The sequence below is a fragment of the Pseudoxanthomonas sp. genome (assembly GCF_051953815.1).
Classification (GTDB): domain Bacteria; phylum Pseudomonadota; class Gammaproteobacteria; order Xanthomonadales; family Xanthomonadaceae; genus Pseudoxanthomonas_A.
This window is the reverse complement of record NZ_JBQCIJ010000056.1, coordinates 1-42,489: the sequence shown is the minus strand read 5'-3', so window position 1 is coordinate 42,489 and position 42,489 is coordinate 1. Positions and strand designations below refer to the sequence as shown.

35 protein-coding genes, 1 tRNA gene, 1 pseudogene and 1 riboswitch are annotated in these 42,489 nt (G+C 68.7%); of the genes and pseudogenes, 22 read left to right on the top strand and 15 right to left on the bottom strand.

What is annotated here, in order from left to right; translation table 11 throughout:
- From ACTHN1_RS17720 to ACTHN1_RS17710, 3 genes are all read left to right on the top strand, one after another.
- Positions 1-374: TMEM165/GDT1 family protein (locus ACTHN1_RS17720; protein ID WP_440472234.1), on the top strand; the 374-nt coding region annotated here is incomplete at its 5' end.
- A gap of 69 nt (positions 375-443) precedes the next feature.
- Entirely contained in the window at positions 444-1,742 is a 1,299-nt protein-coding gene (locus ACTHN1_RS17715) for a NupC/NupG family nucleoside CNT transporter (protein ID WP_440472233.1), read from the top strand.
- 76 nt (positions 1,743-1,818) lie between these two features.
- On the top strand, positions 1,819-2,784 hold the full coding sequence (locus ACTHN1_RS17710) for a ribokinase (RefSeq protein WP_440472232.1): 966 nt from the start codon (positions 1,819-1,821) through the stop codon (positions 2,782-2,784).
- A gap of 115 nt (positions 2,785-2,899) precedes the next feature.
- Here the strand turns inward: ACTHN1_RS17710 and ACTHN1_RS17705 are convergent, their stop codons facing one another.
- Positions 2,900-3,322 (bottom strand): hypothetical protein, encoded by a 423-nt coding sequence (locus ACTHN1_RS17705; RefSeq protein ID WP_440472231.1) that lies wholly within the window; start codon positions 3,320-3,322, stop codon positions 2,900-2,902.
- 239 nt (positions 3,323-3,561) lie between these two features.
- A complete protein-coding gene (locus ACTHN1_RS17700; protein WP_440472230.1) occupies positions 3,562-4,293 on the bottom strand; it encodes a hypothetical protein in 732 nt (243 codons plus the stop codon).
- Positions 4,294-4,571: 278 nt separating this feature from the next.
- Between ACTHN1_RS17700 and ACTHN1_RS17695 the strand changes: the two genes are divergently transcribed.
- The 6 genes from ACTHN1_RS17695 to ACTHN1_RS17670 all read left to right on the top strand — a co-directional run bounded on the left by ACTHN1_RS17695 (position 4,572) and on the right by ACTHN1_RS17670 (position 10,810).
- Entirely contained in the window at positions 4,572-6,734 is a 2,163-nt protein-coding gene (locus ACTHN1_RS17695; protein WP_440472229.1) for a TonB-dependent receptor, read from the top strand.
- 27 nt (positions 6,735-6,761) lie between these two features.
- Complete coding sequence (locus ACTHN1_RS17690) at positions 6,762-7,877, top strand: PepSY-associated TM helix domain-containing protein (RefSeq protein ID WP_440472228.1); 1,116 nt, start codon at positions 6,762-6,764, stop codon at positions 7,875-7,877.
- 47 nt (positions 7,878-7,924) lie between these two features.
- Positions 7,925-8,260 carry a YegP family protein gene (locus ACTHN1_RS17685; protein ID WP_440472227.1) on the top strand — a complete coding sequence of 112 codons (336 nt, stop codon included), beginning with the start codon at positions 7,925-7,927 and terminating at the stop codon, positions 8,258-8,260.
- Positions 8,261-8,505: 245 nt separating this feature from the next.
- Positions 8,506-8,934, top strand: coding sequence for a hypothetical protein (locus ACTHN1_RS17680; RefSeq protein ID WP_440472226.1), 429 nt, complete (start codon positions 8,506-8,508; stop codon positions 8,932-8,934).
- Positions 8,935-8,973: 39 nt separating this feature from the next.
- Entirely contained in the window at positions 8,974-9,972 is a 999-nt protein-coding gene (dusB, locus tag ACTHN1_RS17675; RefSeq protein ID WP_440472225.1) for a tRNA dihydrouridine synthase DusB, read from the top strand.
- Positions 9,973-9,985: 13 nt separating this feature from the next.
- Positions 9,986-10,810, top strand: coding sequence for a class I SAM-dependent methyltransferase (locus tag ACTHN1_RS17670; RefSeq protein ID WP_440472224.1), 825 nt, complete (start codon positions 9,986-9,988; stop codon positions 10,808-10,810).
- 28 nt (positions 10,811-10,838) lie between these two features.
- Here ACTHN1_RS17670 and ACTHN1_RS17665 read toward each other — a convergent pair whose 3' ends face one another.
- The 3 genes from ACTHN1_RS17665 to ACTHN1_RS17655 form a co-directional block, all read right to left on the bottom strand.
- Complete coding sequence (locus tag ACTHN1_RS17665; protein ID WP_440472223.1) at positions 10,839-11,936, bottom strand: metal-dependent hydrolase; 1,098 nt, start codon at positions 11,934-11,936, stop codon at positions 10,839-10,841.
- Positions 11,937-12,302: 366 nt separating this feature from the next.
- Positions 12,303-13,127 carry a UDP-2,3-diacylglucosamine diphosphatase gene (locus ACTHN1_RS17660; protein ID WP_440472222.1) on the bottom strand — a complete coding sequence of 275 codons (825 nt, stop codon included), beginning with the start codon at positions 13,125-13,127 and terminating at the stop codon, positions 12,303-12,305.
- Positions 13,124-14,839: a GNAT family N-acyltransferase gene (locus ACTHN1_RS17655; protein ID WP_440472221.1), complete on the bottom strand. Its 1,716-nt coding sequence runs from the start codon at positions 14,837-14,839 to the stop codon at positions 13,124-13,126. The genes ACTHN1_RS17660 and ACTHN1_RS17655 overlap by 4 nt, the downstream gene beginning before the upstream one ends.
- 215 nt (positions 14,840-15,054) lie before the next feature.
- Here ACTHN1_RS17655 and metK point away from each other — a divergent pair, with 215 nt between their 5' ends.
- The 6 genes from metK (at position 15,055) to ACTHN1_RS17625 (ending at position 21,499) form a co-directional block, all read left to right on the top strand.
- Entirely contained in the window at positions 15,055-16,266 is a 1,212-nt protein-coding gene (gene metK, locus ACTHN1_RS17650) for a methionine adenosyltransferase (protein WP_440472220.1), read from the top strand.
- Positions 16,267-16,421: 155 nt separating this feature from the next.
- Positions 16,422-17,048, top strand: coding sequence for a CDP-alcohol phosphatidyltransferase family protein (locus ACTHN1_RS17645; protein WP_440472219.1), 627 nt, complete (start codon positions 16,422-16,424; stop codon positions 17,046-17,048).
- Position 17,049: 1 nt separating this feature from the next.
- A complete protein-coding gene (locus ACTHN1_RS17640) occupies positions 17,050-17,643 on the top strand; it encodes a lysophospholipid acyltransferase family protein (protein WP_440472218.1) in 594 nt (197 codons plus the stop codon).
- Between the two features lie 23 nt (positions 17,644-17,666).
- Positions 17,667-18,623 (top strand): phosphatidate cytidylyltransferase, encoded by a 957-nt coding sequence (locus ACTHN1_RS17635; RefSeq protein ID WP_440472237.1) that lies wholly within the window; start codon positions 17,667-17,669, stop codon positions 18,621-18,623.
- Positions 18,624-18,692: 69 nt separating this feature from the next.
- The gene (locus ACTHN1_RS17630; protein ID WP_440472217.1) at positions 18,693-20,567 is read left to right on the top strand and encodes an ATP-binding cassette domain-containing protein; all 1,875 of its coding nucleotides are present in this window, start codon (positions 18,693-18,695) and stop codon (positions 20,565-20,567) included.
- Between the two features lie 71 nt (positions 20,568-20,638).
- On the top strand, positions 20,639-21,499 hold the full coding sequence (locus ACTHN1_RS17625) for a lysophospholipase (RefSeq protein ID WP_440472216.1): 861 nt from the start codon (positions 20,639-20,641) through the stop codon (positions 21,497-21,499).
- Between the two features lie 34 nt (positions 21,500-21,533).
- On the opposite strand, the gene ppc is transcribed toward ACTHN1_RS17625, so the two are convergent.
- Both ppc and ACTHN1_RS17615 read right to left on the bottom strand, forming a co-directional pair.
- A complete protein-coding gene (ppc, locus tag ACTHN1_RS17620; RefSeq protein ID WP_440472215.1) occupies positions 21,534-24,257 on the bottom strand; it encodes a phosphoenolpyruvate carboxylase in 2,724 nt (907 codons plus the stop codon).
- Between the two features lie 147 nt (positions 24,258-24,404).
- The gene (locus tag ACTHN1_RS17615; protein ID WP_440472214.1) at positions 24,405-26,897 is read right to left on the bottom strand and encodes a prolyl oligopeptidase family serine peptidase; all 2,493 of its coding nucleotides are present in this window, start codon (positions 26,895-26,897) and stop codon (positions 24,405-24,407) included.
- Positions 26,898-27,022: 125 nt separating this feature from the next.
- A riboswitch (S-adenosyl-L-homocysteine riboswitch) is annotated at positions 27,023-27,113 on the top strand.
- A gap of 37 nt (positions 27,114-27,150) precedes the next feature.
- Here ACTHN1_RS17615 and ahcY point away from each other — a divergent pair.
- Together ahcY and ybaK are read left to right on the top strand one after the other, a co-directional pair.
- Complete coding sequence (ahcY, locus tag ACTHN1_RS17610) at positions 27,151-28,584, top strand: adenosylhomocysteinase (RefSeq protein ID WP_440472213.1); 1,434 nt, start codon at positions 27,151-27,153, stop codon at positions 28,582-28,584.
- Between the two features lie 155 nt (positions 28,585-28,739).
- Positions 28,740-29,213: a Cys-tRNA(Pro) deacylase gene (gene ybaK / locus ACTHN1_RS17605; protein WP_440472212.1), complete on the top strand. Its 474-nt coding sequence runs from the start codon at positions 28,740-28,742 to the stop codon at positions 29,211-29,213.
- Positions 29,214-29,247: 34 nt separating this feature from the next.
- Here ybaK and ACTHN1_RS17600 read toward each other — a convergent pair whose 3' ends face one another.
- Positions 29,248-29,805, bottom strand: a complete 558-nt coding sequence (locus ACTHN1_RS17600; protein ID WP_440472211.1) for a DUF3228 family protein — start codon at positions 29,803-29,805, stop codon at positions 29,248-29,250.
- Between the two features lie 123 nt (positions 29,806-29,928).
- On the opposite strand from ACTHN1_RS17600, the gene metF reads away from it, so the two are divergent.
- Both metF and ACTHN1_RS17590 read left to right on the top strand, forming a co-directional pair.
- Positions 29,929-30,756: a methylenetetrahydrofolate reductase [NAD(P)H] gene (gene metF, locus ACTHN1_RS17595; RefSeq protein WP_440472236.1), complete on the top strand. Its 828-nt coding sequence runs from the start codon at positions 29,929-29,931 to the stop codon at positions 30,754-30,756.
- 91 nt (positions 30,757-30,847) lie between these two features.
- Positions 30,848-31,432 carry a hypothetical protein gene (locus ACTHN1_RS17590; RefSeq protein ID WP_440472210.1) on the top strand — a complete coding sequence of 195 codons (585 nt, stop codon included), beginning with the start codon at positions 30,848-30,850 and terminating at the stop codon, positions 31,430-31,432.
- Positions 31,433-31,474: 42 nt separating this feature from the next.
- On the opposite strand, the gene ACTHN1_RS17585 is transcribed toward ACTHN1_RS17590, so the two are convergent.
- The 5 genes from ACTHN1_RS17585 to ACTHN1_RS17565 form a co-directional block, all read right to left on the bottom strand.
- Entirely contained in the window at positions 31,475-32,812 is a 1,338-nt protein-coding gene (locus tag ACTHN1_RS17585; protein ID WP_440472209.1) for a sensor histidine kinase, read from the bottom strand.
- A complete protein-coding gene (locus tag ACTHN1_RS17580; RefSeq protein WP_440472208.1) occupies positions 32,799-33,482 on the bottom strand; it encodes a response regulator transcription factor in 684 nt (227 codons plus the stop codon). The genes ACTHN1_RS17585 and ACTHN1_RS17580 overlap by 14 nt, the downstream gene beginning before the upstream one ends.
- Before the next feature lie 329 nt (positions 33,483-33,811).
- Complete coding sequence (gene rimK, locus ACTHN1_RS17575) at positions 33,812-34,696, bottom strand: 30S ribosomal protein S6--L-glutamate ligase (RefSeq protein ID WP_440472207.1); 885 nt, start codon at positions 34,694-34,696, stop codon at positions 33,812-33,814.
- A gap of 92 nt (positions 34,697-34,788) precedes the next feature.
- Positions 34,789-34,862, bottom strand: a tRNA-Gly gene (locus tag ACTHN1_RS17570).
- 91 nt (positions 34,863-34,953) lie between these two features.
- On the bottom strand, positions 34,954-36,771 hold the full coding sequence (locus ACTHN1_RS17565; protein ID WP_440472206.1) for an autotransporter domain-containing protein: 1,818 nt from the start codon (positions 36,769-36,771) through the stop codon (positions 34,954-34,956).
- A 175-nt stretch (positions 36,772-36,946) separates the two neighbouring features.
- Here ACTHN1_RS17565 and thiS point away from each other — a divergent pair, with 175 nt between their 5' ends.
- Positions 36,947-37,147, top strand: a complete 201-nt coding sequence (gene thiS, locus ACTHN1_RS17560) for a sulfur carrier protein ThiS (RefSeq protein ID WP_440472205.1) — start codon at positions 36,947-36,949, stop codon at positions 37,145-37,147.
- Between the two features lie 21 nt (positions 37,148-37,168).
- On the opposite strand, the gene ACTHN1_RS17555 is transcribed toward thiS, so the two are convergent.
- Complete coding sequence (locus tag ACTHN1_RS17555) at positions 37,169-38,656, bottom strand: CehA/McbA family metallohydrolase (RefSeq protein ID WP_440472204.1); 1,488 nt, start codon at positions 38,654-38,656, stop codon at positions 37,169-37,171.
- Positions 38,657-38,762: 106 nt separating this feature from the next.
- Positions 38,763-41,279 carry a TonB-dependent receptor gene (locus ACTHN1_RS17550; protein ID WP_440472203.1) on the bottom strand — a complete coding sequence of 839 codons (2,517 nt, stop codon included), beginning with the start codon at positions 41,277-41,279 and terminating at the stop codon, positions 38,763-38,765.
- Positions 41,280-41,479: 200 nt separating this feature from the next.
- Here ACTHN1_RS17550 and ACTHN1_RS17545 point away from each other — a divergent pair, with 200 nt between their 5' ends.
- Positions 41,480-42,277 carry a thiazole synthase gene (locus ACTHN1_RS17545; RefSeq protein WP_440472235.1) on the top strand — a complete coding sequence of 266 codons (798 nt, stop codon included), beginning with the start codon at positions 41,480-41,482 and terminating at the stop codon, positions 42,275-42,277.
- A pseudogene (locus ACTHN1_RS17540) lies at positions 42,274-42,489 on the top strand (hypothetical protein); the annotation flags it as partial. The gene ACTHN1_RS17545 and the pseudogene ACTHN1_RS17540, both read left to right, overlap by 4 nt.

Sequence of the window (42,489 nt, the reverse complement as noted above, 5' to 3'; positions counted from 1 at the left end):
TGTCGCCCGAGGTGCTGCGCTGGGTCGTGGCGGCCAGTTTCCTGGCGGTGGCGCTTTGGACGCTGAAGCCGGACACGCTGGACGAGAACGAGAAGCTGCCGGCCCATGGCGCCTTCCTGGCGACCACGGTGGCGTTCTTCCTGGCCGAGATCGGCGACAAGACCCAGGTGGCGACCGTGCTGCTGGCGACCCGGTACGAGCCGCTGTGGCAGGTGATCGCGGGCACCACGATCGGCATGCTGCTGGCCAACCTGCCGGTGGTCTGGCTGGGCCACCGTTTCGCCGACAGACTGCCGTTGAAGCTGGCCCGCAGCCTAGCCGCGCTGGTGTTCTTCGCCCTGGCCCTCTGGGTTGCCTGGCGCGGGGTTGGCTGAACGGACTGATGGAGCCGGTGCGCTGCTAGACTGCCGGGTCAGAACAACACGCAAGGTCTGGGGGAATACATGCTGGAAGTCTTGGGGCGGATCGGCTTCGGCCTGTTCGGTCTGGCGGTGCTGATCGGCATCGTCTGGCTGTTTTCCAACAACCGACGGGCCATCGACTGGAAGCTGGTCGCCACGGGCATCACGCTGCAGATCGCCTTCGCCGCCCTGGTGCTGCTGGTACCGGGCGGGCGCGAGGTGTTCGACTGGCTGGGCCACGGCTTCGTGAAGATCCTGGAGTTCGTGAAGGCGGGCTCCGGCTTCATTTTCGGCAGCCTGATGGACACCGAGAAGTTCGGCTTCATCTTCGCCTTCCAGGTGCTGCCCACCATCATCTTCTTCGCCGCACTGATGGGCGTGATGTACCACCTGGGCGTGATGCAGTTCATCGTGCGGATGATGGCGCTGGCCATCACCAAGGTGATGCGCGTGTCCGGCGCCGAGACCACCAGCGTCTGCGCCAGCGTATTCATCGGCCAGACCGAAGCGCCGCTGACGGTGCGCCCGTACATTCCGAAGATGACCGAGTCCGAGCTGATCACCATGATGATCGGCGGCATGGCCCATATCGCCGGCGGCGTGCTGGCGGCCTACGTGGGCATGCTCGGCGGCAGCGATCCGGTGCAGCAGGCGTTCTACGCCAAGCACCTGCTGGCCGCGTCGATCATGGCCGCGCCCGCCACCCTGGTGGTCGCCAAGCTGCTGATTCCGGAAACCGGCACGCCGCTGACCCGCGGCACGGTGAAGATGGAAGTGGAAAAGACCACCAGCAATGTCATCGACGCGGCGGCGGCCGGCGCCGGCGACGGCCTGCGCCTGGCGCTGAACATCGGCGCGATGCTGCTGGCCTTCATCGCCCTGATCGCGCTGCTCAACGCCCCGCTGACCTGGCTGGGCGAAGTCAGCGGCCTGCAGGCGATGCTGGGCAAGCCGACCAACCTGTCCACCCTGCTCGGCTACCTGCTGGCGCCGATCGCCTGGGTGATCGGCACGCCGTGGGCCGACGCCACCACCGTGGGTTCGCTGATCGGACAGAAGGTCGTGATCAACGAGTTCGTCGCCTACACCGAACTGGCCAAGGTCGTGAACGGCCAGGTGCCGGGCATGATGCTGAGCGACGAGGGCCGCCTGATCGCGACCTACGCGCTGTGCGGCTTCGCCAACTTCAGCTCGATCGCGATCCAGATCGGCGGCATCGGCGGCCTGGCGCCGGAACGTCGCGCCGACCTGGCCCGGTTCGGCCTGCGCGCCGTGCTGGGTGGCTCCATCGCCACCTTCATGACCGCCACCATCGCCGGTGTGCTGACCCACTTCGGCTGATCCGCTCCGCTGTTCCCTCGCCGCCGGCGCGTCCGCGCCCGCGGCCCCGTCGTCCCCACTGCTGTCGATGACCTCCATGCCCACCGTCACCCTCGTCGGTTCCTTCAATGTCGATCACGTCTGGCGCTGCGATCACCTGCCCGCGCCGGGCGCCACCATTGCCGGGCGCTACGACACCGGTCCGGGCGGCAAGGGCTTCAACCAGGCCATCGCCTCGGCGCGCGCCGGCGCGGTTACGCGTTTCGTCTGCGCGCTGGGCAACGACGCCGGCGGGCAGCTGGCGCGCGGGCTGGCCGCCGACAACGGCGTGACCCTGCTCGCGCAGGCATCCACCGAACCCACCGGCACCGCCGGCATCTACGTGGATGCACTGGGACGCAACACCATCGTGATCGGCGCGGGCGCCAATGCCGAGCTGTCGGTCGATTTCGTGGAAGCCCAACACGACGCCGTCGCCGGCGCGCGGGCGCTGCTGGTGCAACTGGAATCGCCGCTGGACAGCGTGCTGACCGCTCTGCGCACGGCCCGCGAACACGGCGTGCCCACGCTGCTCAATCCGGCGCCCGCCAATGCCGCGACCACCGCCGAGCTGCTGTCGCTGGCCGACGTGCTGACCCCCAATGAAACCGAATTCGCCGCCCTGCTCGCCCGCCACGTCGGTGAGCGCGTGGCGCCGGAGGATGTCGCCGCGCTCGATGGCCAGCGCCTGCATGCGCTGTGCCGCGAAGTGCTGCCGCGCGGCACCGTGGTGATCACCCTGGGCGCCACCGGCGTGTTCGTGTCGCACGCGGAGGAACATCTGCATGGCGACGCCAAGCCGTTCTACCGGCATCCGGCCGAATCGGTGACCGCGATCGACACCACCGGCGCGGGCGACGCATTCAATGGCGCGCTGGCCGCGTCGCTGGCACGCGCACCGGAAGCGGCGTTCGCCGAGCATGTGCGCTTCGCCAACCGCTACGCGGCGCTGTCCACCGAACGCGCCGGCGCGGCGCTGGCGATGCCGATGTTGGCCGAGGTGACGGAGCGTTTCGGGAGCTGAGCCGTCACCGACGCCCGGCGGAAAGAAGGGTGCCTTGGGTCCGATACGGTTCGGATGGAACTTGGAGAAGGGAACGCTCTCGGGAAGTCGGCGCGGGACGCGCCGCCCCACACGATCACGCGGCTCCGGATCTCACCGTTGCCAGCCAACGCCAGAACCGATCCTCCGACTGGCTGTCGTGGATGCTGGCGGTGCGGCGGATGATGACCGAGGCCGTGCTGGGCACGTCCAGATCCAGATCGCGTTCGACGTGGGCGCGGAAACGCGCCGGCGGCAGGTACGTCCCGGCCGGGCCATATCCCATCGCGTAGGCATCGGCGGCGGCCATGCCGAAGTAGTCCGGCGCGGACAGCTCCGGATAACCCAGCGCCAGCAGGCGCAGCAGATGCACCGGATCGTCGGCCAACTCGCACAGCAGACCCGGACCTTCGGGCGAGCCGACGTGCACCAGTCGCTGGAAACCCGAGTCGTCCAGCCACAGGCCTGCCTGCGAACCGTCCATGCCGGTATCGACGAACAGGACCAGGCGATCCGTCACCGAGGTTTGATCCGTACGCGTCCACGCCCGGGTTTCCTCGACCCGTGGGATCCTCAACGCCACCCGCGACGACCCCGGCTCCGTCCCCGGGTACAGGCGGGCCGCAGCCCCGTTTCCTCCCGGGTGCACAAAACCGCCGGCCTCCAGCCATTCCAGGGTCCGCCACAGCAGGGGCGGCATGGGATTGACCACCGGGAAGGCCGCCGCGAAGGACGCCGCAAAACCGGAAACGGCGCGGTTCATGCGTGGCTCCCGTCAGGCTGCGATGGATCGTTGACGTGTCCGTCCGCGACGTTGCCCAGGCGGTCGGCCAGCCGACGCACCTGTCCGGCGAAGCCACCTTCTTCCGCCTCCATGGCCTGCCTGCGCGACGCAGGCACCAGGGTCAGCGCCACCGCCCTCACCGCGCCCAGCGGCGTCGGGAACTGCGCCGGCACGCTGGCCGCCGGCACGCCGACCAGTACCGTCGCCAGTCCGCCCTTGGAAAGCCATCCTTCCGGAAGTCCGGTCATCGCCATCTGCAGGCTGGCCGCGCCATGTTCCCGCAGCAGCGCCAGGAAACGGCCATGGACCACCGCGTTCTGGCTGACCTGGTGCACGAGGTCGAACAGCCACGATGCACCGACGTCGCCGAACCGGCCGCGCGCCTCGGCATAGATTTCCAGGCCCAGGCCCGGCGTCGCGCTCCCGGTGTCCCCGAACGGGTTGTCCGGGTCGAAGGGATCGAACGGATCCGACAGCCCCTCGCTGAACACCAGGGTCGTATCCGGACGGTGGATCACCCGCCACGCCTGACGCAGCGCGGGCCAGACCGGGCCGCCGGTGAAAACGGGATGCCGGGGCGGTGGCAAGGGATGCGCTTCCAGCCGACCCAGGCTGGCGAAGAACGCCTGCCGCGCCCGCGCCATCGCGCCGAGCGCGGCTTCGTTGAGCCGGGGCTCCTGCGGGGTCGCGAAAGGCGACGCGGACACCTGCCGGGGTGCCGCGGCGGTGGAAGCGGACGCTCCGGTTCCGGCCCGGACGGCGCCGTTTTCAAGGTTCCAACTGTTCATGTGATGCGAGCTCCGAACGCGTGCCGGGGATTTCCCCGCCCCGGCGCCCCCTCGCAAAAAACCATCTCGGCCCCGCAGGGACCATCGGAAACCTCCGAAAGGCCTCGCCGTGCCCCATCTCACGCGCGTTCCCGGTATCGGCTCGAATTGATAACGACTCTCATTTACAATGAGATGTTCCCCACCACCTCACCCCCATGCACGCCCTCCGTCCCCACCTGCTCTCCGTGGCCCTGCTGGCCGCCCTTCCTTCCCTCGCCCATGCCGGGGCCGGCGCGGATGCGCCGGTCGAACTGGACCGCGTCAGCGTTTCGGCCAGCACCAGCCGCATCCCCGACTCCGCCGCCGCGCTGCCCAACACGATCACGGTGATCGACAAGGTCCAGCTGGATCGGCAACTGGCGCTGACCCAGGACCTGTCGCAGGTGCTGGCCAACCTGATTCCCTCGTTCACCCCTTCGCGCCAGAAGCTGACCAACGCCGGCGAGAACCTGCGCGGGCGCAAGCCGCTGTACCTGGTGGACGGCGTGCCGCAGTCCACGCCACTGCGCGAAGGCGGTCGTGACGGCCACACGATTGATCCGGCGATGATCGAACGCATCGAGGTGATCCACGGCGCCAATGCGCTGCAGGGCCTGGGCGCCTCCGGCGGGATCATCAACATCATCACCAAGCGCGCCCCGCGCAAGGATGGGGATCGTTTCCACGATGTCTCGGTCGGTGCCAGCACCGCGCTGCCGCACGAGAGCGACAGCATCGGATACCGCGCGTCCTATGTGTTCGGCATGCGCGAAGGCGCGTTGGATTTCGTCGGCGGCGCCTCCTATGCCAGCGAAGGGCTGTACCACGACGGCGATGGCCGCGCGATCGCGGTCAACGACGTGCAGGGCGATCTGATGGACGCGCGCAGCCACAACCTGTTCGCCAAGGCCGGCTGGAACATCGACGGGAACCGCCGCCTGCAACTGAGCGCCAATCGTTACGAACTGCTCGGCAACAACGACTACGTGACGGTGAACGGCAATCCGGCCACCGGCAAGCTGGCGACCTCGGTGCGCGGCAGCAAGCCCGGCGAGGGAACCCGCAACCTGTCCACCTCGCTGAGCGTGGACTACACCGACAAGGATCTGGCCGGCGGCTACCTGCAGGCGCAGCTGTACTGGGTCGACTTCAAGGGTCGCTACGGCAGCACCGACTGGGAAGACTTCTGGGGCGACGGCCGCGACCCGCACTGGTTCGACCAGTCGCAGAACCTGTCCGAGAAGCTGGGCGGCAAGTTCAGCTGGTCGCGCGGCAACCTGTTCGATCAGAACCTGCGCCTCACCGTGGGCCTGGACATCGCCCGCGACAAGACCCGGCAGGAACTGGTGCGCGCGCGCATGGCCTGGGTGCCGGAAACCATCTACGAATCCTGGTCGCCGTTCGTGCAGGCCGAGTGGTGGATGACCGAATCGCTGATGTTCACCGCCGGCCTGCGCCACGAGCGCGGCAAGCTGAAGGTGGACGACTACCTGACGGTTCCGGATCAACGGACCAACCCGCCGGGCGTCCGCGGCACCCGCTACTTCGTCGAGGGCGGCGAGCCGGAAACCCGCGAGACCATGCCCAACGCCGGCATAGTCTGGGAAGCCACCGACGCGCTGAAGCTCTACGCCTCCTACTCCGAGGGCTACACCGTCGCCGACATCGGCCGCGTCCTGCGCGGCATCAACGCGCCCAACCAGCGGGTCGACAGCCTGGTCGATCTGCAACCGGTGATCGCCGACAACCAGGAAATCGGCCTGGACTACGACGATGGCCGCTGGCTGGTGCACCTGGCCGCGTACCGGTCGGATTCCGACTTTGGCGCGCGCCTGAACTACGACACCGCCACCCGCACCTACAAGGTCGTGCGCGAGCGCACCGAGATCAAGGGCATCGACGGCAGCGTCGCCTACCAGGCCGGGAACGGCATGCGCGCCGGCGTGGCGTATGCACGCAGCGAAGGGCGCTACGACAGCAATCGCGACAACCGGGTGGACAGCGATCTTCCGGGCGTCAACGTCAGTCCCGACCGCTGGACCGCGTTCTGGGAAATTCCGATGACGCCTTCGGCCGACCTGCGCCTGCAGGCCAGCCGCGCCGAGGACCGCAGCTTCAAGTTCCGCGGCGTCACCAATCCGGGCACCCGCTTCGACGGTTACACCACCGTGGATCTGCTGGGCCGCTTCCGCCTGCCGGTCGGCACGCTCAGCGTCGGCATCGAGAACCTGTTCAACGAGCAGTACGTGACCTACTACTCGCAGAGCACGCCGCGCGAGGACACCTACGTCGCCGGTCGCGGACGGGTGCTTTCGCTGAGCTGGGCGCACCGGTTCTAATCGGCGCTCCCGTCGGCAACGCCCCGCATGCCACACCGCCAGGCCACCGCTCCTTCCGCCCCGCCACGCCATCGCGTGCGCGGGGTGTTGAAATGGCTGCACCTGTGGCTGGGGCTGGCGGTGGGCACGGTGTTCGCGCTGGTTGCGCTCAGCGGCACCGTGCTGGCTTTCCAGCGCGAAATCCTGCTCTCCCAGCATCCGGAATGGACCGCGCGCCCGCTGCCGGACGCGGATGCGCAGGCCAAGGCGTTCGCGCGCCTGCTGGCCGAGTGGCAACCCCGTGGCCTGCGCTCGGCGGACATTCCCAGCGCGCGCCTGCCGGTCTGGCAGGCGTATTTCCCGCAAGGCGAACGCCGCTATTTCGATCCCGCCAGCGGCGAACTGCTGCTGATCCGCAATGCCGACAACGATCCCGTGCTGTGGCTGCGCGAACTGCACACCCACCTGCTGTACGGGGAAACCGGCGAGGACCTGCTCGGCGTGTGCGGATTGATCGCCGTGTTCCTGCTGTTGTCCGGCCTGTACCTGTGGTGGCCGCGCAAGGGCGCGCTGGCCGCCAGCCTGCGCTGGCACGCCGGCCCGCCCACCCGGCGCTGGCTGAGCTGGCATCGCAGCACCGGCGCGCTGCTGCTGCCCTTGCTGCTGCTGGCGACGGTGACCGGCGTGGCCATCGTCTACCACGACGCGGTGCGTCCGGCGCTGCGCTGGAGTTTCGACGACGGGCCGGAAGTGGTGCCGCCGCCGCCGATGGCGCCGCGCGATGCGGAGGTGGACTGGGCGGCGATCCTGCGCGCCGCGCAGGCGGCCGTGCAGGGCGGCGAACTGCGGCGCATCTCGCCCCCGGACAACAAGGACGCACTGGTCGCGATCCGCTATCGGGCGGTCGGCGAATGGCATCCTAACGGCCGCAGCCAGGTCTGGCTGGATCCCCATGCCGCCCGCGTGGTCCAGATCCACACCGCCGCCCGCCAGGGCGTGGGCGCGCGCATCGACGAGGCCATGTATCCGCTGCACGGTGGTTTCATCGGCGGTCGGCCCTGGCAATGGGCGGTGGCCGCATCCGGCCTGTTGCCGCTGTTCTTCCTGGTCACCGGCTTCCTGTTCTGGCGCGCGCGCCGCCGCCGCACCGTCACGGATCCTTAAGACGCCACGGCTAAGCTCGCCAGGCCACCCATTCCAAGGAGGACTTCATGGCAGGCAAGTTCGTGATCGGCGAGCGCGGCAACGGTGACTTCCAGTTCAACCTGAAGGCCGGCAACGGCCAGGTCATCCTCACCAGCCAGGGCTATGCCGACAAGTCCGGATGCAGGAACGGCATCGACTCGGTCAAGAAAAACAGCACCGACGATGCCCGCTACGAACGCAAGGTCTCCAGCAACCAGAAGTTCTTCTTCAACCTGCTGGCCGGCAACGGGCAGGTCATCGGCACCAGCGAGATGTACGAATCCGAAGCCAGCCGCGACAGCGGCATCGCTTCGGTGAAGAGCAACGCCCCGGATGCCCAGGTGGTCGACGAGACCGCCTGATGTCCTTCCGCGCGGTCCGGCCCTGCGCCGGCCGCGCCCGCCGGGCCCGGCGTCCCCGTCGACGGCGGACGCCAGCCCTTCCCGGAGCCGCGTCCGGGCGCGCCATCATCTTCAGAACCGCGGTCGGGCGCCTCCCCGCCGGATCTGCGCCGGCATGGAACGCGCTTTTCCCGCTGCGACCTTCCGTCGCATTGAACCCCTGTTCGCGCGCCGCCAACATCGGGCTTCATTTCAGGAGATTCCGCATGGAAGGCGACACCGCCTTGTTGTTGGCCGCGGCGGGCACGGCGCTCGCCGCCGCGCTGCATGTCGGGTGCATCGTGTTCGGTCCCGCCTGGTATGCCGCTTTCGGCGCGGGCGAACGGATGGTCCGCTGGTCGCGCGAGCGCCGATGGCAGCCGACGCTCATCACCGCGGCGATCACGCTCGTGCTCGTAATCTGGACCCTGTACGCGCTGGCCGGCGCGGGAACGCTCCCCGCCCTGCCGGCCACCCGCTTCGTCCTGTCGGCGATCACTGCCGTGCTGCTGGGGCGCGGCATCGCGGGGCTGGTCCTCGCGGTGCGCCGGCCCGGCTACAACGGGGTCCGCTTCTGGATCGTCAGTTCGGTGGCCTGCCTGGCGCTCGGCGGGCTGTACCTGGCCGGGACCCTGCAGGCCTGGCCCCGGCTGTAGGGACAGGTTCCCGCGCAGCCGCCGCACTACAATGGGCGCATGCGCATCGGCCCCCACCGCATCGACACCCCGGTGATCCTGGCCCCCATGGCGGGGGTCACCGACAAGCCGTTCCGGCAGCTGTGCAAGCGGCTGGGCGCGGGTCTGGCGGTGTCCGAAATGACCATCAGCGACTCGCGTTTCTGGAAGACCGACAAGTCGCGCCGGCGCATGGACCATGACGGCGAACCCGCTCCGATCAGCGTCCAGATCGCCGGCACCGAGCCGCGCCAGCTGGCCGAGGCCGCGCGCTACAACGTCGATCACGGCGCCCAGATCATCGACATCAACATGGGTTGCCCGGCCAAGAAGGTCTGCAACGCCTGGGCCGGCTCGGCGCTGATGCGCGACGAGGCGCTGGTGGTGCGGATCCTGGAAGCGGTGGTCGGCGCGGTCGACGTGCCGGTCACCCTGAAGATCCGCACCGGCTGGGATTGCGATCACCGCAACGGGCCGGTCATCGCGCGCATCGCCGAGGCCAGCGGCATCGCCGCGCTGGCCGTGCATGGCCGCACCCGCGACCAGCACTACACCGGCCAGGCCGAATACGACACCATCGCGGCGATCAAGGCCGAGCTGGACATCCCGGTGTTCGCCAACGGCGACGTCGATTCGCCGCGCAAGGCCGCGGCGGTGCTGAAGGCCACCGGCGCCGACGCGGTGATGATCGGTCGTGCGGCCCAGGGCCGTCCGTGGATTTTCCGCGAGGTGGCGCATTTCCTGGCCACCGGCGATACCCTGCCCGCGCCCGCGCTGGCGGAAGTCCGCGATGTCCTTATGGGCCATCTGCATGCATTGCACGACTTCTATGGCGAGGCGCAGGGTGTGCGCATCGCCCGCAAGCACCTGGGCTGGTATGCGAAGGACCGTCCCGAGAACGCCGCCTTCCGCGCGGTGGTCAACCGTGCCGAAACCGCCGACGCGCAGCTGTCGCTGACCCGCGACTATTTCGATGCCCTGATCGCGGGCGTCACCCCGGAGCTGCCCGCCGCCGCCTGACCGGAGCCGTGCCATGAGCGAATCCCCCTCCCCCGCCTATCTGCATGGTTTTTCGCCGGTGGAACAGGCGCGCCTGATGAAGCAGGCGCGGCTGGCCGAATCCAACATTTTCAGCCGCATCGACTACACCGGCGCGCGCCGGGTGCTGGAAGTCGGCAGCGGAGTCGGCGCGCAGACCGAGATCCTGTTGCGACGCTTCCCCGACATCCACGTCACCTGCGTGGATCTGAACGCGCTGCAGTTGGAGGCGGCGCGCCGCAATCTGGCCCGGATGCCCTGGTGCCGGGACCGCTACGAGCTGCACGAGGCCGACGCGACCAACCTGCCGTTCGAGCCACGCACCTTCGATGCCGCCTTCCTGTGCTGGGTCCTGGAGCACGTGCCGTCGCCGCAGCGCGTGCTCAACGAGGTGCGCCGCGTGCTGGCGCCGGGATCGCCGGTCTACGTGACCGAGGTGATGAACTCCTCGTTCCTGCTGCATCCCTATTCGCCCAACGTCTGGCGCTACTGGATGGCCTTCAACGATTTCCAGTACGACAACGGCGGCGATCCCTTCGTCGGCGCCAAGCTCGGCAACCTGCTGCTGGCCGGTGGCTATCGCGACGTGCGCACCGAGATCAAGACCTTCCACTTCGACAATCGCGAACCGGCGCGACGCAAGACCATGATCGCGTTCTGGGAGGAACTTCTGCTGTCGGCGTCGGATCAGCTGCTGGAAGCCGGCCGGGTCACCCCGGACGTGGTCGAGGGCATGCGCCGCGAAATGAACGACGTGCAGAACGATCCCAACGCGGTGTTCTTCTACGCGTTCGTGCAGGCCAGCGCGACGGTCTATTGAAACGCCGGGCAGCCGCCGGTGCGCCCCGCTATGGCGCGCCCGGCGCCCGGGCTTCTTCCTGCGCCGCCGGCGCCTCGACGATGACGCTGCGCAGCGGCCGGGCGTCGGTGTGCCAGATGCGCTGCCACATCGCGGCCAGCAGGATGCGCAGCCCGCTTCCCCCGGAAACCGGCGCGTGCCAGGGCTGCTGCACGGGCGGAATGGCTTGCCAGTGGCCGTCCCGCCGATGCGCGACCTCGAAGCTGAAGGTGTAGTCGGGTTCCAGTCCCATCCGCAGATCCGACAGCACCAGCGTGCCGTCGTCGCGCACCCGCGCGCGCATGAAGCCGCGGTTGAACCATCGCAGGCGTTGCACGGCGGGAATCGCCCGGGCTTCGGCCAGCGCCTGCACGTTGGACGGATATCCCCGGAACGTCATCGCGCCGCGATCGGAGACGATCGAATACTCCGCTTCCGCATAGCCGGAAGGCGTCATCGCCACCACCCGCCACAGCAGCGTATTGAACGGCATCGGCACACTGAAATAGTGCGCGTCGCCGAGCCCCATCGCCGCCAGCGAGCGCTCGGCGACGCGATCGACCTGGGCCTTGGCCAGCAGCGACCAGCCCAGGTAGGCGCTGCTCAGCACCAGGCCGGCCAGCAGCGCGCGCTGCGCGGAAGCACGATCGCGCCACCACCACGCCAGCAGGCAGGCGAGCAGCAGCCAGATCGTGTACAGCGGATCGATGATGAAGACGCTCGACCACATGGTCGGATGCGGGCGCAGCGGCCACCACAACTGGGTACCGTAGACGGTGAACGCATCCAGCAGCGGATGGGTGATCAGCGCCAGCTGGATCGCCCAGAACCAGCGCACGGGCGCCTGTGCGACCCGGCCGCCACGACGCCGGCACAGCCACCAGATCAGCCAGCCGATCCAGGGCAGCACGAACAGCGAATGACTGAAGCTGCGGTGCATCGTCATCAGCGCCACCGGATCGTCGGTGAGCAATGCGATGGGCAGGCTGTCGAGGTCGGGCAAGGTACCCAGCGCGGCGCCGGCCAGCAGCGCGGCGCGACGGTGGGCGGCGGGCGCGATGGCGGCGGCGATGGCCCCGCCAAGGACGATTTGTGAGAGCGAATCCATGGCGGGATGCTAGCAGTTGGCTGGCGGGGCGAAAGCGAAGGCAAATCCTCCTTTTTCAAAGGGGGAGGTGATTCCCTTCAACCCAAACGACGACCGCCTTTTCATGCCCCCTTGACCAGCCATGCGGCTGTTGAAAGCGAAAAAGGGGGCGGCGGCCGCGCAGCGGACGGCGGGGGATTTGCCTTTGGCGAAGAATCCCCCTCGGTCCCCCTTTTGCAAAGGGGGAGGTGATTCCCTTCAACCAAAACGACGAGCGCTTTTCATGCCCCCTTGACCAGCCATGCGGCTGTTGAAAGCGAAAAAGGGGCGGCGGCCGCGTAGCGGACGACGGGGGATTTGCTTTTCGCGCTGAATCGAAGCCGGCGATCAAGCCGCCTTCGCTTTCGGCCGTTCCAGCGCCACGAGGCGCAGACGCGGCGGGATTTCCGTCAGTACCTGGCCCGTGTGCGAGAGCAGGCACAGCGTGCCGTCGGCTTCCTCGCTCAGCGCGGTCAGGCTTTCCACCCAGTCGCCGTCGTTGGCGTACACCAGGCCATCGCGCTGGAACAACGCGGCGCGGTGGATGTGTCCGCACAGGATGCCGTCCAGGCCGCGCCGGCGCGCATCGTCCAGGCCCGCCTGCACGAACCGCGCGATGTAACGCTCGGCCGCGTCGCTCTGGCGCTTCAGGTATTCGGCCAGCGACCAGTAGCGCAGGCCCAGGTGGCGGCGGATGCGATTGGTCAAACGGTTGCCGGTGAGGATGCGGTAGTACAGCCAGTCGCCGAACTTTTCCTGCAAGCCGCCGAAATGGGTGATGCCGTCGTAGTCGTCGCCGTGGGTGACCAGCAGCCGGCGGCCGTCGGCGGTCACGTGGATGGCGCGCCGGCGCACCTGCATGGCCGGCAGCATCAGGCCGCAGAAGCGGCGGATGGGCCGGTCGTGGTTGCCGGGCACGTAGATCAGTTCGGTGCCGTTGCGGACCAGCGCGTGCAGCTGCTCGATCACCCGGTTGTGGGCGGCGTCCCAGTTGGCGCGGCGCTGCGCCATCCACCACAGATCGACGATGTCGCCGACCAGGTACAGCCGGCGGCAGCGCAGCGTGGCCAGGAAATCGGCGAACTCGGCGGCGTGGCAGTGCTTGGATCCCAGATGGACGTCGGAAACGAAGACCGCCCGCCGGATGCCCGCGTCGGCGGCCTGCGGGCTCATGCCGGCACCGCCTCGGCCGCCGGCTGCAGGTAGCGCGCGCGCTTTTTCGGCCGGATCCGGTGCAGATCCACTTCTATCAGTCCATCGATGGAATCGCAGAAACCCGGATCCACCCCGAACGCCAGGAATCGCGCGCCGCCGGGTTCGCACAGATCGGTGTATTGCTTGTAGAGCATCGGCACGCTGGCGCCGAGCGCGTCCAGGTTCGCCTTCAGCACGCGGAAGGCGGTGTCGGCGTCCATCCCGCCGTAGCTCGGCGGAACGGCCGAATAGCGGAATGGATGCCGCGACACCGCGTCGCGGCTGTCCACGCCGTAGTAGCGCGCGTAGTAGGAGACGATCTGCTCGCGCGCGTCGCGCGGCAGCGCCGCGCTCATCGACACCGCGCCGAACAGGTAGCGCACCCGCGGATGCCGGCACAGGTAGGCGCCGATGCCCTGCCACAGGTAGTCGATGCTGCGGCTGCCCCAGTACTCCGGGACGACGAAGCTGCGGCCCAGTTCCATGCCCTCGGCGATGCGCGGCAGCGCGTCGTCGGCATAACGGAACAGCGAAGCGGTATACAGCCCCTTCAGGCCATGCTCGGCCAGCACCGGCGCGCCGCGCGCGATCCGGTAGGCGCCGGCGATCTTCCGCGCCTGTTCGTCCCACAGCACGATGTGCTCGTACCAGGCGTCGTAGGGATCCACGTCCAGGCGCTTGCCGGTGCCCTCGCCGACCTCGCGGAAGGTCAGTTCGCGCAGGCGGCCGATTTCCCGCAACACCGGCGAATCCGGCGCCAGCCGGCCCACGCAGATGCGCTTGCCATCGGTGGTGCGGCCCAGCCGTTCCAGCGCGTCGACGGCGGTGGCCAGGCGGGCCGGATCCACCGGCGGCACCAGCGGTTCCGGCCCGGCCGGCTCGGCGCGCGCGCCGTCGCGACGGCCCAGCGCGTACAGCGCCCGGCGCACCCGCTGCAGCGCGGCCTGGCTGTCCTCGCCCGCGTCGATCGTCATCGGCGTGCCAATCCGCAGGGCGATCCGGCGCTGGCTGCGCTTGAACATCTCGCGCGCCAGCAGCGCCGTGCCGGCCGGCTTGAACAGCGCCGAGGCGCCGTAGAAGAAGGCGGAGTTGCGCGCCTGCACCCGGATCGGCAGGACCGGCGTACCGGTGCTGCGGGCGAAGCGCAGGAAACCGCGCCGCCAGCGGGTGTCGGTGACGCCGCGCGGTCCCAGCCGGGACACCTCGCCGGCGGGGAACACGATCACGCACTGGCCCGCCTCCAGCGCCTGCTCCACCGCGCGGATGCTCTCCGGGCGCGGCTGGCCGCCGAGGATGCGCACCGGCAGCAGCAGGCCGGACAGGTTGTCGATGCTGGACAGCAGGTCGTTGGCGACGATTCTCACGTCGCGGCGGATGCCGCCCACGAAGTCCAGCAGGGCCATCGCGTCCAGCGCGCCGGAAGGATGGTTGGCGACGATCAGCAGGCGGCCGGTGGCCGGCACCCGCGCGCGCTCGGCCGGGTCGACCGTGTAGCGCAGGTTGAGGAAGTCGATGGCCGCCTGCAGGAAGGCGAAATCGCGCAGGTGGGCGTGCTCGGCCAGGAAGGCGTAGGCCCGGTCCAGCCGCGACCAGCGGCCCAGGGTGCGCAGCAGCGGCCGGGTCAGGCCGGCGCGGCGGCCGCGGAACCAGTGGGGATAGCGTTCGGCAATCTGCTGTTCCAGCGGGCGCATGGTTGCTCGGATCCGGCCGGGGACGGCGGGTTTCGCCGCGCAGCCTGCGCTTGCCGCGCGACAGCCCGATGGCAGCGGCGTGGCGGTTCCATGACAGCCCGGACCGGCCCCGGCTTAACGCAAGGGCCATCCTGAACGGCGCAAAATGCACGCACCGCCCGGCGCGTGTATCATGCGCGCCCATCTTTTCATCCGAATACAGGGATATAAGCCCGATGTCCAACTACCTGTTCACGTCCGAATCGGTCTCCGAAGGCCATCCGGACAAAATCGCCGACCAGATCTCCGACGCCGTGCTGGACGCCATCCTGGCCCAGGACAAGCGCGCTCGCGTGGCCTGCGAAACGCTGGTCAAGACCGGCGTGGCCATCGTGGCCGGCGAGATCACCACCTCGGCGTGGATCGATCTGGAAGCGCTGACCCGCAAGGTGATCCTGGACATCGGCTACGACAGCAGCGACGTCGGTTTCGACGGCGCCACCTGCGGCGTGCTCAACCTGATCGGCAAGCAGTCCCCCGACATCAACCAGGGCGTGGACCGCAAGAAGCCGGAAGAACAGGGCGCGGGCGACCAGGGCCTGATGTTCGGCTACGCCACCAACGAGACCGACAGCTACATGCCGGCGGCGATCCACCTGTCGCACCGCCTGGTCGAGCAGCAGGCCAAGATCCGCAAGAAGAAGAACTCGCCGCTGCCGTGGCTGCGCCCGGACGCCAAGAGCCAGGTCACCCTGCGCTATGAAAACGGCAAGGCCGTCGCCATCGACGCGGTGGTGCTGTCCACCCAGCACGACCCGGACGTCAAGCAGAAGGATCTGGTCGAGGCCGTGCGCGAGCACATCCTCAAGCCGGTGCTGCCGGCCAAGTGGCTGCACAAGGGCACCAAGTTCCACATCAACCCGACCGGCAAGTTCGTGATCGGCGGCCCGGTGGGCGACTGCGGCCTGACCGGCCGCAAGATCATCGTCGACACCTACGGCGGCTGGGCCCGTCACGGTGGCGGCGCGTTCTCGGGCAAGGATCCGTCCAAGGTCGATCGCTCGGCCGCCTACGCCGCGCGCTACGTCGCCAAGAACGTGGTCGCCGCCGGCCTGGCCGATCGCTGCGAGGTGCAAGTCTCCTACGCCATCGGCGTGGCCGAGCCGACCTCGATCTCGGTGACCACCTTCGGCACCGGCAAGATCAGCGACGACAAGATCGAGAAGTTGATCCGCAAGCACTTCGACCTGCGTCCGTACGGCATCATCCAGATGCTGGACCTGATCCACCCGATGTACCAGGCCACCGCGTCCTACGGCCACTTCGGCCGCAAGCCGCACGAGATCAGCTACCTCGACGGCGCCGGCAAGAAGCAGACCGGCACGGCCTTCTCGTGGGAGAAGACCGACCGCGCCGAGGCGCTGCGCAAGGACGCCGGGCTGAAGTAAGCCGGTGCCCGCGCGACCTTCGAAAAACCCCGCTCCGGCGGGGTTTTTTGTTTGTGTCCCCGCACACGGATACGCACCTTCGCGATCACCGGAATGGGAACGGTGCACGCTTTGCTGACCGGTCGCCGGCCCGCATTTCGTCTATTCTCCCCGTCATGGGGAAATCATCCGAACGACGACCGATCGCCGCGCGCGGCAGCGGCTGGGCGCGCGCACTGGCCGCGGCGCTGGCGCGCTCGAGCATCACGCCCAACCAGATCTCGGTGCTCAGCATCTTCTTCGCCGCGGTCGGCGCGGGAATGCTGGCGTGGTCGCCCACCGTCGCCGGCCTGCTGCTGTGCGCGATCTGCGTGCAGCTGCGGCTGCTGTGCAACCTGCTGGACGGCATGGTCGCGATGGAAGGCGGCAAGCAGACGCCGACGGGCGCGCTGTACAACGAGTTTCCCGATCGCGTCGCCGATTCGCTGCTGATCGTCGGCCTGGGTTACGCCGCCGGCCTGCCCTGGCTGGGCTGGCTGGGCGCGCTGTTGGCGGCCCTGACCGCCTACGTGCGCGTGTCCGGCGGCAGCCTGGGCCTGGCCCAGGATTTCCGGGGTCCGATGGCCAAGCAGCACCGCATGGCGGTGTTGACCGCGGCCTGCCTGCTGGCGATCGGCGAGCGCCTGCTGACCGGCACGGCCTGGGTGCTGCCCGCGGCGGCCTGGATCATCGCGATCGGATCGCTGCTGACCTGCGCGACCCGCACCCGCGCGATCGCCATGCAGCTGCGCGGGAACGCCTGAGATGGCCTCGCGCCTGCTCGCCGGCCTGGCCCATCTGTTCTTCGGCGCGTATCCGCGCTGGCAGGGTTCGCGGCCGGAACCGCGCCAGCGGATCTATTTCGCCAACCACGCCAGCCACATCGACACGGTGGCGCTGTGGGCCGCGCTGCCCCCGCCGCTGCGCGCGCGCACGCGACCGGTGGCGGCGCGTGATTACTGGGGCCACGGGCCCAGGCGCTGGCTGGCCCGGCACGGTTTCAACGCGGTGCTGATCGATCGCCAGCGCAGCACCCCCGACCAGGATCTGCTGGAACCGCTGTACCAGGCGCTGGACGCCGGCGATTCGCTGATCCTGTTCCCGGAAGGCACGCGCAACCACGACATCCATCCGCAGGCGTTCAAGTCCGGCCTGTTCCACCTGGCGCGCCGGTATCCGCAGGTGGAATTCATCGCCGTCTACCTGGACAACGCGCGGCGCTGCCTGCCCAAGGGCAGCCTGGTGCCGGTGCCGCTGGTGTGCACGGTGCGGTTCGGCGCGCCGGTGGCGCTGCGGCCCGACGAAGACAAGGACGCCTTCCTGGAACGCGCCCGCGCCGCCGTGGTGGCGCTGGCATGAACCTGATCGCCACCGTTCTGCCGATGGGCGGCTTCCTGCAGGCCGCCATCGCGCGCGCGCCGCAGACGTTCTGGGGCGTGATGGGCGGCATCGGCGCGCTGCTGCTGCTGGCCAGCCTGATCGGCTGGCTGCTGCACCTGCGCAGGCCCGGACCGGTCATCGACAACCTCAACGCGCGCATCCGCGCCTGGTGGGTGATGGCCGGCGTGCTGGCCGCCTGCTTCCTGCTGGGCAAGGTGGCGACGCTGGTGCTGTTCGGCCTGCTCTCGTTCCTGGCGCTGCGCGAATTCATCAGCCTCACCCCCACCCGCCGCGGCGACCATTTCGCGCTGTGCCTGTGCTTCTACATCGCGATCCCGCTGCAGTACTGGCTGATCGGCATCGACTGGTACGGCCTGTTCGTGATGTGCATCCCGGTGTACGGCTTCCTGCTGCTGCCGGCGGTGTCGGCGTTGTCCGGCGACACCGAGGACTTCCTGGCCCGCAGCGCCAAGGTCCAGTGGGGCCTGATGCTGGCGGTGTACTGCCTGAGCCACGCGCCGGCGCTGTTGCTGCTGCGCATCCCCGGCTACGAGGGGCAGAACCTGATGCTGCTGCTGTACCTGCTGCTGGTGGTGCAGTTGAGCGATGTGCTGCAGTACGTGTTCGGCAAACTGTTCGGCCGGCACCTGCTGGCGCCGCTGGTCAGTCCGTCCAAGACGGTGGAAGGCCTGATCGGCGGCGGCCTGTCCGCCGCCGGCGTGGGCGCTGCGCTGTGGTGGATCACCCCGTTCACGCCCTTGCAGTCCGGGCTGCTGTCGCTGCTCATCGTGTTGTGCGGCTTCCTCGGCGGGCTGGCGTTGTCGGCGGTCAAGCGCAGCCTGGGGGCGAAGGACTGGGGCGAGATGATCGAGGGTCACGGCGGCATGCTGGATCGGCTCGATTCGGTGGTGTTCGCCGCGCCGGTCTTCTTCCACGTGGTCCGGTACGGGTTCCAGTAGGCCGGGAAAACTCCCCGCCGGCCTTCGCGGGGCGGCGGGCGCGGCGCCACGGGCGGGTACAATGGCGCCATGTCCCTTCTGCAATTCCAGCGGGTCGACTTCAGCGTCGGCGGTCCGCTCCTTCTCGAACACGTCGATCTGTCCATCGAAGCCGGCGAACGCGTCTGCATCGTCGGCCGCAACGGCGCCGGCAAATCCACCCTGATGCGGCTGATGGCCGGTGAAATCCGCCCGGACGACGGCGAAATCCGGATCCAGGGCGGCGTGGTGGTCGCGCGCATGGCGCAGGAGGTCCCGCAGGACACCGCCGGCAGCGTGTTCGACGTGGTCGCCCAGGGCCTGGGCGATCTGGGCGCGCTGCTCGCCCGCTACCACCATGCGCTGGCCGAGGGCGACATGGCCGCGCTGGGCGAGACGCAGGCGCAGATCGAGTCCCGCCACGGCTGGGACCTGGACCGCCGCGTGCAGCAGGTGCTGGCCCGGCTGGAACTGCCCGAGGACGCCGATTTCGCCGCCCTGTCCGGCGGCATGAAGCGGCGCGTGCTGCTGGCGCAGGCGCTGGTGCGCAAGCCGGACATCCTGCTGCTGGACGAACCGACCAACCACCTGGACATCGAGGCGATCGCCTGGCTGGAAGGTTTCCTCAAGCAGTTCGAGGGCAGCCTGGTGTTCGTCACCCACGACCGCAGTTTCCTGCGTGCGCTGGCCACCCGCATCGTCGAGATCGATCGCGGCCAGCTCACCAGCTGGCCGGGCGACTACGACAACTACCTGCGCCGGCGCGAGGAGCGCCTGCACGCCGAGGCGCAGGAGAACGCGCGCTTCGACAAACTGCTGGCGCAGGAGGAAGTCTGGATCCGCCAGGGCATCAAGGCCCGCCGAACACGCAACGAGGGGCGCGTCACCGCGCTCAAGGCGATGCGTCGCGAACGCGCGCAACGGCGCGAGCTGTCCGGCAACGTCAGGATGGAGGCCGCCGCCGCGCAGGCGTCCGGACGCAAGGTCATCGAAGCCACGGACGTGTCGCAGGCCTACGACGGGCGCGTCCTGCTGGATCGCGTATCGGCCACGATCATGCGCGGCGATCGGGTCGGCATCATCGGTCCCAATGGCGCCGGTAAATCCACCCTGCTGAAGATCCTGCTGGGCGAACTGGCCCCGCAGCAAGGCGAAGTCAAGCTGGGCACCGGCCTGCAGATCGCCTACTTCGACCAGCACCGCAGCCAGCTGGACGAATCGCTCACCGCGCTGGAGAACGTCGCCGAAGGGCGCGACTTCGTCGAGATCAACGGCAGCCGCAAGCACATCATCGGCTACCTGCAGGACTTCCTGTTCTCGCCGGAACGCGCGCGCGCGCCGATCACCCGCCTGTCCGGCGGCGAGCGCAACCGCCTGCTGCTGGCCAAGCTGTTCGCGCAGCCGTCCAACCTGCTGGTGATGGACGAACCGACCAACGATCTGGACGTGGAAACGCTGGAGCTGCTGGAAGAGCTGCTGCTCGACTACAAGGGCACGCTGCTGCTGGTCAGCCACGACCGCGATTTCCTCGACAACGTGGTCACCAGCACCCTGGTGCTGGAGGGCGAAGGCCGCCTGGGCGACTACGTCGGCGGCTACAGCGACTGGCTGCGCCAGCGGCCGTCCGTGGCGGCCGTGGCCGCTTCCAGGCCCGTTCCTCCCGCGGCTTCGCCCGTCGCCGAGACCAGTCCCGCGGCGGCGCCCGCGCGGCGCAAGCTCAGCTACAAGGACGCGCGCGAACTGGAGCAGTTGCCCGCGCGCATCGAGACCCTGGAGGCCGACATCGCCGGCCGCACCGAGGCGATGAACGATCCGGCGTACTACCAGCAGGATCCGGCCAGCCTGCAGCGCGCCAACGAACAACTGGCCGCGCTCCAGCAGGAACTGGAACTGGCCTACCAGCGCTGGGCCGAACTGGACGGCTGAGCCGGTTCGCCTCGATTACGTTCGACGCCCGCGCCTCTTGACCGTCGCGCGGGCGCAAGCGATGTTGCGCCATGCCGACCGCTCTCCCGATCTCGCCCTTCCTCACCCATGACGGTCTGCGCCTGCACCAGCGCGACTGGCCGCTGCCGCGACCGCGCGCGCGCCTGCTGCTGGTGCATGGACTGGGCGAACACTCGGGCCGATACGCGCGGCTGGCGGAGGAATTGAACGCGGCGGGCATCGCGGTGCGCGCCTACGATCACCGTGGCCATGGTCGCAGCGATGGTGCGCGCGGATGCCTGGACGAACCGGCCCGCCTGCCCCGCGACACGGTGTCGGTGTTCAACGCCTACGCCGCGGAAGGCGGCGATCTGCCGTTCCTGTTCGGCCACAGCATGGGCGGGCTGGTCGCCCTGCATGCGGTCCTGCTGCAGGATCTGGTGCCGCGCGGCCTGATTGCCTCCTCGCCGGCGCTCGCCACCCATGCCGGCGGCATCCAGCGCGCCTTCGCCCGCGGCCTGGCCGGCTGGTGGCCGGACCTGACCCTGCGCACCGGCCTGGACGCGGACCGGCTCTCGCACGACCCGCATGTCGAACGCGAGTACCGCGAGGATCCGCTCAACCATTCCCGCATCAGCACCCGGCTGGCGCATTTCATTTTCAGCGGCGGCCGCCAGGTGATCGCGCGCGCGCCGGAACTGCGGACGCCGACCTTGTTGCAATTCGCCGCCGACGATCACCTGGTCGATCCCGCCGGCTCGCGCGCCTTCGCCGCCGCCGCGCCGCAGCGCAAACTGCGCGCGCACGAGTACCTGCGGCTGTATCACGAGATCTACAACGAGGCCGATCCGGAACGCAGCCGGGTGGTCGCGGATCTGCTGCGCTGGCTGGATCTGCAACTGGACCGGCCCAAGCGCGGACACGAAGGCTGACCGCGCGCTTTTTCCAGTTCGCCTCCGGCCGCGATCAGCCGGTGTTCTGGACGCCCTGCGACACGCCGTTGATGCTCGCCACCAGCACCCGCAGCAGGGTGTCGTCCTCGCGCCCGGCCTCGCGCCAGCGACGCAGCAGGTCCACCTGCAGGACGCTGATCGGATCGATGTAAGGATTGCGCAGGCGGATCGACAGCGCCAGCCGCTGATCGTGTTGCAGCAGCCACTCATCGCCGGTCAGGCGCAGCACCCATCGCAGGGTCAGCGCGTGTTCGCGCTGGATGCGCGGGAAAAACTCGTCATGCAGGTTGCCGGCCATGCGCGAGAACATCTCGGCGATGCTCAGGTCGCCCTTGGCCAGCACCATCGAGATGTCGTCGAGGAAGGTGCGGAAGAACGGCCAGTCGTGCGCCATTTCCAGCACCGCCTCCTCGCCGTGCGCGTCCACCGCCGCCTGCAGGCCGCTGCCCACGCCGAACCAGCCGGGAATCACCGCCCGCGCCTGGCTCCAGGCGAACACCCAGGGAATCGCCCGCAGGTTGCCCAGCGCCGCGTCCTGGCCGAGCCGGCGCGACGGGCGCGAGCCGAGCGTCATCCGTTCGATCACGTCGATCGGCGTGGCGCTGCGGAAGTAATCCATGAACCGCGGCGCGGCCACGAAATCGCGGTACGCCGCGCTGCTGTCGCGGGCGACCGTGTCCATGATCGCGCGCCAGCCCGGCTCGCGCGGTTCCAGCGGGCGCGGACGCAGCGAGGATGCCAGCACCGCGCCGACCGATTGCTCCAGCGAACGCAGCGCCAGCGCGCGGATGCCGTACTTGCGGTGGATGACCTCGCCCTGCTCGGTCACCCGCAGGCGACCGTCGACGCTGCCGCGCGGCGAGGCGTCGACCGCGCGGGTGGTCTTGCCGCCGCCGCGGCTGATGGAGCCGCCGCGGCCGTGGAAGAAGGTCAGCTTGATGCCGAGTTCGTTGGCGGTCTGCAACAGTTCGACCTGACCACGCTGCAGGCCCCAGCGCGATGCGGCGATGCCGCCGTCCTTGCCGCTGTCGGAATAACCCAGCATCACCATCTGCACGTTGCCGCGCGCGGCCAGGTGCGCGCGGTACACCGGATCGGCCATCAGGTCGCGCAGCGTGTCCGGGCCATGGCGCAGATCGTCCACGGTTTCGAACAACGGCGCGATGTCCAGCGGCACGTGTCCGCTCCCGTCGACCAGCCCGCCGCGGCGCGCCAGCGCCAGCACGGTGAGCACGTCGGCGCGGTTGTGCGCCATGCTGATGATGTACGCGCCCAGCGCATCGGCGCCGTGCCGGCGGCGCGCGTCGCCCAGGGCGGCGAACACCGCGTCCAGGCGTGGATTGCCTTCTTCCTCCGATGCCGGCAGTTGCCGTTCGCCGCTGGCATAGGGCGCCAGCAGCGCGCCGCGCTCGACGGCGTCGCGCGATTCCCACTGCGCGTCGCCGAGCGCGGCGGCGACCGCGCGCGCATGCACGCTGGATTCCTGGCGCACGTCCAGCCGCGCCAGGTGGAAGCCGAAGCTGCGGATGCGCCAGGCCAGCCGGCGCACCGCGAACCAGCCGGCGTGGATGCCGCGGTTGGCCTCCAGGCTGCGCAGGATCAGATCCACGTCGGCGGCCAGTTCCTCCGGGCCGGCATAACCCTGCGGCAGATCTTCCAGCGTGGCCTGCAACCGCGCGCGCATCAGATCGTTGAGCAGGCGATACGGCATGTCGCCATGGCGCGGGCGCGACTGCGCGGCGGCTTTCGGCAGCCTTTGGCGATACTCGTCCACGCGCGCCAGCACTTCGGTCGATACCCCGACCAGCGAGCTGGATTGGCTGAGCAGCGTGGTGAGCTGGCGCAGTTCCTTGATGTAACGGCGCAGGATCAGCGCGCGTTGCGCGTTGAGGGTCGCGGTGATGGTGCCGGCGTCGACGTTCGGATTGCCGTCCATGTCGCCGCCCACCCAGGTGCCGAAGCGCAGCAGCCGCGGCAGGTGGCGGGTGATCGCCGGCTGTTCGCCATAGACCTGGGTGATGGCGCTTTCCAGCGTTTCGTACAACACCGGCACCACTCGGTACAGCACTTCGATTAGATAGAAGCCGACATGCTCGCGCTCGTCCTCCACGCCCGGGCGCACCGGCGAGGAATCGGCGGTCTGCCACGCCGAGGTCAGCGCCATCCGGAAGCGCGCGATGTCGGTGGCCTGCTCGCCGGGCGTGCGCGTGCCATCCAGCCCGTTGACGAGGCTGGCGACCATCAGTTGTTCCTTCTCCAGCAGCGCGCGCCGGACCGCCTCGGTGGGATGCGCGGTGAACACCGGCTCGATGTCGATGCGTGGCAGCCATTGCGCCAGTTCGTCGATGCCCACGCCCTGCGCCCGCAGGCGCTGCAGGATATCCTGCAGGCCTTCCGGCTGCGGCTTGCCGCTGTCGGTGCGCTGGTAGTCGCGACGGCGGCGGATGCGATGCACGCGCTCGGCGATGTTGACCACCTGGAAGTACGCGCTGAACGCGCGGATCAGGCCTTCGGCATGCGAGGGTTTCAGTCCGGCCAGCAGGCCCGCCAGCGATTGCGGCGGCGCATCGCTCTGGCGGCGGGCGATGGCGGTGGTGCGCACGCGCTCGACTTCATCCAGGAACGCGGGCGACACCTGCTCGGCCAGCATGTCGCCGACCAGCGCGCCAAGCCGGCGCACGTCTTCACGGAGCGGTACATCGGGGGGAGCGAACTCGAGACTGCGGGGCGAATTCATCGAGACGGCGGACCGGGCGGCGGGGGTGGGTTCCCAACACTACCCCAATTCGGCCCGCGTCTGCTGCACCGCCGCACGCCTGTCCCGCGATGTCCCGCGGGACAGGCGAACCGGACCGCAATTGGTCGGGTTCCGGTAGCGCCGTCGTCAGCGCTTGGCCGGCGCGGCGGGCGGCTGCTTCACGTAGCGGTCGAGCCAGGCATTGGATTCGGCCAGCATCTGCAGGATCGATTCACGCGCGCGATAGCCGTGCGATTCGTTCGGCAGCATCACCAGCCGCGCGGTGCCGCCCAGGCCCTTGATTGCCGCGTACATGCGTTCGCTCTGGATCGGGAAGGTGCCGGAGTTGTTGTCCTGTTCGCCATGGATCAGCAGCAGCGCGTCCTTGATTTGATCGGCGTGGTTGAACGGCGACATCGTTTCGTACACCTCCGGCGCCTGCCAGAAGTTGCGCTCCTCGGCCTGGAAGCCGAACGGCGTCAGGGTCCGGTTGTAGGCGCCGCTGCGCGCGATGCCGGCCTTGAACAGGCGGGTGTGCGCGAGCAGGTTGGCGGTCATGAACGCGCCATAGGAATGGCCACCGACGGCGATGCGCTCGCGATCGGCCACGCCCAGGCGCACCGCTTCGTCCACCGCCGCTTCGGCGCTGGCGACCAGTTGCGGGACGTAGGTGTCGTTGGGCTCCTTGTCGCCCTCGCCCACGATCGGCACGGAGAAGTCGTCCCACACCGCATAGCCCATCGCCAGGAACGCCAGCGGTCCCCAATAGCTGATCGCGTTGAAACGGTACGGCGAATCGGTCACCTGCCCGGCGGCCTCGGCGGATTTGAACTCGGCCGGATACGCCCACATCAGCATCGGCAGGCGACCGTCGCGCTTGGGATCGTAGTTCGGCGGCAGGTACAGGGTCGCGGTGAGATCCACGCCATCCTTGCGCTTGTAACGGACCTGCTGCTTCTTCACGCCTTTCAGCTGCGGCGTCGGGTGCGGGAAGCGGGTCAGCGCGCGCGGCTCGCCGGCGCCTTCGACGACGAACAGGTTGGTGGGTTCGTCCGGCGATTCGCGGGTGATCAGCAGACGCTGGCCGTCGGCGTCCAGCGGCGCCACCGGCGCCGCGTAGTACGGCGCCTGCGAATGGAACAGGCGGGTCCTGCCGCCGTCCGCGCCGGACTTGTCCAGATCAACCTTGTCCAGGAAGGGACGATCCCCTTCCGGCGACGCGCCGTCGCCGATCCGGAAGATGCTGCGGCCGTCGGCCGCCATCATCAGGCGCATTTCGCCGCGCGCGTCCTGCGCGAGCACCGGCGAACCGGGATCGTTGTAGCGATCCTCGTAGGAGCCTTCGCGGATCAGCTTAGGCGCCTGCGCCGCGTCGTCCGGCGCGATCCGCCATTCGCGGATCTGGCGGTTTTTCCACCAGGCTTCGCTGATCAGGGCCAACTGGCCGTTGCCCCACTGGATGTCGGCCAGGCGCATGCCCAGCCGCGCCAGGGTCACCGGCGGTCTGTCGAACGGCGCGGCCTGCATCATCACCGCGTCGCGGATGGCGGCCTCGCGCGACGGGTCGCCACCGTCCTGGGCTTCCGCCCAGACCAGGGTGGCGTCGGCGTCGGCGCGCCACTGGATGTCGCGCACGCCGGCCGGCACCGCGTCGTTGCCCGGCGGCAGTCCTTCGATCAGCGGCAGCCTGGCGACCTCGTGGACCAGTTGCCCCTGCATGTCCAGGACTTCGATGCGGGTCGGGAACGAACTCACCGGCACCAGGTAGGAGAACGGCCGCTCGACGCGGCGGCGCAGGATGTAACGGCCATCCGGCGAAGCCGACAGCGACAGGTTCAGATCGGGATTGCCCAGCGGCTTCACCGCGCCGGTCAGATCGATCAGGGCGGGCTGCGAGCGCAGTTGATATTCCAGCAGGCGCGCATCGCCCTCGTTGCGGAGCATGTCCTGGTAGGTGCGGATCTGGACCACGCCGCCGCCGGCCTGGGTCTGCTGCACGTTGGGACCGGAAGGCACCAGGCTGCGCTCCGGCGCCTCGCCCTGCCCTTGCGGCTGCAACTGGACCAGCAGGCGGCTGCTGTCGCCCAGCCAGGCGTAACCACGCCCGACGACGGTGTTGAGCGCGCGGTCGCTCAGCCGACGCGCACTGCGCGCGGCCACGTCGATCAGCCACAGCTCGTTGCCGGCGGACTGCGGATCGATGCGGTTGAAGGCGATGTAGCGCTGGTCCGGCGACCAGCGGAAACCGACCATCGACAGCGGCTGCGGCAGTCCCTGGATCCGCAGCTCCTTGCCGGAGGCGACTTCCTGCAGCCAGAAATCGGTGCCAAAGGAGAACCGGCTGGCGGAATGGCTGCGCGGGTGGATGCGCAGGCCCGCCAGCTTCAGCTCCGGCTGGGCGACCACGTCGATGCCCGGCAGCGCGGGTACCTGCATCAGGGCCAGCAGATCGCGGCGCGGACTGACCGAGACGTCGGGGCGGCGGGGTGCGTCGACGATGGCGCGCAGGGCGGGAGGCGGCAGCTGGTAACCGGCGTCGGCGGTGGCCGGCGGCGCGGCCGTCGGCGTGCGCGCCAGGGCGGCCGGGGCCAGCAGGCTCACCGCCAGGGCCAGGGCGGCGATACGGGGCATGGAGGTCATGCGGGGCTCTCGTTGGCAGGGATTCATCGGAGCTTAACAACCCCGCGCCGGGCCGGGCCACGGCCGTCGGTCATGCCCCGGGCACATCCATCGCTTCATCCGGAACAGCCGATATAATGGCCGCCCTCGCCGAGGGGCGCTGCGACCGCGACGACTTCCAGGGAAGTGCGCACGGCCAGGCTCGGCAGGACTTTTCTGTAACGGCGCCCGGTCGAGAATGCGAGCCCAGCTCGCCCACTAACCGGAGCAATTCATGAACGCCGTACGCCAGTTTTCCACCGAGGGTGACTACAAGGTCGCCGACATTTCCCTGGCCGACTGGGGCCGCAAGGAAATCGACATCGCCGAGCACGAGATGCCGGGCCTGATGTCCATCCGCCGCAAGCACGCCGCCGCCAAGCCGCTCAAGGGCGTGCGCGTGACCGGTTCGCTGCACATGACCATCCAGACCGCCGTGCTGATCGAGACGCTGGTGGACCTGGGCGCCGACGTGCGCTGGGCTTCGTGCAACATCTTCTCCACCCAGGATCACGCCGCCGCGGCGATCGCCGCCACCGGCACCCCGGTGTTCGCCTGGAAGGGCGAGAGCCTGGAGGAATACTGGGACTGCACGCTCGACGCGCTGAGCTTCGGCGGCGGCAAGCAGGGTCCGGAACTGGTCGTCGACGACGGCGGCGACGTCACCCTGCTGATCCACAAGGGCTACGAACTGGAAAACGGTTCGGACTGGGTCAACACCGCCTCTTCCAGCCATGAGGAGCAGGTGATCAAGAACCTGCTCAAGCGCGTGCACAAGGAACGTCCGGGCTACTGGACCGAAGTGGTCAAGGCCTGGAAGGGCGTGTCCGAGGAAACCACCACCGGCGTGCACCGCCTGTACCAGCTGGCCGAAGCCGGCACCCTGCTGGTCCCGGCGATCAACGTCAACGACTCGGTCACCAAGTCCAAGTTCGACAACCTGTACGGTTGCCGCGAATCGCTGGCCGACGGCCTGAAGCGCGCGATGGACGTGATGCTGGCCGGCAAGGTCGCCGTGGTCTGCGGTTACGGCGACGTCGGCAAGGGTTCGGCGCACTCGCTGCGCGCCTACGGCGCCCGCGTGATCGTCACCGAGATCGATCCGATCTGCGCGCTGCAGGCGGCGATGGAAGGCTTCGAGGTCAACACCATCGAGGACACCCTGGGCACGGCCGACATCTACGTGACCACGACCGGCAACAAGGACATCATCACCATCGACCACATGAAGGCGATGAAGGACCAGGCCATCGTCTGCAACATCGGCCACTTCGACAACGAAATCCAGGTCGATGCGCTGGTCAACTTCCCGGGCGTGCAGAAGGTCAACATCAAGCCGCAGGTGGACAAGTACGTGTTCCCGAACGGCAACGCGATCTTCCTGCTGGCCGAAGGCCGCCTGGTCAACCTGGGCTGCGCCACCGGCCATCCCAGCTTCGTGATGTCCAACTCGTTCGCCAACCAGACCCTGGCCCAGATCGACCTGTGGGCGAACAAGGACGTCTACGAGAAGACCGTCTACCGCCTGCCCAAGCACCTGGACGAGGAAGTGGCGCGCCTGCACCTGGAGAAGATCGGCGTCAAGCTGACCAAGCTGACCCAGGACCAGGCCGACTACCTCGGCGTGCCGGTGGAAGGCCCCTACAAGCCGGATCACTACCGCTACTGATCGGAACGCGTTCGATCGGCTCGCCCGGTCGATCCGTCCCGGAACGCAACGGGCGCCTTCGGGCGCCCGTTGTCGTTCGCGCGCCGCAATCCGGTTCAAGACAAGAGCGCGCCACGCGGCCAGGATGGACGCCGACGAAGACACGGACCCCATCCATGACGCCCGCCATCGAACTGCTCAGGCGCGAACGCGTCGCCCATGCCGTGCATGCGTACACGCATGATCGCGACGCTGGCTCCTATGGCGCCGAAGCGGTCGAGAAGCTGGGTTTGGATCCGGCGCGGGTGTTCAAGACGCTGCTGGCGGTCACCGAGGCCCGCGAACTGCTGGTGGCGATCGTGCCGGTCGCCGGCCAGCTCGATCTCAAGGCATTGGCCGAAGCCGCCGGCTGCCGCCGCTGCGACATGGCCGCGGCGGAGGCCGCGCAGCGCGCCACCGGCTACCTGGTCGGCGGCATCAGCCCGCTGGGGCAGAAGAAGCGCCTGCGCGCGTTCCTGGACGCCAGCGCGCGTCCTCTGCCGACGATCCACGTCAGCGCGGGCCGTCGCGGGCTGGAAGTGGAACTGGCGCCGGACGACCTGCTGCGGCTGACCGGCGCCGATGTCGCCCCTATCGGACGGGCGCGCTGAGGCAGGCACTCCAGCCGGCGCCGCGTCCCCGTACTTACGGCCGCCAGTTCGCGTTGTTCTCCCAGAATTCCACCGCGCGGCGATAGGCCTCGCGATCCAGCGGCGTGCCGGATCCGCCCTCCTCCACCCCCAGCGCATTGCGCATCATGGTGATCGGCGCCATCGGAATCTCCTCCGGCTCGGCGGTGTACAGGCAACCGACCACGCCCCAGTCGGCGTCGATAGGACTGCCTTCGCGGGCCAGTTGCTCGCGGCTGTACAGGATCACCACCAGAAAACGCGCCACCGGCGGCTCCACGCCCTCGAACCAGCGCACCAGCACCGGCAGCTCCTCGCGGGTGCGGGCCTCGTAGGCCGAGCGCAGCCGATGGCGGTTGGCATCGGTGATCGGCACCGTGAGGCAGCGGGTGGAGGTCCAGTTCTCGTGCACGTGCAGTTTGCAGAACGGCGCATAGCCCTCCAGCACCTTCAGCGGCGCATGCGCGTTGAGATAGCGTTCGAACTGATCGGGCGTGCAGTCCTGGATGGTGTTGCGGCGGATTTCACGGGGAAACAGGCGGGTACGGGCGAACGGGGTCAGGACGATGGACATGGACGAAAGCGCTGGAAGAACCCGCACAGGGTACCGCGTGGCCGCTCCCGCGCCCGCCGCCCGTTTGCATATCCATCTTGATGGAGAGATATAATGCCACCCATCCCATCGCCCGCCCCGCCCATGACCGCCCTGAGTTTCGAGTTCTACCCGCCCAAGACCGACGAGCAGCGCGCCCAGCTCGACCGCACCGCGGAGAAGCTCAAGGAACATGCCCCGGAGTACGTCTCCTGCACCTTCGGCGCCGGCGGCTCGACCCTGAGCTACACCTCCGAAACGGTCCGCCACCTCAACCAGAAGCACGGCTTCTCCGCCGCGCCTCACCTGTCCTGCGTGGGCGGCAGCCGCGAGGAAATCCGCGAACTGCTCAAGCTGTACCGCGCCATCGGCTGCAAGCGCATCGTCGCCCTGCGCGGCGATCTGCCCTCGGGCATGGGCCATCCGGGCGATCTGCGCTATGCCTCCGAACTGATCGCGTTCATCCGCGCCGAGCACGGCGACAGCTTCCACATCGAGGTCGGCGCCTATCCGGAAACGCATCCGCAATCCGATGACGCGCTGACCGACCTGAAGTACTTCAAGGCCAAGGTCGATGCCGGCGCCGACGGCGCCATCACCCAGTATTTCTACAACGCCGACGCCTATTTCCACTTCGTCGACGCGGCGCGCAAGCTCGGCGTGACCATCCCGATCGTGCCGGGGATCATGCCCATCTCCAATTTCTCGCAGCTCAGGCGCTTCTCGGAAGCCTGCGGCGCCGAGATCCCGCGCTGGATCAGCAAGCGCATGCAGGCCTACGGCGATGATGCCGACAGCATTCGCGAGTTCGGCGCCGACGTGGTGGCCCGCCTGTGCGAACGGCTCATCGCCGGTGGCGCGCCTTCCCTGCACTTCTACACCCTCAACCTGGCCAAGCCGACCCAGGCCGTGCTGAGCCGACTGGGCCGCTGAGCCACCGCGCGAACGTGCGCGGCGTTCCAGTCGGCGCCGCGCGATGTCCGGGAGCATTGGCGGATCGCGCGCCGGCCGGTAGGCTGGCGCGATGCGATGCGTCCTCCTGTTGCTGTTCGCCTGCTGGCTGGCCGGATCCGGCGGCATCCAACGCGCGCAGGCCCAGCAGCCAGTGCAGCGCTGCACCACCATGACCGGCGAAACGGTCTACACCGACAAGCGCTGCGAGGACATCGGCGCGATGGATCGCCTGCCCGATCCCGCTTCCGGCTCCGTCCACGGTTCCTCCGGCCTGTACCGCGGCACCTGCTCGCGCACGCTCAGCGATCTGGTCGCGCAGATCACCGCCGCCGTCGACGCCCATGACGTCAACCGGCTGGCCGGCATCTACCAGTGGAACGGCATCTCCGATTCATCCGCCAACCGCATCCTGGATCAACTGGAAGCGGTGGTGCAGCGGCCGCTGATCGACATCGTCCCGATCCGTGCCGCCGCGCCGGTGCTGGCCGAGGATGGCAGCGTGCTCGACGCCAACACCGACGGCTATTACCCGCAGACCACGCCGCAGCGCCCCGTCGGCCTGCGCCTGGAGCAGACCCTGAAGAACAGCGCCACGCCCTCCCGCACCGTGTTCGGCCTGCGAAGGGCGTACAACTGTTTCTGGATCACGCTGTAGCGCTTGGGCGCGGAAGCGTTCCCGCACCCACGCAGCAATGCCTCATTCGCGCATCGGCGAGAATTTCAGGGTCGCGATCACACCCTTCTGTTCACCGGGGCGCACGCTCACCTGCCAGTCGTACAGCGCACACAGCCGGCTGACGATCGACAGGCCGATACCGCCACCCTGCGAGTGGCCGGCGTGGGTGCCGCGATAGCCGCGCTCGAACAGGCGCGCGGCATCCTCCTTGCTCAGGCCCGGCCCGGAATCCTCCACTTCGACCGCGGCCGGCAGCAACCGCACCACCACCTCGCCTTCGGGGGTGTACTTGACCGCGTTGCCGATCAGATTGCCCAGCGCGACCGAAAGGGCCGCCTCGGGCGCATCCACCGTCATCCCGCCTTCGCCCTCCACGCGAAGTTCCAGCTTCTTGCCCCCCAGCTGCGCGCGATGCGCATCCAGCAGTTGCTCGGCGACGCGGGCGACATCGGTATTGCCATGACCACGTTCGCCGCGTGAGAGCAGCAGCAGCGCGCTGATCAGATCGGTGCATTGCTGTTCGGCGCGCTGGATGCGCTGGATGCGGGTGCGGGTCTTCTCGTCCAGGTCCTGGCGCGACAGCATCAGCTCGACCGAACCACGGATGACCGCCAGCGGCGTGCGCAGTTCGTGGCTGACGTCGGCGTTGAATTCGCGGTCGCGCTGGACCACTTCGGTCAGGCGGTCGGAGTAGTCGTCCAGCGCCTTGGCCAGTTCACCCACCTCGTCTTCCGGGAAATGCGGGGCCAGAGGCTGGGGATCGCTGCTGCCCTTGTAGGCGCGCAATCGCCGCGCCAGGCTCGACACCGGACTCATCACGCGGGAAGCGGACCACCAGCCGATGATCAGTGACAGCGCGCCGAACAGGATGACCGACAAATACAGCCAGCGCTTGAGCTGCATTTCGCCCTTGCGCGACTGGGTCATGTCGTAGGCCAGGAAGAACCAGGCCTCCGGCGTCTTGCGCACCGCCAGCTTGTACGAATACGGCTGGCCGTTCTCGTCGATGCCGCTGAGATTGTGGATGCCGTCCTTGAAGTCGTACCAGTCGGGCTGGTCGGCGCGCAGGCGCTCGAATCCGTCGGGCCTGACGATGCGGGCACGCATCTGCTGTACCGGCGAGGCCACGTTGTCCGGGTTCAGCTGGTATAGCTGCCATGACTTATCGATGTTCTGATTCATCACGTCTTCGACCAGTTCGTTTTCCACGCGCTGGCGCGTCACGTCGGTCAAGTAGGCAAACAGACCCGTCAGGCCCGTGCCCAGCAGAAAGAACGACAGGATGATGCGGGTGCGGAGCCGATGGCGGAACTTGGCCGCGCGTCGGGCGGCCGGGGGCCGCCGGTCAGGCGTTGCCATCGGGCGCGGCGATCCGGTAGCCGATGCCGTGGCGGGTCTGGATCAGCGGGGTCTCGAAGGGCTTGTCGACCACCGCGCGCAGACCATGGATGTGCACGCGCAGGGAATCCGAATCCGGCAGTTCCTCGCCCCACACCCGGGTTTCCAGTTCCTGCCGGGTGACCACCGCCGGCGAAGCTTCCATCAGCGCCTGCAGGATCTTCAGCGCGGTCGGGTTGAGTTGCAGCAGCTTGCCCTGCCGGCGCACTTCCAGGGTGTCCAGGTTGTACTCCAGATCGCCGACTTCCAGCACCCGCGTCTGCACGCCCTTGCCGCGGCGCGAAAGCGCGTTGAGGCGGACTTCCACTTCCTGCAGGGCGAACGGCTTGATCAGGTAGTCGTCGGCGCCGGAATCGAAGCCGGCCAGCTTGTTGTCCAGCGAATCGCGCGCCGTCAGCATCAGCACCGGGGTCTGCTTGCGCGCCTCGTTGCGCAGCTTGCGGCAGACCTCCAGCCCGTCCATGCCCGGCAGGTTCAGATCCAGCACGATGGCATCGAACTCGTGGACCACGGCCAGGTGCAGGCCGGTGACGCCGTCTGCGGCGAAGTCGACCGTGTGGCCGCGCTCCTCCAGGTAGTCTCCGAGGTTGGCGGCGATGTCGCTGTTGTCTTCAATGACCAGAATTCGCATGGTGGTTCCTGTGTTGGGATCCGTTCGACCCGTCCGGCGGGCCACGGTTCCAAAGGTGAGGGCCTGAATTTAACAAATTCTCCCTGCACGCCCCGCCAGCATCGTTCACGGCCTGGATGCCGTGCCTTCCGCCAAGAAAAAGCCCAGGCCGGCGGGCGCCGACCTGGGCCAAGATGTGCCCCGATTACCGTAATCCTGTGCTTTCCAGAAGTAACCCAATCCAGGGAAGACGCAGAGCTAGCGGTCGGGCAAGGCTACGCGGATTTCGACTAAAAAACCGTTAAAGGTCGCGTTAATTCTGCGTGAAATCACCCTGTTCAGGCGCTCGTTCAGGCTGAACAGGCGGCCCCGTCCGCCAGGTGGTCGACGATGGCCCCGGCGACGTCCACGCCGCAGACCGCCTCGATGCCTTCCAGGCCCGGGGTCGAGTTGACCTCCAGGACCAGCGGCCCCCGGTGCGAGCGGATCAGGTCGACCCCGGCCACCCCCAGGCCCAGCACCTGCGCGGCGCGCACGGCCACGGCCCGCTCCTGCTCCGTCGCCGGGGCGGCCTCGGCGGTGCCGCCGCGGTGCAGGTTGGAACGGAAGTCGCCCTCGGGCGCCTGCCGGCGCATGGAGGCGATGACCCGCCCCCCGACCACGAAGCAGCGCAGGTCGGCGCCCTCGGCCTCGCCGATGAATTCCTGGACCACGAAATTGGCGTACAGCCCCCTCAGCGCCTCGACGACGCTGCGCGAGGCCGACGGCTTCTCGGTCAGCATCACCCCGGCGCCCTGGGCGCCCTCATTGAGCTTGATGACGTGCGGCGGCGGGCCGAGCATCGACAGCAGGTCGGTGGTGTCGTCCGGGTTGTCGCCGAACACGGTGATCGGCAGCCCGATGCCCTGCGCCGCCAGCAACTGGTGGGCGCGCAGCTTGTCGCGCGCGCGCAGGATGGCGTCGGACGGATTGGGGCTGAAGCTGCCCATCAGTTCGAACTGCCGCAGCACGGCCGTTCCGTAGCGGGTCACCGACGCGCCGATGCGGGGAATCACCGCCGCGTAGCCGGCGATGGGCTTGCCCATGTAGTGCATGGCGAAGCCATGCGAAGCGATGCGCATGTAGCAGCGCAACGGATCCAGCACGCGCACCGAGTGGCCGCGTTCGCGCGCGGCCTCGACCAGGCGCCGGGTGGAGTACAGCTTGCTGTTGCGCGAAAGGATGGCCAGTTTCATGGCGGGTCGCCGCGGCTGAGGCCCACAGGATCGCACGCTCCCGGCAGCCGTGGATGACGGCCCGGTGACATGGCGCAAGGGGAAGGAAAACGTGGAGCGGGTGATGGGAATCGAACCCACGTTAGCAGCTTGGGAAGCTGCAGTTCTACCATTGAACTACACCCGCACGGAAAGGAGTCTATGCGGTGTCGGGGCGCGGATGCAATGCGGCGCCCGCGAGGGGCGCCGCAAGGCAAAGCATCAGGCGGACGCCTGGATCAGAAGCCGCCGCCCAGGCTGACGAACACGGTTGCATCGTGGCCGTCCTTCTTGCCGGCGGAGACCCGCGCGCCGACGTCGGCGTCCAGGCCGAACACCTGCGTGCGGGCGCCGACGGTGAAAGTGCCGTAGTTGCGATCGAAGTTCAGGCCCGGCACCGCGTACGGCATCACGCCCGGCATCGACTGCAGGCTGGCGAACACCTGGCGATCGGCTTCCTCGAACTCGTGGTCGTAGGTCAGCTGCGCGTAGGGACGGGTGTGCTCGGTGGCCTGGATGCTGGCCTTCCAGCCCACGCTGCCGATCAGCGAATCGAAATCCTGATCGCCGTAGGTCAGCGCGGTCGAGCTGCTGTTGCTTTCCGCGTAGCCATCCAGCTTGACGCGCTGGGCTACGACACTGGCGACCGGTCCATGGCGCAGGCGGCCATGCTCGAAGTCGTAGCCGGCGCTGATCGCCGCGGTCAGGTTGCTGCCGTCCGGCGAACCGCTGTGGCGACGGGTGGCCGGGCCGATCGGGATGTCGCGGTCCACGTCGTAGGACAGCCACGTGTAACTGATCTGGCCGTTCACCCACATGCGGTCCTGGTACCAGCCGGCGAAGCCGCCGAGGGTGGCATCGGATTGCTTGAAGCTGCCGCGGCTGTCGCCGAAATCCATCTTGCCGCGACCGAAGCCGGCGAAGCCGCCGAACACGAAGTCGCCACGGGTCCAGTCCAGGCCGAAGGTGCCGGTCGGGGTGATGCCGTCGAAATCGCCTTCGTCGTAGCGCAGCGAATCGCCGCGCAGGTCGCCCCACCAGCGCACGCCATCGGCGTCCGGCTTGGTATCGATGTGGCTGGCGACGCGGTCCGCGCGCGAGCGTCCGATCACCGACGCGGTGTACGGCAGCACCGCCAGCTGGCGGGGGCCTTCCAGCACCGAAATGGCGTACTGGCCGAGCATCTGGTGCGCGGCGAGCGACGGATGCACGCCGTCGGCGAACGCGTAGGTGCCGGCCGCACCCGGCTCGACGTAGTTCTGCGGCACGCACAGGGTCGATGGCGTGTTGCCGCAGGCCGGGGAGGTCACGTTGACGAACCCGTATTGCGCCGGCGACGCGGTGATTTCACGCAGGAAATTGAAGGTGTCCAGCGGGATCACCCGCAGGCCCTGCGCGGTCAGGCCGTTGTAGAGCGCGGCGTTGTAGGTGGCCGCGAGCTGGGTGGCGCCGGCGTTGTTGAGGAAACGCGGGGTTTTGCCCAGATCGGGAATGTTCGGCACCAGGATGTATTCCGCGCCCGCCTGCTTGAGGCCGGCGACCACGGCCACCTGCGAGGTGACCGCCTGGCCGATGATGGCCGGTGTCTGCGACGGGTTGGCGACCGCCGCGAACAGATCGTTGGGGCCGCCCCAGACCGTGTAGAGCGCGCGCGGATCGGCGCGACCACCGGTGCTGCCCAGATAGCTCGCCAGCTGCGTCGTCAGCGCCGGCACGGGCACGGTGATCGGGCCGAGCAGTTGCGTGGCATCGGTGCCGGTGCGCGCACCGCTCACCGCATAGTTGGTGCCCCCTTGATTGGCGCTGACGCCATTGGTTCCGTAGTACTGGGCTAGGAATTCGGACCAGACGAAGCCCGGGTTGGTCGTCGCTCGGCCGGCTACGGCGGCCCCGGGATTGAGCTGCACCAGCGTCGGGCGGAAATGACCGCTGTCGGTCAGGCTGTCACCAAAGAAGATGGTCTGCGAAAAGGGACTGCTCTGCGCGAACGCGGGCACGGCGGCGGCGGCCAGCGCCAATGTCAGCAGGCGGCGCAGGGGCCGTTGGGTCGATCTCATGGTGTTCTCCCGGGGCAAATAAAAAAGACGTTGTCGTTGTTCTCGGATGCGCGCGACTCACATTTACCGTACGGCGGCGCATGGGGGCTATCGTTCCACCAAGCCCGGAAGCGTTCACGCTGCAACGCGGCAAACGGGACGTGCGCCGATCCGGCCGGGCGGCGACAATAGGCGCATGGACATCGTATTGAACGGCGAATCCCGCCATATCGAACCCGCCCTCACCATCACCGGGCTGCTGCAGTCCGAGGGCCTGGCCGAGCGCCGGGTCGCGGTGGAGGTCAATGGCGAAATCGTGCCCCGCGGGCTGCACCCGACCCGCCAGCTGGCGCCCGGCGACCGCATCGAGATCGTCCACGCGCTCGGCGGTGGCTGAGCGCCGCCGGCTTTTCGCGCTTCAGCCCACCGGCGGTTCGATGTAGATCGGATTGCCGAGCAGCCACAGCCGCCCCTCGGGGCCACGCACATTGGTCCGGATCCAGTGTCGCGCGCCATCGGCGCGCCAGCTGAAGCGCAAAGCGTGCGCCGGTGCGCCGGCCGGAATGCTCCGGCGTTCGACGACCTGGCCGTCGATGATCAGTTCCGCGGTCGCACCGCCGACCGAGGCCGTGCCCAGCAGGAAGGTGACTTCGCCGCCAGCCGCGACCGCCAGCGACTGCCCCATCACCGCGCGCGTGTTTCCTGTCTCGGCCTCCCAGGTCATCGCGCGTTCGCGACTGCCCTGGACATCCACGAACACCCGGCCCGCGCGGATGCCTTCCAGGATCGCCGGCATTGACAGGGCATCGGCGTGCACCACCGTGGTCGGCGCGCCCAGCGCCGCGCCGCCGGCGTCGGTAACCTCGCGCAGGGCGTCGTGGTTGTCGCTGCCGCCAATCGCGGTCAGCCGGCGCCCGGTCGAGAGCAGGCGTTCCCAGAATGGAATGCCCGACCACTCGCTGTCGGCGTCGGCGCCGTTGACCACTTCCACGGCCTGCACCCGTGACAGGTCGGTGTTGTCCGGCGCCGCCCAGCCGCAGCCCATGCAGGCTTCGCCGGAGGGGCGCACCGGATGGTTGATGGAGACGATGCCCTGCCCGTCCGTCTGCGCGAGCACCGCATTCCAGTCCGGTACCTCCGCCGAACCCACGCGGAAATCCAGCGGCGCGATGCCGCCGATCCAGTTGGCGTGGCCGCTGAAGGTGGTGATCTCCCGTCCGGGCATCAGCAGCAGGCGATCGAAGTAGGGCTGGAGTTCGCGCAGGCCATTGGCCTGGGACATCGTGTTGTGATCGGTGACCGCGATGAAATCCAGCCCGCGCCGCGCGGCTTCCTGCGCGGTCAGGAACAGCGGGCATGGCACGCGCTGGCCGGATTGGCTGGCGCAACCGCCGTCGCTGTGCGCGTCATGCATGTGCAGATCGCCGCGGTACCAGGCCGCACCCGTTCGCAGCGGAGCGTCGACGCGGGTGTCGTCGAACCAGACGCGGGCGGTGAATCGGTCGTCGGCATCGGCGCGGACGTTGGGAAACCCGAGCAGCAGCGACCAGCGTCCCGGCGTGATCGGTCCGGGAAGATACGACGGCGTCGCGTCGGTCGCCGCCACGGTGAAGCGCCGCTTGTTGCCGCCGCTCCAGCCACGGAATCCGTCCTGGCCGCGGAAGCCGTCCGGCCCGAGCAGACCGAGATCCACCGTGGTCCGACGCTCGCGTCCGCTGTATTCGAATTCCACGGTGATGCGGCGGGTGCCGGCCGGGACCTCGAAGGGCAGCAGCCGGTAGGTCTGGTGATCGCCGCCTCCGATGGCGCCCTCCAGCACCCGGTCCGGCGCTTCGCCCCCGTAAGCGCTGAACGCGAGCGCGACACCCGGCAGGAGCGTCAGCAGAATCGAGCGAGGGAATTTCATGGTGTTCCTCCATCCACGACGCCCGCCATGTACCGGCGCCCTCGCCTGCCGCCGACGCGTGGCGTCGGCGGCGCGCATGGCACAGGCGCGCGGCGAGCGCGCACCATCAGAAGCGGTACATCAACGCCAGGCGATACGAACGCCCCAGCAACGGACGCGCGATGAAGGTATTGGCGCCGGCGTCGCCGCTGGACACCTCGCCGGCGCGCGGATTGCCTTCGGTCAGGCCCAGCGAGTCGTCCAGGTTGTCGACGTAGGCGTACAGCGACCAGCGATCGTCGAAGCTGTAACGCCCGCTGAGGTTGATGACGTCGTAGGACGGCAGGCGCACGCTGTTGGCGGTGTCCACATAGCGCTCGCCCTGGCGTTCGTAGGACGCCTGCAGGCGCAGCTTGCCGCCGGCCAGGTTGAAGCCCGGCACCAGCCGCAGGCTGTTCTTCGGCACCCGGATCAGCTGGTTGCCGACGAAGTCGCGCAGCACCGGTTGGCCGGCGACCACTTCGGTATAGCGCAGCCCGCGGTATTCCGGCTCCTGCACGGTCGCGCTCATCGAGATGTCGAACCAGTCCACCGGGTAATAGGCCGCTTCCAGCTCCAGGCCATAGGTGCGGGTATCGGCGAACAGCTGCTGCTGCGTCGATGCGCCGGTGTTCGGATTGAACACGTAGTTGCTGTAGCCGACGTTGTCGTACCGGGTGAAGAAGGCGGTGGCGAACAGATCGAACTTCTGGTGGGTGAACTTGTAGCCGATCTCGCCCAGATCCATGGTCTGGATGATCGGCTTGGCGGTCGCGTTGGTGATGAACGATCCCAGGTTGGGCAGGCGGAAGGTCGAGGTCCAGCGTGCGAACAGGCCGGAGTACTCGTCGAACTGCCAGTTGCCGCCCAGGGTCCAGCCGACCTTGTCGAAGTCGCGGTCGTAGGTCGAGAACCGGCCATTGCCGGTCCACATCTGGCTGTCGGTGATCGGACCGCCGCCGGCGAGGTTGGGCTGCACGCGTCCTTCCACCCAGCCTTCCACGTTGACCTTCTCCCAGCGCACGCCGCCATCGATGCGCAGCCGATCGTTGACCTGCCACTCGTCGGCCAGATAGAACGCGTGGGTCTGCGAGCGGCCGCTGGCGTTCTCCCATTCATAGCCGTAGCGCCAGACGCCGTGGTCGCTGATCGTGGCCACCGGATTGCCGCCGGCGTCCACCGCCACCAGGTCCAGCAGGCGGGCATTGTCGCGCGCCTCCAGCAGGACCGTGGACGAGTAGCGTTCGAAATCCTGATCCACCTTGGCGTAGTAGTAGCCGAAGCTCAGGTCATGCGACTGATCGCCGAACTCGAACCGGCGCGACACGCGCGCGTCGTTCATCAGTTCCCTGACCGGCGCGGTGACGCCGCGCAGGCCGCCGATGACGATCAGGCCGTTGCCGTTCTGGTTGGCGGTGTCGTAGGCCTGGCCCGTGCCGGTGTAGCGGAACCGCAGCGCGGTGGCGCCGGGATAGCGCGCCAGCAAGGCCTGATTGTCGCGGTTGGACAGGAACGAGCTGGCGCTCTGGAGCGCGTTCGGGAACATGCCGTTGCGCTGGGTCCGGGTGTCGTTGTAGCGCAGGCTGTCGACGAAGCGCCAGTCGCCGAGGGTCTTGTCGAACTTGACCGTGAACTGATCGCGCTTGACGTGCGTGCCTTCGCCGTTGTCGAAGTCGTAGATGCCGCCGTTGGCCATGCGCATGCGCACATGCTCGGTCTCAGGCCCGGCCAGGGTGCCATGGTTGCCGTCGAAGCCCGGCACCGCCCGGATCCTGCCGCCGGTGGTGCGCATCGGGATGCCCAGGTACAGCATCACCTTGTCGTCCATGTGCTTGACGTCGAAGGACAGGCTGCCGCCTTCCAGCGCGCGCACCAGGTTCAACCGCACCTGTCCGCCATCGTTGGCCTTGAAGCCGGGATCGCGCACGCCGTCATCCTGGCGGTAGTAGCCGCCCAGCGACAGTTTCCAGTCCTGGCCGACCGGCGTGCCCACCCAGAAATCCCCGCGATGCAGGCCGTAATCGCCGACGGTGTACTTGAACACGCCCTCGGTGCGATCGCCGGGCTGGCGCGGAATGTAGTTGACCGCGCCGGCCGGCGCGTTGGAATAGAAAATCGAGGACGGGCCGCCGCGCACGACTTCGATGCGTTCGGTGGTCTCGTCCAGGCGGAACGCCTGATCGCCGTTGAGGTAGCCCAGCGCCGGATCGTGCTGCACCGGCATGCCGTCATCGAGCAGGGTGATCGAACCGAAACCATCGACCGGAATGCCGCGCGCGCGGACATTGCCGCTGGCCTCGCCACCGGACGCTTCCACCCAGAAGCCCGGCACGCTCTTCAGCGACTCGGTCACGCTGGTCGGCGCCTGCAGGCGCAGGCGCTCTTCATCGATGCCGGTGATCGAATAGCTGGTCTCGGCCTTGCTCCGCTCCTTCACGCCGGCGCGACCGGTGACGACGATGGCGTCCAGCTGCTTGGCGCTGGCGGAAGCCGATGCGGTCGCGGCTTCCTGGGCGTGGGCGGGCAACAGCCCGGCGGTGAGGCAGGCGCCGGATGCGAGGACGCAGCGAATCGAACCGCCGAGGCGGTGGAGACGGATGGGCATGATTGTTTCCTGGGGGAGGAGGTTGACCGCGCGGCGAACGAAGCCGCGCCGTGATCGACCGGATCGTGGCCGGCGGATATGTCGCCGGGGTGACCGCGGGACGTCACTGGCATGACCACCGCGACGCCGATCCCGCTTTCGCGCCCCTTGGCCGGGCCTCCGCTCACGCATGTCCGGCCGGGATCGGCGATAATCCGCCGATGTCTCAAGATACCCACACCGACCCGCTGGTCATTGCGGGAAAAACCTACCGTTCCCGCCTGCTCACCGGCACCGGCAAGTTCAAGGATTTCGAGGAAACCCGCCTGGCCACCGAGGCCGCGGGCGCCGAAATCGTCACCGTCGCCATCCGCCGCACCAACCTGGGCCAATCGCCCAACGAGCCCAACCTGCTCGACGTGCTGCCGCCGGATCGCTACACGATCCTGCCCAACACCGCCGGCTGCTACACCGCCGACGAAGCCGTGCGCACCTGCCGGCTCGCGCGCGAGCTGCTCGACGGGCATTCGCTGGTGAAGCTCGAAGTGCTCGGCGACCAGCGCACGCTCTATCCCGACGTGGTGCAGACGCTGGCCGCCGCCGAGAAGCTCGTCGCCGACGGCTTCGACGTCATGGTCTACACCTCCGACGATCCCATCCTGTGCCGCCGGCTGGCGGAGATCGGCTGCGTCGCGGTGATGCCGCTGGCCGCGCCGATCGGCTCCGGCCTGGGCGTGCAGAACCGCTACAACCTCATGGAAATCGTCGAGCAAGCCACGGTCCCGATCATCGTCGACGCCGGCGTCGGCACCGCCTCCGACGCCGCGGTGGCGATGGAGCTCGGCTGCCACGGCGTGCTGATGAACACCGCGATCGCCGGCGCGAAGGATCCGGTGCGCATGGCGCTCGCGATGAAGCTCGCCGTCGAGGCGGGCCGCGACGCCTTCCTCGCCGGCCGCATCCCGCGCAAGCGCTACGCGAGCGCGTCCTCGCCCGTCGACGGCCTCGTCGGCGGATGACCGGCACGGTGCGCGCCCCCGGCCGCAAGCCCTTCACGATCGAGCCGGGCCACCGCGCCGTGCGCAGCTTCGTGCTGCGACAGGGCCGCTTCACCCCGGCGCAGCAGCGCGCGTTCGACGCGCTGTGGCCGCGCTTCGGGCTCGACTACGCGCCTGCGCAGGCGCCGCGCGACTTCGACGCCGTCTTCGGCCGCAACGCGCCGCGGGTCCTC

Excerpts from the sequence above, each read along its gene's own strand:
- ACTHN1_RS17715 (WP_440472233.1), top strand. The coding sequence starts at position 444 with ATGCTGGAAGTCTTGGGGCGGATCGGCTTCGGCCTGTTCGGTCTGGCG.
- ACTHN1_RS17710 (WP_440472232.1), top strand. The coding sequence starts at position 1,819 with ATGCCCACCGTCACCCTCGTCGGTTCCTTCAATGTCGATCACGTCTGG.
- ACTHN1_RS17695 (WP_440472229.1), top strand. The coding sequence starts at position 4,572 with ATGCACGCCCTCCGTCCCCACCTGCTCTCCGTGGCCCTGCTGGCCGCC.
- ACTHN1_RS17690 (WP_440472228.1), top strand. The coding sequence starts at position 6,762 with ATGCCACACCGCCAGGCCACCGCTCCTTCCGCCCCGCCACGCCATCGC.
- ACTHN1_RS17685 (WP_440472227.1), top strand. The coding sequence starts at position 7,925 with ATGGCAGGCAAGTTCGTGATCGGCGAGCGCGGCAACGGTGACTTCCAG.
- ACTHN1_RS17680 (WP_440472226.1), top strand. The coding sequence starts at position 8,506 with ATGGAAGGCGACACCGCCTTGTTGTTGGCCGCGGCGGGCACGGCGCTC.
- dusB (WP_440472225.1), top strand. The coding sequence starts at position 8,974 with ATGCGCATCGGCCCCCACCGCATCGACACCCCGGTGATCCTGGCCCCC.
- ACTHN1_RS17670 (WP_440472224.1), top strand. The coding sequence starts at position 9,986 with ATGAGCGAATCCCCCTCCCCCGCCTATCTGCATGGTTTTTCGCCGGTG.
- ACTHN1_RS17665 (WP_440472223.1), bottom strand. The coding sequence starts at position 11,936 with ATGGATTCGCTCTCACAAATCGTCCTTGGCGGGGCCATCGCCGCCGCC.
- ACTHN1_RS17660 (WP_440472222.1), bottom strand. The coding sequence starts at position 13,127 with ATGAGCCCGCAGGCCGCCGACGCGGGCATCCGGCGGGCGGTCTTCGTT.
- ACTHN1_RS17655 (WP_440472221.1), bottom strand. The coding sequence starts at position 14,839 with ATGCGCCCGCTGGAACAGCAGATTGCCGAACGCTATCCCCACTGGTTC.
- metK (WP_440472220.1), top strand. The coding sequence starts at position 15,055 with ATGTCCAACTACCTGTTCACGTCCGAATCGGTCTCCGAAGGCCATCCG.
- ACTHN1_RS17645 (WP_440472219.1), top strand. The coding sequence starts at position 16,422 with ATGGGGAAATCATCCGAACGACGACCGATCGCCGCGCGCGGCAGCGGC.
- ACTHN1_RS17640 (WP_440472218.1), top strand. The coding sequence starts at position 17,050 with ATGGCCTCGCGCCTGCTCGCCGGCCTGGCCCATCTGTTCTTCGGCGCG.
- ACTHN1_RS17635 (WP_440472237.1), top strand. The coding sequence starts at position 17,667 with ATGGGCGGCTTCCTGCAGGCCGCCATCGCGCGCGCGCCGCAGACGTTC.
- ACTHN1_RS17630 (WP_440472217.1), top strand. The coding sequence starts at position 18,693 with ATGTCCCTTCTGCAATTCCAGCGGGTCGACTTCAGCGTCGGCGGTCCG.
- ACTHN1_RS17625 (WP_440472216.1), top strand. The coding sequence starts at position 20,639 with ATGCCGACCGCTCTCCCGATCTCGCCCTTCCTCACCCATGACGGTCTG.
- ppc (WP_440472215.1), bottom strand. The coding sequence starts at position 24,257 with ATGAATTCGCCCCGCAGTCTCGAGTTCGCTCCCCCCGATGTACCGCTC.
- ACTHN1_RS17615 (WP_440472214.1), bottom strand. The coding sequence starts at position 26,897 with ATGACCTCCATGCCCCGTATCGCCGCCCTGGCCCTGGCGGTGAGCCTG.
- ahcY (WP_440472213.1), top strand. The coding sequence starts at position 27,151 with ATGAACGCCGTACGCCAGTTTTCCACCGAGGGTGACTACAAGGTCGCC.
- ybaK (WP_440472212.1), top strand. The coding sequence starts at position 28,740 with ATGACGCCCGCCATCGAACTGCTCAGGCGCGAACGCGTCGCCCATGCC.
- ACTHN1_RS17600 (WP_440472211.1), bottom strand. The coding sequence starts at position 29,805 with ATGTCCATCGTCCTGACCCCGTTCGCCCGTACCCGCCTGTTTCCCCGT.
- metF (WP_440472236.1), top strand. The coding sequence starts at position 29,929 with ATGACCGCCCTGAGTTTCGAGTTCTACCCGCCCAAGACCGACGAGCAG.
- ACTHN1_RS17590 (WP_440472210.1), top strand. The coding sequence starts at position 30,848 with ATGCGATGCGTCCTCCTGTTGCTGTTCGCCTGCTGGCTGGCCGGATCC.
- ACTHN1_RS17585 (WP_440472209.1), bottom strand. The coding sequence starts at position 32,812 with ATGGCAACGCCTGACCGGCGGCCCCCGGCCGCCCGACGCGCGGCCAAG.
- ACTHN1_RS17580 (WP_440472208.1), bottom strand. The coding sequence starts at position 33,482 with ATGCGAATTCTGGTCATTGAAGACAACAGCGACATCGCCGCCAACCTC.
- rimK (WP_440472207.1), bottom strand. The coding sequence starts at position 34,696 with ATGAAACTGGCCATCCTTTCGCGCAACAGCAAGCTGTACTCCACCCGG.
- ACTHN1_RS17565 (WP_440472206.1), bottom strand. The coding sequence starts at position 36,771 with ATGAGATCGACCCAACGGCCCCTGCGCCGCCTGCTGACATTGGCGCTG.
- thiS (WP_440472205.1), top strand. The coding sequence starts at position 36,947 with ATGGACATCGTATTGAACGGCGAATCCCGCCATATCGAACCCGCCCTC.
- ACTHN1_RS17555 (WP_440472204.1), bottom strand. The coding sequence starts at position 38,656 with ATGAAATTCCCTCGCTCGATTCTGCTGACGCTCCTGCCGGGTGTCGCG.
- ACTHN1_RS17550 (WP_440472203.1), bottom strand. The coding sequence starts at position 41,279 with ATGCCCATCCGTCTCCACCGCCTCGGCGGTTCGATTCGCTGCGTCCTC.
- ACTHN1_RS17545 (WP_440472235.1), top strand. The coding sequence starts at position 41,480 with ATGTCTCAAGATACCCACACCGACCCGCTGGTCATTGCGGGAAAAACC.